This window comes from Moraxella pluranimalium, from assembly GCF_002014825.1.
Lineage (GTDB): Bacteria > Pseudomonadota > Gammaproteobacteria > Pseudomonadales > Moraxellaceae > Moraxella > Moraxella pluranimalium.
Genome location: NZ_MUYU01000006.1, coordinates 288,358 through 346,028 on the forward strand (window position 1 = coordinate 288,358; position 57,671 = coordinate 346,028).

The 57,671-nt window shown below is 46.2% G+C and carries 51 protein-coding genes, 2 tRNA genes and 1 pseudogene (1 of these 54 running past the window's edge); 41 read left to right on the forward strand and 13 right to left on the reverse strand.

What is annotated here, in order from left to right:
- The 3 genes from B0680_RS02545 to B0680_RS02555 form a co-directional block, all read left to right on the forward strand.
- Positions 1 to 1,455 carry the 3' portion of an efflux transporter outer membrane subunit gene (locus B0680_RS02545; protein ID WP_078253471.1) on the forward strand. It extends 144 nt beyond the left edge of the window, so only the last 1,455 of its 1,599 coding nucleotides appear in the window; the start codon falls outside the window, past its left edge; its stop codon occupies positions 1,453 to 1,455.
- Positions 1,456 to 1,609: 154 nt separating this feature from the next.
- Positions 1,610 to 1,978: a gamma-glutamylcyclotransferase family protein gene (locus tag B0680_RS02550; RefSeq protein WP_078253472.1), complete on the forward strand. Its 369-nt coding sequence runs from the start codon at positions 1,610 to 1,612 to the stop codon at positions 1,976 to 1,978.
- Between the two features lie 228 nt (positions 1,979 to 2,206).
- Positions 2,207 to 4,360, forward strand: a complete 2,154-nt coding sequence (locus B0680_RS02555; RefSeq protein WP_078253473.1) for a M3 family metallopeptidase — start codon at positions 2,207 to 2,209, stop codon at positions 4,358 to 4,360.
- 76 nt (positions 4,361 to 4,436) lie between these two features.
- Here the strand turns inward: B0680_RS02555 and B0680_RS02560 are convergent, their stop codons facing one another.
- From B0680_RS02560 to B0680_RS02570, 3 genes are all read right to left on the reverse strand, one after another.
- Complete coding sequence (locus B0680_RS02560; RefSeq protein ID WP_078253474.1) at positions 4,437 to 5,684, reverse strand: WG repeat-containing protein; 1,248 nt, start codon at positions 5,682 to 5,684, stop codon at positions 4,437 to 4,439.
- Positions 5,685 to 5,825: 141 nt separating this feature from the next.
- Positions 5,826 to 7,130 carry a WG repeat-containing protein gene (locus tag B0680_RS02565; RefSeq protein WP_078253475.1) on the reverse strand — a complete coding sequence of 435 codons (1,305 nt, stop codon included), beginning with the start codon at positions 7,128 to 7,130 and terminating at the stop codon, positions 5,826 to 5,828.
- A gap of 90 nt (positions 7,131 to 7,220) precedes the next feature.
- A complete protein-coding gene (locus B0680_RS02570; RefSeq protein WP_078253476.1) occupies positions 7,221 to 7,814 on the reverse strand; it encodes a DUF2939 domain-containing protein in 594 nt (197 codons plus the stop codon).
- Between the two features lie 152 nt (positions 7,815 to 7,966).
- On the opposite strand from B0680_RS02570, the gene B0680_RS02575 reads away from it, so the two are divergent.
- The 15 genes from B0680_RS02575 (at position 7,967) to B0680_RS02645 (ending at position 24,808) form a co-directional block, all read left to right on the forward strand.
- A complete protein-coding gene (locus tag B0680_RS02575; RefSeq protein ID WP_078253477.1) occupies positions 7,967 to 9,508 on the forward strand; it encodes a helicase HerA-like domain-containing protein in 1,542 nt (513 codons plus the stop codon).
- A gap of 193 nt (positions 9,509 to 9,701) precedes the next feature.
- Complete coding sequence (pyrH, locus tag B0680_RS02580) at positions 9,702 to 10,427, forward strand: UMP kinase (RefSeq protein ID WP_078253478.1); 726 nt, start codon at positions 9,702 to 9,704, stop codon at positions 10,425 to 10,427.
- Positions 10,428 to 10,515: 88 nt separating this feature from the next.
- Positions 10,516 to 11,070 carry a ribosome recycling factor gene (gene frr / locus B0680_RS02585; RefSeq protein ID WP_078253479.1) on the forward strand — a complete coding sequence of 185 codons (555 nt, stop codon included), beginning with the start codon at positions 10,516 to 10,518 and terminating at the stop codon, positions 11,068 to 11,070.
- Between the two features lie 81 nt (positions 11,071 to 11,151).
- Complete coding sequence (gene uppS, locus B0680_RS02590; protein WP_078253480.1) at positions 11,152 to 11,904, forward strand: polyprenyl diphosphate synthase; 753 nt, start codon at positions 11,152 to 11,154, stop codon at positions 11,902 to 11,904.
- A 38-nt stretch (positions 11,905 to 11,942) separates the two neighbouring features.
- Positions 11,943 to 12,791, forward strand: a complete 849-nt coding sequence (locus B0680_RS02595) for a phosphatidate cytidylyltransferase (RefSeq protein ID WP_078253481.1) — start codon at positions 11,943 to 11,945, stop codon at positions 12,789 to 12,791.
- A 40-nt stretch (positions 12,792 to 12,831) separates the two neighbouring features.
- Complete coding sequence (gene dxr / locus B0680_RS02600; protein ID WP_078253482.1) at positions 12,832 to 14,091, forward strand: 1-deoxy-D-xylulose-5-phosphate reductoisomerase; 1,260 nt, start codon at positions 12,832 to 12,834, stop codon at positions 14,089 to 14,091.
- Positions 14,088 to 15,479 (forward strand): RIP metalloprotease RseP, encoded by a 1,392-nt coding sequence (rseP, locus tag B0680_RS02605; RefSeq protein ID WP_078253483.1) that lies wholly within the window; start codon positions 14,088 to 14,090, stop codon positions 15,477 to 15,479. Before dxr ends, rseP begins: the two co-directional genes overlap by 4 nt.
- A gap of 174 nt (positions 15,480 to 15,653) precedes the next feature.
- Positions 15,654 to 18,086 (forward strand): outer membrane protein assembly factor BamA, encoded by a 2,433-nt coding sequence (bamA, locus tag B0680_RS02610; protein ID WP_078253484.1) that lies wholly within the window; start codon positions 15,654 to 15,656, stop codon positions 18,084 to 18,086.
- Positions 18,086 to 19,114 (forward strand): UDP-3-O-(3-hydroxymyristoyl)glucosamine N-acyltransferase, encoded by a 1,029-nt coding sequence (gene lpxD / locus B0680_RS02615; protein ID WP_078253485.1) that lies wholly within the window; start codon positions 18,086 to 18,088, stop codon positions 19,112 to 19,114. The genes bamA and lpxD overlap by 1 nt, the downstream gene beginning before the upstream one ends.
- Before the next feature lie 30 nt (positions 19,115 to 19,144).
- Positions 19,145 to 19,672 (forward strand): 3-hydroxyacyl-ACP dehydratase FabZ, encoded by a 528-nt coding sequence (gene fabZ / locus B0680_RS02620; RefSeq protein WP_078253486.1) that lies wholly within the window; start codon positions 19,145 to 19,147, stop codon positions 19,670 to 19,672.
- 48 nt (positions 19,673 to 19,720) lie between these two features.
- Positions 19,721 to 20,494, forward strand: coding sequence for an acyl-ACP--UDP-N-acetylglucosamine O-acyltransferase (gene lpxA, locus B0680_RS02625; RefSeq protein ID WP_078253487.1), 774 nt, complete (start codon positions 19,721 to 19,723; stop codon positions 20,492 to 20,494).
- Positions 20,495 to 20,776: 282 nt separating this feature from the next.
- Positions 20,777 to 22,264 (forward strand): sodium-dependent transporter, encoded by a 1,488-nt coding sequence (locus B0680_RS02630; RefSeq protein ID WP_078253488.1) that lies wholly within the window; start codon positions 20,777 to 20,779, stop codon positions 22,262 to 22,264.
- A gap of 9 nt (positions 22,265 to 22,273) precedes the next feature.
- Entirely contained in the window at positions 22,274 to 22,402 is a 129-nt protein-coding gene (locus tag B0680_RS02635; RefSeq protein ID WP_078253489.1) for a methionine/alanine import family NSS transporter small subunit, read from the forward strand.
- A 226-nt stretch (positions 22,403 to 22,628) separates the two neighbouring features.
- Positions 22,629 to 24,155: an acetyl-CoA hydrolase/transferase family protein gene (locus B0680_RS02640; RefSeq protein ID WP_078253490.1), complete on the forward strand. Its 1,527-nt coding sequence runs from the start codon at positions 22,629 to 22,631 to the stop codon at positions 24,153 to 24,155.
- A gap of 194 nt (positions 24,156 to 24,349) precedes the next feature.
- Positions 24,350 to 24,808, forward strand: a complete 459-nt coding sequence (locus tag B0680_RS02645; RefSeq protein ID WP_078253491.1) for a hypothetical protein — start codon at positions 24,350 to 24,352, stop codon at positions 24,806 to 24,808.
- Positions 24,809 to 24,994: 186 nt separating this feature from the next.
- On the opposite strand, the gene B0680_RS02650 is transcribed toward B0680_RS02645, so the two are convergent.
- Positions 24,995 to 26,272 (reverse strand): O-acetylhomoserine aminocarboxypropyltransferase/cysteine synthase family protein, encoded by a 1,278-nt coding sequence (locus B0680_RS02650; protein ID WP_078253492.1) that lies wholly within the window; start codon positions 26,270 to 26,272, stop codon positions 24,995 to 24,997.
- Positions 26,273 to 26,542: 270 nt separating this feature from the next.
- Between B0680_RS02650 and argC the strand changes: the two genes are divergently transcribed.
- Positions 26,543 to 27,616 (forward strand): N-acetyl-gamma-glutamyl-phosphate reductase, encoded by a 1,074-nt coding sequence (gene argC / locus B0680_RS02655; RefSeq protein ID WP_078253554.1) that lies wholly within the window; start codon positions 26,543 to 26,545, stop codon positions 27,614 to 27,616.
- A gap of 97 nt (positions 27,617 to 27,713) precedes the next feature.
- On the opposite strand, the gene B0680_RS02660 is transcribed toward argC, so the two are convergent.
- Complete coding sequence (locus B0680_RS02660; RefSeq protein ID WP_078253493.1) at positions 27,714 to 28,337, reverse strand: SH3 domain-containing protein; 624 nt, start codon at positions 28,335 to 28,337, stop codon at positions 27,714 to 27,716.
- Positions 28,338 to 28,621: 284 nt separating this feature from the next.
- On the opposite strand from B0680_RS02660, the gene B0680_RS02665 reads away from it, so the two are divergent.
- From B0680_RS02665 to B0680_RS02770, 22 genes are all read left to right on the forward strand, one after another.
- Positions 28,622 to 30,772, forward strand: a complete 2,151-nt coding sequence (locus tag B0680_RS02665) for a heavy metal translocating P-type ATPase (protein ID WP_078253494.1) — start codon at positions 28,622 to 28,624, stop codon at positions 30,770 to 30,772.
- 244 nt (positions 30,773 to 31,016) lie between these two features.
- On the forward strand, positions 31,017 to 31,691 hold the full coding sequence (lolA, locus tag B0680_RS02670) for an outer membrane lipoprotein chaperone LolA (protein ID WP_078253495.1): 675 nt from the start codon (positions 31,017 to 31,019) through the stop codon (positions 31,689 to 31,691).
- An 84-nt stretch (positions 31,692 to 31,775) separates the two neighbouring features.
- Positions 31,776 to 32,579 carry a DUF305 domain-containing protein gene (locus B0680_RS02675; protein ID WP_078253496.1) on the forward strand — a complete coding sequence of 268 codons (804 nt, stop codon included), beginning with the start codon at positions 31,776 to 31,778 and terminating at the stop codon, positions 32,577 to 32,579.
- Positions 32,580 to 32,695: 116 nt separating this feature from the next.
- Positions 32,696 to 32,914, forward strand: coding sequence for a heavy-metal-associated domain-containing protein (locus B0680_RS02680; protein WP_078253497.1), 219 nt, complete (start codon positions 32,696 to 32,698; stop codon positions 32,912 to 32,914).
- A gap of 185 nt (positions 32,915 to 33,099) precedes the next feature.
- Positions 33,100 to 33,699, forward strand: a complete 600-nt coding sequence (gene ndhC / locus B0680_RS02685) for an NADH-quinone oxidoreductase subunit A (protein WP_078253498.1) — start codon at positions 33,100 to 33,102, stop codon at positions 33,697 to 33,699.
- Between the two features lie 146 nt (positions 33,700 to 33,845).
- Positions 33,846 to 34,517 (forward strand): NuoB/complex I 20 kDa subunit family protein, encoded by a 672-nt coding sequence (locus tag B0680_RS02690; protein WP_078253499.1) that lies wholly within the window; start codon positions 33,846 to 33,848, stop codon positions 34,515 to 34,517.
- 70 nt (positions 34,518 to 34,587) lie between these two features.
- Positions 34,588 to 36,345: an NADH-quinone oxidoreductase subunit C/D gene (nuoC, locus tag B0680_RS02695; RefSeq protein ID WP_078253500.1), complete on the forward strand. Its 1,758-nt coding sequence runs from the start codon at positions 34,588 to 34,590 to the stop codon at positions 36,343 to 36,345.
- A gap of 10 nt (positions 36,346 to 36,355) precedes the next feature.
- Complete coding sequence (locus tag B0680_RS02700) at positions 36,356 to 36,751, forward strand: GFA family protein (protein WP_078253501.1); 396 nt, start codon at positions 36,356 to 36,358, stop codon at positions 36,749 to 36,751.
- Between the two features lie 144 nt (positions 36,752 to 36,895).
- Complete coding sequence (gene nuoE / locus B0680_RS02705) at positions 36,896 to 37,405, forward strand: NADH-quinone oxidoreductase subunit NuoE (protein ID WP_078253502.1); 510 nt, start codon at positions 36,896 to 36,898, stop codon at positions 37,403 to 37,405.
- Entirely contained in the window at positions 37,402 to 38,829 is a 1,428-nt protein-coding gene (locus B0680_RS02710; RefSeq protein WP_078253503.1) for a complex I 51 kDa subunit family protein, read from the forward strand. The genes nuoE and B0680_RS02710 overlap by 4 nt, the downstream gene beginning before the upstream one ends.
- A complete protein-coding gene (nuoG, locus tag B0680_RS02715) occupies positions 38,829 to 41,882 on the forward strand; it encodes an NADH-quinone oxidoreductase subunit NuoG (protein WP_078253504.1) in 3,054 nt (1,017 codons plus the stop codon). Before B0680_RS02710 ends, nuoG begins: the two co-directional genes overlap by 1 nt.
- A 23-nt stretch (positions 41,883 to 41,905) precedes the next feature.
- The gene (gene nuoH / locus B0680_RS02720) at positions 41,906 to 42,913 is read left to right on the forward strand and encodes an NADH-quinone oxidoreductase subunit NuoH (RefSeq protein ID WP_407661994.1); all 1,008 of its coding nucleotides are present in this window, start codon (positions 41,906 to 41,908) and stop codon (positions 42,911 to 42,913) included.
- 13 nt (positions 42,914 to 42,926) lie between these two features.
- The gene (nuoI, locus tag B0680_RS02725; RefSeq protein WP_078253506.1) at positions 42,927 to 43,475 is read left to right on the forward strand and encodes an NADH-quinone oxidoreductase subunit NuoI; all 549 of its coding nucleotides are present in this window, start codon (positions 42,927 to 42,929) and stop codon (positions 43,473 to 43,475) included.
- Positions 43,472 to 44,113 (forward strand): NADH-quinone oxidoreductase subunit J, encoded by a 642-nt coding sequence (gene nuoJ / locus B0680_RS02730; RefSeq protein ID WP_078253507.1) that lies wholly within the window; start codon positions 43,472 to 43,474, stop codon positions 44,111 to 44,113. Before nuoI ends, nuoJ begins: the two co-directional genes overlap by 4 nt.
- Positions 44,113 to 44,484: an NADH-quinone oxidoreductase subunit NuoK gene (nuoK, locus tag B0680_RS02735; protein WP_143821329.1), complete on the forward strand. Its 372-nt coding sequence runs from the start codon at positions 44,113 to 44,115 to the stop codon at positions 44,482 to 44,484. The genes nuoJ and nuoK overlap by 1 nt, the downstream gene beginning before the upstream one ends.
- Before the next feature lie 3 nt (positions 44,485 to 44,487).
- On the forward strand, positions 44,488 to 46,359 hold the full coding sequence (gene nuoL, locus B0680_RS02740; RefSeq protein WP_078253508.1) for an NADH-quinone oxidoreductase subunit L: 1,872 nt from the start codon (positions 44,488 to 44,490) through the stop codon (positions 46,357 to 46,359).
- Position 46,360: 1 nt separating this feature from the next.
- Complete coding sequence (gene nuoM / locus B0680_RS02745; RefSeq protein WP_078253509.1) at positions 46,361 to 48,076, forward strand: NADH-quinone oxidoreductase subunit M; 1,716 nt, start codon at positions 46,361 to 46,363, stop codon at positions 48,074 to 48,076.
- A gap of 2 nt (positions 48,077 to 48,078) precedes the next feature.
- A complete protein-coding gene (locus B0680_RS02750) occupies positions 48,079 to 49,557 on the forward strand; it encodes an NADH-quinone oxidoreductase subunit N (RefSeq protein ID WP_078253510.1) in 1,479 nt (492 codons plus the stop codon).
- Positions 49,558 to 49,654: 97 nt separating this feature from the next.
- Entirely contained in the window at positions 49,655 to 50,458 is an 804-nt protein-coding gene (locus B0680_RS02755; protein WP_078253511.1) for a ferredoxin--NADP reductase, read from the forward strand.
- Between the two features lie 24 nt (positions 50,459 to 50,482).
- Positions 50,483 to 51,109, forward strand: a complete 627-nt coding sequence (locus B0680_RS02760; RefSeq protein WP_078253512.1) for a nicotinamidase — start codon at positions 50,483 to 50,485, stop codon at positions 51,107 to 51,109.
- A gap of 123 nt (positions 51,110 to 51,232) precedes the next feature.
- Entirely contained in the window at positions 51,233 to 51,526 is a 294-nt protein-coding gene (locus B0680_RS02765) for an SH3 domain-containing protein (RefSeq protein WP_078253513.1), read from the forward strand.
- Positions 51,527 to 51,542: 16 nt separating this feature from the next.
- Positions 51,543 to 51,842 (forward strand): SH3 domain-containing protein, encoded by a 300-nt coding sequence (locus tag B0680_RS02770; protein WP_211271248.1) that lies wholly within the window; start codon positions 51,543 to 51,545, stop codon positions 51,840 to 51,842.
- A gap of 30 nt (positions 51,843 to 51,872) precedes the next feature.
- Here the strand turns inward: B0680_RS02770 and B0680_RS02775 are convergent, their stop codons facing one another.
- The 8 genes and pseudogenes from B0680_RS02775 to msrB form a co-directional block, all read right to left on the reverse strand.
- Positions 51,873 to 53,024 carry a sugar transporter gene (locus tag B0680_RS02775; protein WP_078253515.1) on the reverse strand — a complete coding sequence of 384 codons (1,152 nt, stop codon included), beginning with the start codon at positions 53,022 to 53,024 and terminating at the stop codon, positions 51,873 to 51,875.
- 78 nt (positions 53,025 to 53,102) lie between these two features.
- Positions 53,103 to 54,599: a 30S ribosomal protein S12 methylthiotransferase RimO gene (gene rimO / locus B0680_RS02780; protein ID WP_078253516.1), complete on the reverse strand. Its 1,497-nt coding sequence runs from the start codon at positions 54,597 to 54,599 to the stop codon at positions 53,103 to 53,105.
- A 147-nt stretch (positions 54,600 to 54,746) separates the two neighbouring features.
- Positions 54,747 to 55,319 carry a hypothetical protein gene (locus tag B0680_RS02785; protein ID WP_078253517.1) on the reverse strand — a complete coding sequence of 191 codons (573 nt, stop codon included), beginning with the start codon at positions 55,317 to 55,319 and terminating at the stop codon, positions 54,747 to 54,749.
- A 70-nt stretch (positions 55,320 to 55,389) separates the two neighbouring features.
- Positions 55,390 to 56,043: pseudogene (locus B0680_RS02790) on the reverse strand (IS1595 family transposase).
- Positions 56,044 to 56,269: 226 nt separating this feature from the next.
- Positions 56,270 to 56,346: transfer RNA gene (locus B0680_RS02795), tRNA-Asp, on the reverse strand.
- Between the two features lie 4 nt (positions 56,347 to 56,350).
- Positions 56,351 to 56,426: transfer RNA gene (locus tag B0680_RS02800), tRNA-Val, on the reverse strand.
- Positions 56,427 to 56,645: 219 nt separating this feature from the next.
- Complete coding sequence (locus tag B0680_RS02805; protein ID WP_078253518.1) at positions 56,646 to 57,134, reverse strand: glutathione peroxidase; 489 nt, start codon at positions 57,132 to 57,134, stop codon at positions 56,646 to 56,648.
- Positions 57,135 to 57,174: 40 nt separating this feature from the next.
- Entirely contained in the window at positions 57,175 to 57,591 is a 417-nt protein-coding gene (gene msrB / locus B0680_RS02810; RefSeq protein ID WP_078253519.1) for a peptide-methionine (R)-S-oxide reductase MsrB, read from the reverse strand.
- Between the last annotated feature and the right edge of the window lie 80 nt (positions 57,592 to 57,671).

A 57,671-nucleotide genomic window follows, 5' to 3' on the forward strand; every position in this document is an offset into this window, starting at 1 on the left:
GTCTATGATAAAGAGACCATCAGTGTCGCCGAAGCGCCAAGCGTGGCATCACTGCGTTGGCAAGAATATTATAGTGATGATAAGCTAAAATCACTGATTCAAATGGCGCTGGATAACAACAAAGACCTACAAAAAGCCGTGCTTGCTATCCAGTCAGCTCGTGCGCAGTACCAAATCACCGAAGCGTCAGGCCTACCAACCGTTGGCGCATCAAGTGGTGCGACACGCTCAGGTGGGCGGGGTGATGCCAATCCATCAAGTAGCTACAGTGTCAATTTGGCAATGAGTAGCTATGAGCTGGATTTGTGGGGCAAAGTCGCAAGCCAAAAAGAGCAAGCGCTGCACAATTATCTAGCAACCAACTCAGCCAAAGACGCTGCGCAAATCTCGCTTATCTCAAGTGTAGCTCAAGGCTATGTTAATCTAAGCTATGCACTTGCTCAGCGTCAGCTTGCCATCGAGACGCTAAAGACTCGTGAGCATTCGCTGATGATTAACCAAAAACGCTTTGGTGCAGGCATTGACTCAAAATCACCAACGCTACAAGCAGAAGCATCGCTCGAAGCTGCCAAATTGGCAGTTTATCAAGCAGATACCAGTATTTTGCAAGCAAAAAATGCCTTGCAACTACTGGTTGGTGCGCCAATCCCTGCCAATCTATTGCCAGAGCTTGCGGTGAATAACATTGTCAGTCAGTCGCTATTTAGCACAGGCTTGCCAAGTGAGCTACTGCACTATCGCCCTGATATCGTCCAAGCAGAGCACAGCCTAAAAGCGGCGGGGGCGAATATCAATGTCGCACGTGCTGCCTATTTCCCATCCATCAGCCTATCAACGAGTGTGGGTCTGGGTAGCTCAAGCTTGAGCGATTTGATTAGTAGTAGTGCTTTTGGTTGGTCATTTGGCCCATCTGTCAGCTTGCCAATCTTTGATGCAGGTGCTCGCAAGGCAAATTATGAAGTGGCGCAAATCGCACAACAGTCTGCTTTGGTCAGCTACGAAAAAGCCATCCAAACTGCCTTTAGAGAAGTGTCGGACGTGCTTGCCACTCGTGCAACTTTGACCCAACAGCTTGATGCACAGTATCGCCTACAAAAGAACTATCAGCAGACTTATGATATCGCTCATGCACGTTTCCGCTCAGGCTTGGATAATTATCTGACTGTGCTTGATGCTGAGCGTTCGTTATTTGGCAATCAGCAAAGCATCCTACAGCTTGAGCTTGCCAAGCTTATCAGCCAAATTGAGCTGTATCAAGTGCTAGGCGGTGGGGCGAATTTGACCGCTGAACAAATCACCGAGCCAAGCACTCAGCAAGCTGCGATGAAAACAGCAACTTTGGCAACCAACGAACAGTTGGCAGATGCCAAAGTCATCGCCGAGCCTGTGGATGATAAGGTGATTTTACTCAATCAAGTCGCACCAGCCACATCAACCACACCAGCCCAAAAATAAGCCAACGATAGCCGAATGACTATCAGTAGTGGGTTTGTCGCCTACTTATGGCAAGCCAAAGCATCCATCCGTGCGATGGGTGCTTTTGTTTTTTGGCTGTGTTACAATGCAAAGTCTAATACAAAGCCATAATACAAAAAAATCAGGAGTTGTGATGCTAAATCGTCTATTCGTCTATGGTACACTTGCACCAAACCGTAGCAATCATCATTGGCTTGCCAATATCGGCGGGCAGTTTGAGACGGCGAGCATGACAGGCGTACTTATCCCAGAGGGGTGGGGTGCAGCCGAAGGCTATCCTGCCATCATTCCGTGCGAGCAGGGTCGGGTGGTAGAGGGCTATTTATTCAGTTCTGATAATTTGCCCGAGCATTGGCAGGCGCTCGATGACTTTGAAGGTGAGGGCTATGTACGTACTGAGGTTTTGGTTACGATGGCGGATGGTACACAGCAGACAGCTTGGGTCTATGCACTAGCGGTCAATGAATCTGATAAAGCCAAGCTGATTGCGCAATACGCCTAAGCCATACACGACATGATAAACCAATCAGCCTGCTATCAGCTTATCATAAGTATTCAAAACCAAAACTTGGTCAATTAGGCGTAATGTCCCGATAATATACCAACAACATTCTAACGCCAAGTATGCAATCATGTCATTTTGGTCATGCAGTACTGGTAATTTTGGATGAAATATTGTAATGTATTAGGGCTGTTTTATTGTACGAATTTTAACCAACAAGGAGTTGAGATGAAAAGACGTAATTTTTTGCAAGGAAGTTTGGGTGCGGTAGCACTGGGTGCGCTAGGCTTACCAAAGTTTGCCTTTGGTGTCGTGCCAAATGTAGCGCTGGTCATTCCTGAGAATCTATCTGCTAACCCATTGCTAGACTTTAGCGGTTTACCAAAATATTCACAAATCAAGCCTGAGCACGTGATGCCTGCGATGGAGTTTTTGTTCGGCGAAGCACGCAAGGTCGTTGAGCAAGTGTCTGCACTGCCTGAGCCGACTTGGGAGAGTTTTTATTATCCGCTGGCTGATATTGATGACAAGCTTGAGCGAGTCTTTGGTGCGGTGGCGAACCTGCACTCGGTGCGTAATGATGATGAGCTACGCAAAGTGTTTAGCGAAGCGCGCACCTTATCAACCGAGTTTTATACTTGGCGTGGTATGAATAAAGCACTGTTTGACGTGGTTAATAAGCTGAAAAATTCGCCAGAGTTTGCAAGCTATAGCATTCCGCAACAAAAAACCATCGATGATGCGCTGCTCAATTTCCGCCTATCGGGTATCAACTTGTCAGACAGCGACCAAAAAACCCTTGCAAAAATCAACGCACGCTTATCAGAGTTATCCACACAGTTTAGCAATAATGTACTTGATGCGACCAATGGCTGGCATAAGACGGTAAGTGGTGATGCACTAAAAGGGCTCAATGAATCAGCACTGGCAAGCGCCAAACAAAAAGCGACAGAAAAAGGCGAAACTGGTTATCGCATCGGTCTTGATACACCAAGCTATTTGGCGGTGATGAATTATGCTGATGATGGCAAACTTCGCCAAGAGATGTATGAGGCGTTTCTCACGCGTGCATCCGATGTCGGGCCAAATGCAGGCAAATGGAATAATAATCCTGTCATCGCCGAAATCCTAAAGCTACGCCTGCAAATGGCAAAACTGCTTGGCTTTGATAACTATGCCGAATATTCACTGGCGACCAAGATGGCCGATAGTCCTGCGCAAGTGATGGAGTTTCTCGGTGGACTTACCAAGCGTAGCCGTGCCAAGGCACAAGCGCAGTATGATGAGCTGGTCGCCTTTGCCAAGAGCGAATACGGTATCGATACGCTAAACCCATGGGATATTGCCTATTATACTGAGAAGCACAAGGCGAAATTATACGATTTTGATAAAGAGACTTTGCGTGAATACTTCCCAGAAGAGAAGGTCTTGGCAGGGCTATTTGAGATTGCCAAGCGTCTGTTTGGTATCACTATCCGTCCTGCATCGGCGGATGTGTGGGATCCGTCGGTGAAGTTCTTTGAAGTGTATGATGCATCCAGTCAGCACAAAGCATCGTTTTATCTTGACCTGTATGCCCGTGAGAATAAGCGTGGTGGGGCGTGGATGAGTACAGCGATTGACCGTATTCGCCATGCTGATGGCAGTGTGCAGCTGCCTGTGGCGGTGCTTGTGGGGAATTTTCGCAAGCCTGCCGATGGCGAGCCGTCATTGCTACTGCATGATGAAGTGACGACCTTATTCCATGAGTTCGGGCATGGCGTGCATCTGATGCTGACACAGATGGATATTCAGGGCGTGACAGGGCTCAATGGCGTGCCGTGGGATGCGGTCGAAGTGCCTAGTCAGCTGATGGAGGGCTTTACCTTTAATCGCACGACGCTGCCCTACATCTCATCGCACTATCAAACAGGCGAGCCACTACCTGCCGAGCTACTTGATAAACTGCTCGAAGCCAAGCACTATCAAGGGGCGTTCAATCTGATTCGTCAGCTGGAGTTTGGTATTTTTGATATGAAAGCCAATATCGAATACACTGCCGATAAGCCAGAAAACTGGGCGCAAGAGCTGTTCTTGGCGGTCAGCCGAGAGGTGGGTGTGCTGACACTGCCTGACTATGTGCGTCGCCCAAATTCATTCACGCATATTTTCTCCGGTGGCTATGCAGCAGGCTATTATAGCTATCTGTGGTCGGAGCTACTGGCCAATGACGGCTTTGCCAAGTTTGAAGAAGAGGGCGTGCTAAACCCAGTCACTGGCAAACGCCTAGAAGATACCATCCTAGCCCAAGGCGGCTCTCGTCCACCGATGGATCTGTATGTCGAGTATCGTGGTCGAGTGCCAAAACTCGATGCCTTACTTGCTAATTATGGGATTCAATAAGCAACAAAACCACCTTGTATGGATTATACAAGGTGGTTTTATATGGCTTGATATCGCTGTTTTAATCACTATTGAATCAATCAAACCGTCGCCCACCTAACCAATATAGGCGTTCTCCTTGTCGATTAATATAAAATACTTCGCCAGTGGAGCGATCCAAAACAGCCGCTATGCCATTATAAAAATACTCAGCCATATCATACTTCAGCGGAACCACTACCTTACCAGTGTTATCAACAAATCCGTATTTGTCATTTTGCATAACTTTTGCCAATCCTTCGCTAAAATCGTAAGCCTCATCATACTTCAGCGGAACCACCACCTTGCCAGTTTTATCAATAAACCCCCTTTTGCCATTTCGCTCAACGCTTGCCAATCCTTCGTTAAAAGACCCAGCCCAATCATAGCTTAGCGGAATCACCACCTGACCAGTTTTATCAATAAATCCAGCTTTGCCATTTCGCTCAACGCTTGCCAATCCTTCGCTAAAAGACCCGGCATAATCATACTTCAGCGGAATCACCACCTTGCCGGTGTTATCAATAAATCCCCATTTGTCATTTTGCATAACTGTTGCCAATCCTTCGTTAAAAAAATCAGCCGAATCATACTTCAGCGGAATCACCACCTTGCCGGTGTTATCAATAAATCCCCATTTGCCATTTTGCCGAACCCTTGCCAACCCCTCGTTAAAAAAATCAGCCGAATCATACTTCAGTGGAACCACCACCTTACCAGTGTTATCCACAAATCCCCATTTGTCATTTTGCTGAACCCTTGCCAATCCTTCGCTAAAAGAATCAGCCATATCATACTTCAGCGGAATCACTACTTTGCCGGTGTTATCAATAAATCCAGCTTTGCCATTTCGCTCAACGCTTGCCAATCCTTCGCTAAAAGGCCCAGTCTCATCATAGTTTAGCGGAATCACCACCTTACCAGTGTTATCAATAAATCCCCATTTGCCATTTCGCTCAACGCTTGCCAATCCTTCGCTAAAATTGTAAGCCATATCATACTTCAGCGGAATCACCACCTTGCCGGTGTTATCAATAAATCCCCATTTACCATTTCGCGAAACCCCTGTCAATCCTTCGCTAAAAGGATAAGTCCAATCATACAACGGCTGAATCACCACCTTGCCAGTTTTATCAATAAACCCCTTTTTGTCATCACGCTCAACGTTTGCCAAGCCGTCCGACAAGCAATCAATATAATCATATCCATATACCACTGGTCGCTCACATGCCCAGAGATTTTGGCTACATAAGATACCGCCTGTCAATAGCAGGGCGGACGAGAAATGGCGGATGGTATAGTTCATCAGATATCCTTAGTAAGTCTAGGTAAATAATTAGATAATGTAGCAGAATTTGATGAGTTGGGCAAATATAATTGATTTTATAAAGCCACCTTGTATGGATTATACAAGGTGGTTCTGCGGTATCTATAATGGGCAGGTTATTCAATCGACTGCAGAATTGTCAGCGTAATCGGTCGCTGCTTTTGCTTTATCTGCCGATCTTGTCAAGGTTGCTGCACCAAGCCAGTATAAGCGCTCACCTTGTTTATTTATATAAAATGTTTCGCCTGTGGATGCGTCTAGAACGCCAGCAATGCCATCATGAAAATTATCAGCATCTTCATATTTCAGAGGAATCACCACTTTGCCCGTTTTATCAATAAATCCCCATTTATTATTTTGCACCACCAACGCCAGTCCTTCGCTAAAAGACTCGACTTCATCATATTTTGGCGAAACAACAATATTACCAACTTTATCAACAAACCCCCATTTGTTATTTTTTGACACTACTGCTAATCCTTCGTTAAAATTGGCAACTGAATCATATTTTAGCGGAATAATCACTTTATCTATCCGATCAATAAATCCCCATTTGTTATTTTTCGAAACCGCTACCAATCCATCATTAAAAATTCCAATATCATCATATTTCAGAGGGATTGTTACATTTCCATTTGTATTAATAAAACCATACTTACCATTTTTTGAAACTTTTGCTAATCCTTCAAAAAAAGAATCAGCTGTATCATATTCTAGCGGAATTGCTATTTTGCCTTTTTTATCGATAAATCCTGCGTAATCGCCTTGCGCAACACTTGCCAAACCTTCTCTAAAATCCCAAGCAAAATCATATTTTAATGGAATCACCATCTTTCCGGTTGAGTCAATAAAACCGTATTTATCGTTTTTCTTGACTAATGTCAGTCCTTCGCTAAAACCTCCAATGTATTCATACTTCAGCGGAATTACAACTTTACCAGCTTTATTTATAAAACCATATTTGCCATTTTGTGAAACTCCAACTAGTCCTTCTCTAAAATCCCAAGCGTTATCATAACGCAGTGGAATCGCCATCTTACCTGATTTATCAACAAAGCCCCACTTGTTATTTTTTAAAACACCTGCCAATCCCTCGCTAAAACCTCCAATGTATTCATACCTCAGCGGAATCACCACATCACCAGCTTTATTTATAAAACCATATTTGCGATCCAGGGAAACCGCTGCTAACCCATCTCTAAATTCTCCAATAGAATCATACTGTGGAGAGATTACCACCTTACCGGTCTTATCAATAAATCCATATTTGCCATCACGCTTAACCACTGCCAAGCCGTCCGACAGGCATTCAACAAAATCATATCCATGCACTTCTGGTCGCTCACACGCCCAGAGATTTTGGCTATATAAGATACCGCCTGTCAGTAGCAGGGCGGATGAGAGATGGCGAATGGTGTAGTTCATCAGATATCCTTAGTAAGTCTAAGTAAATAATTAGATAATGTAGCAGAATTTGATGAGTTAGACAAGTGAGACTAGCGTTATCAGGCTTAGTTACTCCAACGGCAGTCGTACATCAACAATTTTCCAAGTAAATAGCCCATATCGCTGCATGATGACGGTCAAAGGCTGATTGGCTGATGGTTTTTTGATATCGATACTAAAGGTGTTGAGCGTCTGATAGCTGGGATGATACTCAAGCTCATCGGTGATAGACGACGAAGCAGTGGTGGTCGCTTGATCAGTCTTGGCGGGAGTTTGGGTATTGGTGGCTTGATTGGTCATACTATCTTGTAGTTTGGCTAATGATAGATCTTGAGTGATGTCCTTGCCTTGGATGAGTAGTTCCATCGACTTTGGCGAGACGACTGCATCGATCAGACCATCAATCATGACAGTGGCAAATGCTGCACCGAGTAGGGCAAATTCATCATTGGTATCAGGCAGTTCGGTGGCAAGCTTGGTTTTGAGCTGATCTTTGATACTGGCTTTGACACTGACAAAATCCACCGCATCGACCAGCGTGGCTGTATCGTGTTTTTCTACTGCATTTTTTAGTTGGTATAAAGTATAATACGGAGATGCCAAATAAGCACCGATGAATCCTAGTAGCACAACGATCAGCGAAATACGCACCAATTTATTCATAAAAATCACTCCAATTTGGCTGAGTTTCCAAGGCAGATGATGCCGATTTTTTTTGTAAAATTACAAAAATTCACTGCAATTTGCCCCAGTGAAATGAGTATAATAAGCCTAATTCTAGCACAGATTTTTATCTGATTTTTAAGGAAATACCTATGCAATTAACATTAGCAAAAACTGTACAAGGCAGCACTGATCTGGGCATCCATACCAAGATGGCGAACCGCCACGGCTTGATCGCAGGGGCGACAGGTACAGGTAAGACCATCAGCCTGCGCAAGATGGCTGAGAGCTTTAGCCGACTGGGTGTGCCGGTATTTTTGGCGGATGTCAAAGGTGACTTATCAGGTATCGCCAAGGCAGGTACAGCCACCGGTAAAGTTGGCGAGCGTATGGCAGAATATGGGCTGGGTGATGAGTATTTGACAGGCTTTCCGGTGCGTTTTTGGGATGTGTATGGTGAGACGGGGATTTCTGTGCGTGTGACCATCTCACAGCTTGGCAGTACGCTATTGGCACGCCTATTGGGGCTTAATGACACCCAAGAAGGCCTATTAAACCTAGTGTTCAAAGTCGCTGATGATCGTGGCTGGCATTTGCTGGATCTCAAAGACTTACGCAGTATGCTCGTGTATGTGGCGGATAATGCCGCTGAGTTTCGTGTGCAGTATGGCAATGTCTCGGCAGCGAGTATCGGGGCGATTCAGCGTCAGCTACTTCAGCTAGAGAGCGAGGGTGGTAATGAGTTTTTTGGCGAGCCGTCATTGAACCTAGAAGACTGGGTGCAGTCTGAGGGTGATAAAGGGGTGATTAATATCCTAAATTCCGAAAAGCTGATGCGTTCGCCACGCTTGTATGGGGCGTTTTTGCTGTGGTTTTTGGCAGAGATTTTTGAGACCTTTCCAGAAGTAGGCGATCTTGACAAGCCAAAATTTGTCCTGTTCTTTGATGAAGCGCATCTATTGTTTGACGATATGCCACCTGCCTTGACCAAGCAAATCGAGCAAGTGGTACGCCTAATCCGCTCAAAAGGCGTGGGCGTGTATTTTGTCACCCAAAACCCGCTAGATTTGCCTGATACTATTCTAGGTCAGCTCGGTAACCGTATCCAACACGCCTTGCGTGCCTTTACCCCGCGAGACCAAAAAGCGGTCAAATCTGCCGCTGAGACTTTCCGCAGTAATGAGTCGCTCAATGTCGCTGAAGTCATCAGCGAGCTTGGTGTGGGTGAAGCACTTGTGTCATTTTTGGACGAAAAAGGGATGCCGACGGTGGTTGAGCGTGCTTACATCCTACCGCCATCATCACAGCTGACACCGCTATCGAGTGATGAGCGTGACCAAGATTATCAAGGTGATGTCTTGTATCGTTATTATAAAGATATGGTTGATAATTATTCTGCTTATGAAGCATTGAATGAGCAAGCAGCAGCCGAGCAAGCACAAGCTGAACAAGTGCAAACTGCCCAAACTGCCCAAGCCGAACAAGCGAAACAAACGAACAACCAATCCGCCGAAAAATCCGCAGGCAGTAGTGCGCTCGAAGGCTTTTTGGGTGGCTTGACAGGTGGTCGCAAAAAAACCGGTCAAGGCACAGCCTACAATGTCGCCGATGCGCTTGGCAGTCAGCTTAACAAACAAGCTACTCAAGCCATCAGCCGTGGTCTGATGGGCGTGATTAAGAATTTATTAAAATAATTGGTTTGGCTCACTGACCCAAATTATCCCAACAAGCCATCGCAAGTCGGTGGCTTGTTGCTTAATAAACTCACCAAAACAAGCACAACTTTTGTCAAAGCTATATCAAAAAATTGGCAACTATGCTAAAATCTAGGCAATTTGTCTAGTTGTTATGGGCTTAAATTAGCCTAACGAAAGCTTTGGGGGCGATATGTCTGATAAAAATCCACAATTTTCTCGCATTCTACTAAAACTGTCGGGCGAAGCCTTGGCGGGTGGTCGTGGCATGGGTATTGATGCGTCTATCCTTGACCAAATGAGCCTATCAATCGCTCATCTGTGTGGTCTGGGCGTACAAGTCGGTATCGTCGTCGGCGGTGGCAACTTGTATCGTGGCAGCCAGCTACAAAAAGAAGGTCTGGTTGGCCGTGTTACAGGCGACCAAATGGGGATGCTTGCCACCGTGATGAATGGTCTAGCCATGCGTGATGCATTGGTTCGTCGTAACATCAAGACTCGCCTGATGTCAGCTATCGCTATCGATACGGTGGTTGAGTCATATTCTAGCCGTGATGCGATTCGCCATCTCAATAATGGCGAAGTGTGTATCTTTGTAGCAGGTACGGGCAATCCATTTTTTACCACCGATACCGCAGCGTGCTTGCGTGGCATCGAAATCGAAGCAGGTCTAATCCTAAAAGCGACCAAAGTCGATGGCGTCTATGACAAAGACCCAACCACCAATGATGATGCGGTGAAATTCGACAGCCTAAGCTTTGATGAAGTGCTTGAAAAGAAACTGGGCGTGATGGATTTGACCGCCATTGCGCTATGCCGTGAGCATAATGTACCGCTACAAGTGTTCGATATGAATAAGCCAAATGCACTACTCAATGTCGTGATGGGCGAAGCTGAAGGCACTCGTGTTTATCATTGATAAATAAGCCATTAAGCCATGGTGCTGATGATTTGGTATCATGGCGATGATTGATTGGTAGATTTTAAGAATTTGAAAGGAAATTGATATGATTAATGACATCAAAAAAGACGGCGAAGCTCGTATGAATAAGACGCTAGAAGCGCTTGAAGGGGCGTTTGCTAAGCTGCGTACTGGTCGTGCTCATCCGGGCGTACTATCAGGCGTGATGGTCAGCTACTATGGCTCTGAGACCCCGCTTAACCAAGTAGCGAGCATCAATGTCGAAGACAGCCGTACGCTACTGGTTCAGCCATTTGACCGCTCAATGGTGCAAGCAGTGGATAAGGCGATTCGTGAAGCGGATTTGGGTCTAAACCCAATGACTGCTGATGTCATCCGTGTGCCGATGCCTGCTTTGACCGAAGAGACTCGCCGTGATATGCAAAAAATCGCTCGTGGCGATGCTGAGCAAGCGCGTGTCTCTGTGCGTAATATCCGTCGTGATATGCTAGGCGATATCAAAGATTTGCTAAAAGAAAAAGAAATCTCTGAAGATGATGAACGCCGTGCAGCTGACGACATCCAAAAGCTGACCGATAAATTTATCGCTGCCATCGATACTCGCCTAGAGAAAAAAGAAAGCGAATTGATGGAAGTATAATTTACTTAAGTCATTCTACACTGACATGGGCGGAGCGATGCTCTTCCTGTGTCATAGTCATTTAACAAAAGTACAAACACCATGACCACACCCTTAGCACCGCTTGCCACCGTCCCACAGCACATCGCCATCATCATGGATGGCAATAACCGCTATGGTAAAGCCAATCAGCTTGCGACAGGTGCAGGTCATGTGGCGGGTAAAGATGCGCTTGATCCGATTGTCGAGCACTGCTTGGCTCGTGGCGTGCAGGTCTTGACGGTGTTTGCTTTTTCGAGCGAAAATTGGGCTAGACCTAAGGCGGAAGTTGAGCTGTTGATGCGTCTGCTTGAGCAGACTATTCATGAGCAGATGCCCCGTATGCACAAATATCGCATTCGCCTGCGTTTCATCGGTGATCGCAGTCTGCTATCTGATGAGTTGGCACAGCTGATGGCAGATGCTGAAGCGACGACGGCGCAGTTTGATGCGATGACTTTGGTGATTGCCATCAGCTACGGTGGACAATGGGATATCGCCAATGCTGCCAAGATGCTTGCCCAAGAAGTCGCAGATGCTAAGCTTAGTGCCGATGACATCACGGCAGATACTTTGGCGGCAAAGCTACAATTGGCGGATTTACCCGCCGTAGATATGCTGATTCGCACCGGTGGGGATTATCGTATCTCAAACTTCTTGCTATGGCAGATTGCTTATGCTGAGCTGTTTTTTACACCGACGCTGTGGCCAGAGTTTGGCGTCGATGAGCTTGATGCGATGATGGCAAGCTTTGCCAATCGTGAAAGGCGATTTGGCAAAACCAGTGAGCAAGTGCAAGCTGACACAGCGCGCTAAGCACTCATTTATAACCTAAGGACACCATAGGACACCTTATGTGGCAACGAATTAAAACCGCAATTGTATTGGTGATTATTGTTGGCTTTGCACTGTTTGCAAGTTCGATGCCGATTTTTGTTGTGCCACTACTTGCCATCGGTGTGCTGATCGCAGCCCATGAATGGACTAAGCTCATGCCAAAGGTTAAGTACCCAGCGCGCTTTGTCTTGGCGGTGCTACTTTTGACGATGATTGCCATCTTTGTGCCGTGGACTTGGGCGTTTTGGTGGGCGGCGTCGATTGCGATTTGGGCGATGGCGACTGCGTGGGTGCTACAATATCCTGCTAAGGAAAAATGGTACGGCAAGCGACTGGCATATATGGGCGTGGTGATTTTGACTGCTGCCATCACGGCTATGTATGGACTGTGGCAGATGTCACCGTGGTGGCTGATGTATGTGTTTTTGCTTGTGTGGTGTGCTGATAGTGGGGCGTATTTTGTCGGTCGTAAATTGGGCAAACGCAAGCTTGCGCCGAATGTCTCACCAAACAAAAGTATCGAAGGTCTGATTGGTGGACTTGCGACTGCAGGTGTGGTTGCTATCATTGTCGGTAATTATCTACAGCTATCAGGCACGGCATTATTCTTATTTCTAATCCTATCTGCCATCACGGTGGCGGCAAGTGTCTTGGGCGATCTGTTTGAATCCATGCTCAAACGCCGTGCCGGTATCAAGGACTCTGGCAGTATCCTACCGGGTCATGGTGGCGTGCTTGATCGCATTGATTCGCTATTGTCGGCGACACCGATTTTTGCGTTTGGCTTTTGGATCTTGCTTAAGCTTGGTGTATTTACCGAAGTGTGGGTTAAGATGCACTTTGCCGCCATGCGGATTCCTTTTTAATCCTTGATTTTATTGATATTTATAAAGATTTGACACACTGATGAACACTCACAGCAAATTTACCGTACAACGCTTAGCCATCCTAGGTGCGACAGGCTCAATCGGTGATAGTACGTTGGCGCTGGTTCGCCAGCATCCTGATCGCTATCGCATCCATGCCTTATCAGGCTATGGGCGAGTGGATAAGCTGTTTGAGTTGGCGTGTGAATTTCGTCCTGTGAGAGTCTGTACATCACTGGATAATCAGCAGATTTTACAAGATAAATTACACAGTGCAAATCTTGACATCGAAGTGCTGGCAGGCGATGATGGGCTGATTGCTTTGGCGAGTGATCCTGCGGTGGATACGGTGGTGGCGGCCATTGTGGGTGCGGCGGGGTTGTCATCGACTTTGGCGGCTGCCAAAGCGGGCAAACGAATTTTACTTGCCAATAAAGAATCGCTCGTGATGGCAGGCGAGCTTGTGATGAATACCGCTCGTCAGCACGGGGCGGTGATTTTGCCGATTGATTCTGAGCATAATGCGATTTTTCAGTGCCTACCACAATCAGTACAAGCGGATAATACCGCCATTCATGACGGTCGGCATGGTATCAGACAGCTGTGGCTGACGGCATCAGGTGGGGGATTTTTGTACAAATCGATTGAACAAATGCAAAATGCCAGTGTCGCCGATGCCATCACTCATCCTAACTGGTCAATGGGTCAAAAAATCTCTATCGATTCGGCGACGATGATGAATAAGGGGCTTGAGCTGATTGAAGCGTGTCATTTGTTCAATCTGCCCGAGTCTCGTATCAGCGTCGTGATTCATCCAAATAGCGTGGTGCATTCGCTTGTTGAATATGTCGATGGCAGTTTTTTGGCGCAGCTTGGCAGTCCAGATATGAAAACGCCGATTGCTCATGCGCTTGCTTATCCTGAGCGGATAGATGCAGGGGTGAGCCGACTGGATTTGTACCAATTGGCGGATTTGAAATTTTTAGCGCCTGATTTGGATAAATTTGCCTGTCTTAAGCTTGCTCGCATGGCGGCACAGCGTGGCACGGGGGCGTGTATTACGCTCAATGCTGCCAATGAAGTGGCGGTGGCGGCATTTTTGGCAGGGCAGATTCGCTTGACCGACATTGCCAAGATTGTCGAAGCGTGTCTGATGGATGATGCGCTGATTGCTGATTTTGATCAACAATTTGCTGACGAAGCACAGGGCTTGGCACGGATTTTGGCAATGGATGATAAGGTACGCCAAGTCGCCAAAGCCAAGCTTGAGACGCTCATGCAGACGGTGGCGGACGCATGAATGCGCTGTATATGATATTGGCAGCCATCTGTGTGCTTGGGCCACTGGTGGCATTGCATGAGTTTGGACATTATATCGTCGCTCGTCTGTGCGGGGTCAAGGTGCTGACTTATTCGATTGGTTTTGGACCACGATTATTCGGCTGGACAAGTCGCCGTTCGGGGATTGAGTATCAAATCGCTGCCATTCCCTTAGGTGGCTATGTCAAGATGCTCGATGAGCGTGCCGAGCCTGTACCTGATGCGCTCAAATCAGTGGCGTTCAATACCCAGCATCCCCTAAAGAAAATCGCCATCGTCGCAGCCGGGCCTGTGATGAATTTTATCATTGCCATTGTACTGTTTTGGGTGCTGTTCTTATTCCCAAGTGAACAGCTTTTGACCAAAATCGGCCGTATCATCCCCGAGTCGCCTGCTGCGCACAGTGCGCTGATTGTTGGCGATCGGATTGTCAGTATTGATGGCAAGGCGGTGGATACATGGCAACAGACCGCCTATGCACTGGCTGATAAGATGGGCGAGAGCACGAATATCACTGTGGGCATCGATCGTGATGGACAGCACTTGAGTGCTGATGTGACGGTCAAGAACTTTATGCAAAGTGGCATGATACAAGGTGATACGGCGGATAATAGCCAAAAAGATCCGCTGACGAGTCTTGGGGTGATGCCGTATCAGCCTGTCATTGAACCTGTGGTGGGTGAGATGGTGGCAGATGGTGCAGGTGCGCTGATGGGGCTCAAGGTCAATGATCGATTTGTCGCCATCAATGGCACAGCGGTCAATGACTGGCAGTCAGTTGCCGAGCAGATTCGTAAGCATCCTGAAATCATGCTAAACGCCACCATCGTGCGTGATGGTCAGGAGCAGTCCATTAGGCTGGTGCCTCGTGGTGTCAAGACTCGTGATGGTGTCATCGGTCAGCTTGGTATCAAGCCAAAAATCGACAGCGAGACACTGATACCGCCCGAATATCGCACGACCATCCATTATACACCGATGCAAGCACTACAAAAGTCCTTGACCAAGACTTATGATTTGTCAGTGATGACCGTCAATTCAATCGCCAAGATGATTACAGGGATGATTGGGCTTGAGAATCTATCAGGGCCGATTACCATCGCTGAAGTGTCCAAGACCAGCTTTGAAATCGGTTGGCAACAGGTGCTATCAACAGCGGCGCTGATTAGCCTAAGTCTTGCTGTGCTCAATTTATTGCCGATTCCGATGCTTGATGGCGGTCATTTGTTGTTTTATTTTTATGAGCTGATTCGTGGCAAAGCGGTTGCCGAATCGGTGCAGGCGATGGCATTTCGTGTGGGTGCGATATTGCTTTTATGTTTCATGGTGCTAGCGATTAGTAACGACATCATGCGTATTTTTGGCTAAATCCTGCTTTTGTGCTAAAGTATGTGAAATTTTCACCCAAATTGCGTTTTTATACTTGCCAAAATCTCATTTTTGGCTTACCTTTAGCAGGATGAATATGTGGCATGAGTGGATTTTTGTATCAAATTGTGCCAAATTAAACAGATAAATTTAAAATTAAGTTTGGATAGACTTATGCGTATTTCAACTTTTCAAGGTTTTAAGGCGACAGCCATTGCATTGGCGGTAACGATGGCGATGAGCACAGCTCATGCAGAGTTTGTTGCCAATGATATTGCCATTTCAGGGTTACAACGTGTGACCATTGAGAGCCTACAGACGGCATTGCCGATTCGTCTGGGTCAGACGGTCAGCGATGAACAGCTTGCCGAGAGTATCCGTGCACTGTATGCCACAGGTAATTTTTCGGATGTGCAAGCCGATGTCAATGGCGACCGTGTGGTGTTCAAGGTGGTTGAGCGTCCAACCATTGCCGAGCTGAATTTTGAAGGTAATCGTCTGATTCCAAAAGATGCACTTGAGCAAGGGCTCAAATCTAGTGGTCTGGTTAAAGGTGGCGTGCTTAAGCAATCAACCGTCCATGCCATCGAAAGTGAGCTGACCAGCCAATACGCCACACAAGGCTATTATAATGCGGACATCACGGTCAAACAAACCGAGCTTGATGGCAACCGTGTCAAGCTTGACATTGAGTTTGCCGAAGGTAAGCGTGCTCGTGTGGTGGATATCAATGTGATTGGTAATAATCACTTTAGCGATGAAGATTTGCGACATGAATTTGTGGTCAAAGATGGCTCAATCAACCCGCTATCTCGTGCCGACCGCTATACCCAAGAAAAATTGGCAGCCAGTATCGAAAAATTGCGTGCCAAATATCTAAATGCAGGCTTTGTGAAATTCAGCGTTGATGATGCGACATTAAATATCGATGAAGAAAAACAAAAAGTCTTTATCGAAGTGGCTGTCACCGAAGGCGAGCAGTATCAATTTGGCAAAGCCAGCTTTGCAGGTGATGTGACCTATCCAATGGATGAGCTAAATAAGCTAGTCGCCTTTAAAGAAGGTGAAACCTATTCACAAGCCAAAATGGACGAAACCAGTAGCGCTGTTGCTAACAAATTCGGTGATGACGGCTATTATTATGCCCAAATCCGCCCAATCAGCCGTATCAACGAAACCACTCGTACGGTAGATATCGAGTACTATGTTGACCCTGTGCGTCCTGTTTATGTACGCCGTATCAATTTTAGTGGCAACCACAAGACCAAAGATGAAGTGCTACGCCGTGAGATGCGTCAGCTTGAAGGGGCGTTGGCATCGAACCAAAAAATTCAGCTGTCTCGTGCACGCCTAATGCGTACCGGATTTTTTAAGAATGTCGTGGTTGATACACAGCCAGTACCAAATTCACCAGACCAAATTGATGTGAATTTTGTTGTCGAAGAACAGCCATCAGGCTCATCAACCATCGCCGCAGGTTATTCTCAAAGTGGTGGTATGACCTTCCAATTTGATGTGTCGCAAAACAACTTTATGGGTACGGGTAATCGTGTCGCCGCAGGTTTTTCACGTTCTGAGACGCGTGACTCATACAGCCTGAGCATGACCGACCCCTATTTCACCATCAATGGCGTATCACAAACCATCGGCGCATATTATCGCAAAACCAAATACGATGCCAAAAACCTAAGCAACTATGTACTTGACTCATACGGTGGTAACCTAACCTATGGTTATCCAATTGATGAAAATCAGCGCATCAGTGGTGGTCTTAATCTTGACAGCGTGACTGTTCGTGGTGGTGCGGGCATGGGTTTGAGCAACGTGGCAAGCCTGATTGCAGATGGCGGCACTGCAACCATTGACTCACACGCTTCGTTCGAAAATAAATATAACACTTATAATGCTTTGTTGGGCTGGAGCTATTCAAGTCTTGATCGCCCTGTATTTCCAACAGAGGGTCAAAGCCATAACGTTGATTTGACCTTAGGCTTTGGTGATAAAACCTATCAAAAACTGGTTTATACCGGCAACTATTATCAGCCACTTTACAAAGGCTCAATCTTGCGTGGTTATGCGAAGCTCGGCTATGGTAATAATTTGCCATTTTATGAAAACTTCTATGCCGGTGGCTATGGCTCGGTACGTGGTTATGATCAATCAAGCTTAGGCCCACGTTCTCAGGCATTTGCTCATGTTGCACAAGGTAAGCGAACCGTAGTAGGTGAAGTGGTTGGCGGTAATGCAATAGCAACTTTTGGCGCTGAACTGATTTTACCATTGCCATTTAAAGGGGATTGGACAAGCCAAGTGCGTCCGGTGCTATTTGCCGAAGGTGGTCAAGTATTTGACACAACATCCCTTAAAGATCAATATATTGATGTTAGAAGTTTAAGTTCAACTTTAGCAAATTCAGGAACTTTAACGGATGCAAACTCAGTTGTAAAAGCCATTGAAGCTGATAATGACTTGCGCTACAGTGTTGGTGCTGGGATTACTTGGTATACAGCAATTGGCCCATTGTCGCTAAGCTATGCCAAACCGCTGGGTAGCAAAGAAGGTGACCAAACAGATAACGTACAATTCCAAATTGGCAGCGTCTTTTAATGATTGCATTATCTAAACTGATTGCTGCGATTGGTTGCCGTCAGCCTATCTTGAATCAAGATGGGCTTGACGGTTTTTTGATGGCCGATCCAACATTTGATGGTGTGGCAAGTCTGAAACTGGCCACACAGCATCAGGTGGCGTTTATTGCACAGGCGAAGTATCTGGATGAGCTTTCGCATACCAACGCAGGCGTAGTGCTGATTTCCCAAAAATTTGCCGATGATGCCCAGGCTTGCCTAAGCCCAAACACCATACCTATCATCGTCAAAGATGCGTATTTGGCATATGCCTGTATCAGTACATTATTTGCACCACAAACCACGCCTACTATTCACCCAACAGCAGTGATTGCACCATCAGCACAGCTAGGCGAGCAGGTGAGTATTGGTGCTTATGCGGTGATTGGTGAGCGTGCACAAGTGGCAGATGGTGTGGTTATCGGTGCGCATTGTGTGATTGGTGATGATGTCAGTATTGGCAAAGATAGCGTGCTTGAGCCACACGTGAGCGTTGCTCATGATTGCCATCTGGGTGAGTGTGTGCGTGTGCATAGTCATGCCAGTATCGGTTCAGAAGGCTTTGGCTTTGCACCAATGATGGGTGCAAGTGGTGTTGAATGGCAACGTATCGCACAGCTTGGGCGTGTGATGATTGGTAATCATGTACGCATTGGCAGTAATACCTGTATTGATCGTGGTGCGGTTGATGATACTATCATTGGCGATCATGTCATCATCGATAACTTGGTGCAAATTGCGCACAATGTACGTATCGGTAGCGGAACAGCGATGGCCGCAAAAGTCGCCATCGCAGGCAGCACCACCATCGGCAAAAACTGCATCATCGGTGGTGCAACAGGTATCGCAGGTCATCTGAGTATTGCCGATGGCGTCACCATCACAGCGATGACGATGGTCATCAGCGATATCAGCGAATCAGGTACATATTCATCAGGTACGGTTGCTATGCCACAAGCCAAATGGCGTCGTGCTGCCGTGCGTTTTCGCCAATTGGGTGAAAAATAATCTTATTAAAACATCAACTAGGAAGAATCTATGTCAGTTGCACTTATTGATCACGAATTACTTAGCCAAGCAGACATCGACGCATTGAGCGAGCGTGGTGTGACTTTGCCACTCAAATACGACCAAATCAAGCACTATTTGCCACATCGTTATCCGTTTATGCTGATTGACCGTGTGACTGCTTGCCGTCCTGATGAGTGGATTACAGGCTATAAGAACATCAGCATCAACGAAGAGTTGTTCAATGGTCATTTCCCTGACAATCCAATCATGCCGGGCGTATTGATGGTTGAGGCGATGGCACAGCTATCGGGTATTTTGGGCTTTATCAGTGCAGGTCAGACGTCTGAAAGTGGCTATTTGTACCTGTTCGCTGGTGTGGATAAGGTGCGTTTCAAAAAGCTGGTTACACCTGGTGATCAATTGGTGATTCGCTCAAAAGCGATTATGAACAAGCGTGATATTTATAAATTTGAATGTACAGCGCACGTTGATGGTCAGCTTGCGTGTAGTGCTGAGATTATGATTGCTCGTCAAAAGGTAGATGGTATTTCTTAACTTATTGATTATCAAAGAAATTACATCGAATACTATTTGAGGGAATTTATGTCTATTCATCCAACAGCAATCATTGACCCAACAGCAATCATTCACGAGACAGCGCAAATTGGGCCATATTGCATCATCGGCAAAAATGCCAAAATCGGTGCACATACCGTATTACGCCGTCATGTCATCATTGGCGAAAATACCACCATTGGCGAGCATAATGATATTTATCAATTTGCAAGCGTTGGCGAGAATCCGCAGGATCTCAAATACGCAGGCGAAGAAACATTTCTAGAAGTCGGTGATTATAACCGTATCCGTGAATCTTGTACCATTCATCGTGGCACGGCGCAGGCAGGCGGCTTGACCAAGATTGGTAGTCACAATCTATTCATGGTCAATGTGCATATTGCGCATGACTGCATGATTGGTGATTATAATGTGCTGGCTAATAATGTCGGCGTGGCAGGACATAGCCATATCGGTAACTATGTCATCATCGGTGGTCAGTCGGGCATCCATCAGTTCTGCCGTATTGATGACTACAGCATGATCGGCGGTGCTAGCCTAATCCTAAAAGATGTCGCAGCGTTTGTTACCGTCTCGGGTAATCCTGCCAAGACACATGGTCTGAACAAAGAAGGTATGCGCCGCAAAGGGTGGTCAGCTGAGACCATCAAGGCGATCGATCAGGCGTATCGTGTGGTGTTCCGCTCGGGACTACTGCGTGATGAGGCGGTGGCACAGCTTGAGGCGATGGTTGCAGACGAGCCAAAAATTCAGCTACTAATCAATTCAATCAAAAACAGCGAGCGTGGTTTGATACGCTAATTGCATACTGTGCCTGTATTAATTTTATCAAAGTCCATAATTGTAAATATTATGGGCTTTTTTTACATTAAAAAATTGACTTTTTATGTTTCTTAATTCAAACTATTATTCTAGGTTTTGTAAACCCAGTGATTTATAAACATTTTTTATATTTATAAAAACTTAATGGAATAAATCAAGGGTCTAAAACACTAAGACAATAGGGCGTCGCATTTCTTGGAGGAATACAAGAAACGAACGCAGGATGTGTATTTGCACGATTTGAATTAACTTGGAGGGCTTATGTCGGCACAACGTGAAAGTTGGTCAGCACGCTCTGGCTTTATTATGGCGGCCATTGGTTCGGCTGTCGGTTTGGGCAACATTTGGCGTTTCCCGTATGTATCATACGAGAACGGCGGTGGTGCTTTCTTTATTCCTTATTTGATTGCATTGGCAACGGCGGGTTTCCCGTTGCTATTCTTGGATTATGTGGTTGGTCAACGTTACAAAGGTGCGCCACCGACAGCCTATCGCCGTATGGTCAAATCAGCTGAAGGTATCGGCTGGTGGCAAGTGGCGGTTTGTACCATTATCGGTATCTACTATGCGTCAGTACTGAGCTGGGCAGGTAGCTATACTTTGTTTGCCTTTGATCAAAGCTGGGGTGAGGATACCGAAGGTTTCTTCTTTAACACCTATCTACAAAACGCCAGCGAGATGACGCTGAGCTACTCATCTGAGCTATTGATTGGCTTGGTGGTGGTATGGGCGATTGTCCTGTTCATCATGTACGGCGGTATCAAAAAAGGCGTTGAGCTATCGAACAAAATCTTCATTCCGCTACTTGTGGTGATGTTTGCGATTTTGGTTGGCCGTGCGGTGACATTGCCAGGTGCGACTTTGGGTCTGGACACTTTCTTTGCCCCAAACTGGGAGAAAATGGCTGATCCAAAAGTGTGGCTCGCCGCTTATGGCCATGTATTTTTCTCAATGTCGATCGGCTTTGGTATTATGGTGACCTATGCCTCATACCTAAAGCGCAATGCTAACTTGACAGGTTCTGGTTTGGTGGTTGGTTTTGCCAACTCAAGCTTTGAGCTATTGGCAGGTATTGGCATTTTCTCAGTGCTTGGCTTTATGGCGCAGGCATCGGGTGTACCAGTTGCCGATGTGGTCAAAGGCGGTATCGGTCTTGCGTTTATCGCATTCCCAAAAATCATCTCAACCATGGGTGATGCAGGCTACATCGTTGGCATCTTATTCTTTGCGTCATTGACCGTAGCAGGTATCACATCGATGGTATCGATCCTACAAGTGCCAATCTCAGCGGTTCAAGACAAATTCGGCTGGTCAAAAAACAAGTCAGTGACTATCGTTGGTCTAGGCTCTGCGATCATCTCAATTGCTATGTTCGGCACCAAAAACGCCATCACCTTTGTTGACATCATCGATAACTTTGCCAACAACATCGGCATCGTGCTAGGTGCGATCTTGTCAATCATCTGGGTAACCTGGCTAAACCGTGGTCTACTGCCTAAGCTTATCAACCACATCAATGCCATCTCAAGCGTAAAAGTCGGCTTTGTGTGGACATTTATGCTGACTGTGGTGACACCACTGGTGCTGATCGTTACACTAGCATTGTCATTGCAATCACTGTTCAAAGAAGGCTATGGCAGCTATCCAACTGATGTGCTGTTTACTTATGGTTGGAGCGTGGTGATTATCTGTGCGATTGTCGCTTTGCTATTGCCAAACATCAAAGGACATAAGTCTCACGAAGAATAAGGAGTGATTATGGGTACGACAGCATTAATCGTCATGTTAGTTGCGATGATTGCGATTTGGGGTGGATTGATTTTATCATCCGTCCATCTGATCAAGCATCCTGACATTGATATGGATAAAGTCCCTGCAGATCATTAATCTGATGATTTGCCAAAAACACGCCAAGCACTCGTTTGGCGTGTTTTGTTATGTGTAATAACATAAATTGTATAGATGAAATTTGATAAAAATACCAAAAAATAGAACACTGACTATTTATTTCACTGTCATCTAGTGGTAAAATCAAGCTAATTTACAAGTGTAAATTCATTTGCGATGTAAAAAACCGCATTGCTGGAATAACATAACTTAAGAGGATAAAACTATGTCTATCGATCGTATTCGCCACGCAGGTCTGCGTGACAAAGTGATGAGCGCTGAGCAAGCTGCTGAGTTCGTCCAAAATGGCATGAACCTTGCCATCACAGGCTTTACAGGTGCAGGCTACCCAAAAGCACTACCAACTGCAATTGCGAACAAAGCCAAAGCAGCACATGAGCGTGGCGAGCAGTTCAGCATCGGTATGGTGACAGGTGCATCAACTGCTCCTGAGTGTGATGGCGTACTAGCCGAAGCCAATGCGGTACATTTCCGCTCACCATTCCAATCAGATCCAACACTTCGTAACAGCATCAACGCAGGCCGTACTGCTTATCAAGATATGCACCTATCGCACGTTGAGCAACAAATGCGTCAAGGTTTCTACGGTCAGTTTGACATCGCGATCATCGAAGCATCAGGCATCACCGAAGAAGGTCATATCATCCCTGCAATGGGTATCGGTCATGCGGTTGAAGCCATCAAATGTGCTAAGCATGTCATCATCGAAGTCAACGCTGCCCAAAATGCTGGCCTAGAAGGTATGCATGATGTCTATGGCGAAGTCGGTCTGCCACCACATCGTAAGCCAATCCCATTGGTTGGTGCATTTGACCGTATTGGTACGCCATATATCGAGTGCGCTGCTGACAAAGTAATCGCTATCGTATTGACCAATGGCGGTGACCGTAACTCAAAATTCGCCGACCCTGATGATGTCTCAATGCGTATCGCAGCACAAATCATCGATTTCCTTGATCATGAAGTCAAGGCAGGTCGCCTACCAAAGAGCCTATTGCCACTACAATCAGGTGTGGGTAACGTCGCCAACGCTGTGATGGCGGGTCTATTGGATGCGCCATTTGAAGATCTAACCGGCTACACCGAAGTACTACAAGATGGTATGTTGGATCTAATCTTGGCAGGCAAGATGAAGCACGCTTCGGCGACTGCATTGTCATTTAGCCCAGATGCGCTACAACGCTTCAATGACAACATTGAGTTCTTGCGTGATAAGCTAATCCTACGCCCAATGGAAATCAGCAACAACCCAGAAATCATCCGCCGTCTAGGTATCATCGGTATGAATGCAATGATCGAAGCGGACATCTATGGTAATGTGAACTCAACGCATGTCATGGGTACTAAGATGATGAACGGTATCGGTGGCTCAGGCGACTTTACCCGTAACGGCTTCTTCTCGTTCTATGTCAGCCCATCAACTGCCAAAGGCGGTGCAATCTCATCAATCGTACCAATGGTCAGCCACCACGACCACACTGAGCATGATGTGATGTTCATCGTGACCGAACAAGGTATGGCAGACTTGCGTGGTAAGTCACCAAAACAGCGTGCTAAGCTAATCATCGAGAACTGCTCACACCCTGACTATCGTGATATGCTGCGTGACTACTATGATCGCGCTTTGGCAGTGAGTGAGAAAGCAGGCGGCATCCACACGCCACACATCTTGCTTGAAGCACTATCATGGCACCAACGCTTCGTTGAAACTGGTGATATGCGTATCAAATAATCAATTTGATGGCTCAAGCCAAAACCGCTCGATTGTTCGGGCGGTTTTTTTGTTGACTGATGAACTGTCTAGTACTGATTGTAACCTTGAGTAATTAATAAAAAAACTAGTTGTATGAATATCACTTGTATTTCTTTTAATAACTTATTAAAATAAAATTATCTTTTATAATTGGTTCTGGTTTTGGAGATATTATGAAAATTCTCAAATATGCGATGATTTTTGGTGCTTTGGTTTTAACGACAAATTCAGCATTTGCAGCTACTAAGCCTATTCCGAAAGCAATGCAAGGTAAGTGGGTGGGATATTGGAGTGAAACCTTAACTCAAAAGCAAATCAGGCAGTTATGCATCCATGGCGAAGGAATAGGTGAGTCGGGTTCGCCCGAGGATAATGGTATTTGGATCATAACCCTAAAGAATCGTTCAATTGATGTGGGTGCACCAGCTAGTGGCGGTGTGTATAAGCCAATTCGTTACTCCAAATATTCAGCTACCAGTTTTCGGGCTATTTTTAAAACTGAAATGTGGTCTGAAGGTAATCTATATCATGAAACTGAGGATGCTAGCTTTACAGTTGTTAAAAATAAATTGTATTTTAAGCGTTATGAGAATGGTTCAACTTATACAAATATGTTGTATAGATGCCCTTAATGGGACATACTTACCAACAAAATTACAAACCTAGTTTATAAAGGCGATTGTTTGTCTTATCGGATAAGTTTGTAGCTATCTAAGCACTAATCACAACCGCTCGAATTGTTCGGGCGGTTTTTTTGTGCTACAAAAAACAGAGCAAGTGGATTGCTTGCCCTGTCTGTGCTGCTTAAGTTTTAAGATTTACACTTTTTCAAGTGCTTGTGTCAAATCAGCAATCAAATCATCAATATGCTCAATGCCCACTGACAGACGCACCATGTCTTCGCTGACACCAGCGGATTTGAGCTCATCGGCATTGAGCTGACGATGCGTGGTGGTCGCAGGATGGCAAGCAAGGCTTTTGGCATCGCCGATATTAACGAGACGGGTGAATAATTGCAAGGCATCAATAAAGCGTGTGCCACCATCACGACCATCTTTGACCCCAAAGGATAAGATACCTGATGGTTTACCGCCAAGATACTTGGCCGCTAGCTCATGCTGTGGATGGCTTGGCAGTCCTGCATAATTGACCCAGTTTACCTTGGGATGATTTTGTAAAAATTCAGCCACCTTTTGGGCGTTATAGGTGTGTCGCTCCATGCGTAGGTTTAAGGTTTCTAAGCCTTGCAAAATCAAAAACGCATTCATCGGGCTAATCGCCGCCCCTGTATTACGAAGTGGCACGACACGAGCACGAGCGATATAGGCAGCTTCGCCTAAGGCTTCAACATAATTGACACCGTGATAGCTTGGGTCAGGGGTGTTCAAGGATTTGAAGCGTTCTGGATAATCGCCCCAAGGAAATTTGCCACTATCCACAATAATACCGCCAATGCTGGTACCATGACCGCCGATATACTTGGTCAAAGAATGCACCACAATATCCGCCCCATGCTCAAAGGGCTTGAGTAGGGCAGGCGTGGCAACCGTATTATCCACGATGACAGGCACGCCAAATTCATGAGCGATGGCACTCACCGCCTGTAAATCAATGATATTGCCCAATGGATTGCCGATGGATTCTACAAAGACTAGCTTAGTTTTGTCATCAATCTTGTGGCGTAGCTCATCAGGATTGTTGCCATCAAAGAATTTAACTTCAATGCCTTGTTTTGGCAAGGTGTGGGCAAATAGATTGTAAGTGCCGCCATACAGCTGAGAGACTGAGACGATATTGTCACCTGCTTCGGCGATGGTCTGAATGGCATAAGTAATCGCCGCCATGCCTGATGCCAATGCCAAGCCACCAATACCGCCTTCAAGTGCCGCCACTCGTGCTTCTAGCACGGCGGTGGTGGGGTTCATGATGCGGGTATAGATATTGCCCTGTACCTTTAAATCAAACAAATCCGCCCCGTGCTGAGTATCATCAAAGGAATACGAAGTCGTCTGATAAATCGGCACGGCAACGGCTTTGGTGGTCGGTTCTGGGCTGTAGCCTGCGTGAATGGCTAGGGTTTCATCTTTGTAGCTCATGAGTGTTACTCCATAACATTGAATAAATTTTAAGCAATTATAATAAAAATTGCATACATTCTCAATTCAGATTGCGCCACATACTTATGATGAATTTTCATAAACCGCTGGGCTGTTATCAGCAATCTTACCTTTATCAGTCAAATTAAGCTCTAAGTACAGTGATGGAATTTGCTGATGTAGCATGATGAATATCATTGCATTTTGGGTGTCTTTGGGCTAATATGGATGGGTTTATAGGCTTTGATAATAAGGGTAGTAGAGATGACTATGAATGAGAAAATCCGTGTCGGTATCGTCGGCGGTACGGGCTATACAGGGGTTGAGCTGTTGCGTATTTTGAGCCGTCATCCGTCTGTGGTGGTGAAGTTTTTGACTTCTCGCAGTGAAGCAGGCAAGGCGGTGAGTGAGATTTTCCCGAGTCTGCGTGGCGTGTGCAATGTGGCATTTAGCGATATGACCGATGAGACGATGGCGCAGATGGCAGATGGCTGTGATGTGGTGTTTTTTGCGACACCGCATGGCGTGGCGATGGCGCATACGCCCGCACTGGTGGCAAAGGGCGTAAAGGTGATTGATTTGGGCGCAGATTTTCGCTTGCAGTCGCTTGATGACTTTGAGCAGTGGTACGGCATGGCGCATACTTGCACAGATGTGCTCAAAGACAGCGTTTATGGCTTGCCTGAAGTGAGCCGTGATAAGATTGCAGCTGCATCTGTGATTGCCAATCCGGGCTGTTATCCGACGACGGCGATTTTGGGTCTAAAACCTGTGATTGATGCGGAGAATCAAGCAGGGGTAAATCTAGTCGATGGGCGTATCATCATCGATGCCAAATCGGGCATTTCGGGTGCGGGTCGTCAAGGCAAGTTGGGTATCAGCTATGCTGAAACGGCGGATAACTTTAGTGCGTATGGCGTGGCAGGGCATCGCCATAGCCCTGAGATTGCCCAAGGGGTGAATGAGATTTTGTCCGCCAAATTCCCACACAAGCTACGCTTTGTACCGCATCTAGTGCCGATGATTCGTGGGATGTTTAGCACCATTCATGTACCATTGTCTGAGGCAGGCGAGGCGCAGGATTGGCAAAGTGTGTTTGAGGCGTGTTATGCCGATGAGTATTTTGTGGATGTGTTGCCAAAAGGCGCGCTACCTGATACTCGCTCGGTGCGTGCGTCGAACAAACTCCGCATCGCCATCTATCAAGACGGCGATATGCTGACGATTCTGGTGGTGCAGGATAATTTGGTCAAAGGCGCAGCAGGTCAAGCGGTACAAAATATGAATATCCTATGCGGACTACCCGAAACAACGGGGCTTGAGCTAGTGCCTGTCGTACCGTGATAGAAAATATAGCTGATTTATCATGATAAAAAACCACTCATTTGTAGCAGATGAGTGGTTTTTTTGGAGTGGTTATAGAACTGTTGAGGGGTGTTTTTTAGTATAAGTAGGCACTAAATACATAGCCGGTTGAGCCATTTTGAGTGCGCACTTTACACCAAAAACCTTCATCGCCGGCTGAGGCTTCATCTGTACGGGTGGTATAATCACTGGTGCAGCTAAGTTGCTGTACATAAGTACCATCAAACAATTTTGTGGTTTTTTTGGCTGATGCGTCAGGTTGACTACGCATAAATACATAACCATCAGAATTGGTCATGATATAGTGAGTGGGTACAAAATTTACCGGTCTTTCTTGCTTGACTACTTTTACAGTCTGTTGTGGTTGCGGTTGGTCGGCTTGAACAATAATAGTTGTTGGTTGTTGTACGGGCGCGGTTTGAACTTGAGCTGGCTGTTGCACAGGTTGTTGTACAGGCTGTTGCACTGGTTGTTGTGCTTGAGTGGTTGGCTGTGTAGGTGCAGTGGTTACAGGCTGAACAGGTTGTAGCTGTGCATTTGGGTCGGTTGCTACAGGTTGTTGGGCTTGTTGTTGTGGTGCTTGTTGCTGATTTTGATTGATTTCGTCAGCCAATACAGCGCGAGCCATACTCTTGATAATATCACCATCACAGCCAGTTAGTGCCAAACCAAGTGACGCAGCGATTAAAACACGTTTCATAACTACTCCTAAATTATGAGATAAACTATAACCATCATAGAATTTTACCAAATTATTACTGATGTATCAATCAAATTAACACTTTATGAAACTGTTGTGTCATTGATGTGTCGTGCGGTAGCTAGCATCTTGATATTTGGCTTGACATTAACCATAGGTCAAGGTTTATCATAAGGCTTATCATAAAGTTAGACATGATGGCGATGAGCGATTATGCTGATAATTATGAGTTGATTTAACCATAAGTTAATTATGATAAAACTATTAAGAAAAAGAGAATTATCATGCCAATCATTCACCAAAATTTCGCCATCACTGGCATGACCTGCCAAGCGTGTGCCAATCGCATCGAAAAAGTGCTGAATAAAAAACCTGCCATCGAGACGGCGACGGTGAACTTTGCTACAGAGACACTACAAGTCAGCTATGACGATACCAAGACCAGCCAAGATGAGATAGTGGCTTGGGTTGCCAAGACGGGCTTTGGTGCGACGCTTGATAAGCCTATGACGAAGACGCAGATGCCGTGGCAGTTGTGGGTATTGTGGGGCTTAAGCCTGCCGTTTTGGGTGGGGATGATTGGTATGATGGTCGGTAGTCATGCACTGATGATACCTGTGTGGGTGCAGTTTATGCTAGCGACCGTTGTGCAGGTGGCATATGGGGCGAAGTTTTATCAAGGGGCGTGGGCGAGTATTAAGGGCGGGCTTGCCAATATGGATGTACTCGTGGCGATTGGTACGACGGCGATTTGGGCGTATTCGACTTATGTTTGGCTGACTCATCCTGATGCGATGCATGGGGTGTATTTTGAAGCGTCGGTGATGGTGATTGCTTTTGTGCGACTTGGCAAATACCTTGAGCATCGTACCAAGACACAGAGTCTTGATAGTCTTGAGCTATTGACCAAGCTTGTGCCATCGATGGTGTATAAGCAGGCGGGTGATGGCTTTGTGCAGGTGGCGATTGATGAGATTGGGGTGGGTGATGTACTTCTTGCCAATACGGGGGATAAAGTCGCAGTCGATGGCATCGTCATTAGTGGTCAAGCATGGGCAAATGAAGCGCATCTGACGGGCGAGAGCGCACCCGTGCACAAGGCAGTGGGGCAGATGGTCTATGCAGGCAGTGTATTAAGTGATGGCAGTGTGACTTATCAGGCTTGTGCAACTGGCGCACAGACCAAGCTTGGCGATATGATGACGGCGCTGGCAGATGCACAAGGGTCTAAGGCGAATATTGCGCGCTTTGCCGATACGGTGTCGGCGGTCTTTGTGCCTGTGGTGGTGGCGATTGCGCTTTTGACCTTTGGGGTGAATCTGTGGCTTGGCACGGGCTTTGATACGGCATTGATGCGAGCGGTGGCGGTGCTGGTGATTGCTTGCCCGTGTGCTCTAGGACTAGCGACGCCTGCTGCTATCATGGCAGGGATGGGTGTGGCAGCGCGACATGGCGTGTGGTTTCGTGATACACCAAGTCTTGAGATGGCAGGGCGGATTGATACGATTGTCTTTGATAAGACAGGTACGCTCACTACAGGCAAACCAAGCCTGACGATGCTACATCCACTGACAGACCGCTATGACGCACAGATGCTACTGCGACTGATGGCGAGTATTGAACAATATGCTGTGCATCCATTGGCAAGTGCCATTATCCAAGCGGCACAAGCGCAGGGGCTGACGCTTTATAGTGCTGATGCGATCCAAAGTACCACAGGGGCGGGGCTTGTGGGTGAGATTGATGGCATCGGACAAGTGGCTGTCGGTACGCCGAAATTTGTAGGGATGACAGAGCTACCATCTGATCAAATTTGGCTTGATAAATCGTCAGCATCAAGCCTGGTGGCGATGGCGATTGATGGTCTGCCATGTGCCATTGTAGCACTTGATGACACCATCAAGCCTGAAGCATCAGCAATCCTAGCCAAGCTAAATCAAGCAGGTGTCACGACGGTACTGATGAGTGGTGATCGTACTGCCGCTGTCAATAAAGTCGCTACCCTGCTACACATTAGTGATGCACATGGCGAGATGTCACCACGAGATAAGCTATCCGCCGTCGAAACACTGGTCAAGGCAGGTCATCAGGTGGCGATGGTTGGCGATGGGGTTAATGATGCACCAGCGATGGCAGCAGCGCAGGCGAGCTTTGCGGTCGGTGGCGCAACCGATGTAGCACGGCATACGGCATCAGCGACATTGCTTGGTGAGTCATTAAGCCATGTCTATTATGCTTACCATATAGCCAAGCGTACGCTTGATACCATCAAACAAAACTTATTCTTTGCGCTGATTTATAACTGTATCGGCATTGTGCTGGCTGCGATGGGGCTACTTAGCCCTGTGATGGCAGCGGCAGCAATGGCACTAAGTTCAATATCGGTGCTGATGAATGCACTTCGGCTCAAGCGACTGAATTTAATGACAGAATAAATTGTCATATTTTGTTACAAATATCGCTGAAATGGTCAATTATTGCTAAAAATTACAGTAAATGCTCAAAAATTAACCAACTGTGTAACAATTCGGTGTCATCATTAGCATTTTTGCAGTAGATTGCAACATATAAACTTGGCAAAATAAGCCCATGTTCAGCATTGAGACAAAACACGAAGATTTTATGTGCTTTTATCGTGTTTTCAATTTATAATACATTCCATCAATTTGGAGAATAACTATGTCAACCAAAACTTCAACCCTATTTCGTACTGTGGCTCTAAAAGCTGTTTTGGCAAGCACTGTACTTGGCGCAACCGTCGCCCCAATGATGGCAACGACCGCACACGCAGCAGCAGCGAGCCAAGAAGACGCTGCCAAAAACCTAAACCGTCTATTGAGCAACACCAAATCAATGTCGGCAAACTTTAGCCAAATCACCAAATCTAACAAAAAAAGCACCACTTTTAGCGGTACAATGAGCGTCCAACGCCAAAATCAATTCCGCTGGGAAACCAAGTCACCGGCAGAGCAGTTGATTGTCGCCAATGGCAACACGCTTTGGGTGTATGACAAGGACTTGCAACAAGCGACCAAGCAATCAACCGCCAACCAAGTCGGTGATACGCCCGCATTGCTATTGTCAGGCGACCCTGCGCAAATCAGCCGTAGCTTTACAGTTAGCCAACCAAATGCCGAAAAGAACTATTATGTCTTGACGCCAAAATCAGCCAATGCGAATTTCAAAAACTTATCAATCAGCTTTAACGGTGGCCGTCCTGTCATGATGACGCTCAATGACGCCATTGGTCAGACGACAACCATTCGTTTTAGCAATATCACGATGAACAAAAAAATTGCCGCATCGCAATTTAGCTTCACGCCACCAGCTGGTGTTGATGTGATTAATCAATAATTCATCGACACGTTGCGCCCATAAGCCATAAGCAATCAGACTTATGGGTCGCCACCTTTTTTATCAAAAAAATAGGGGGTGTGTATGTTATTTTTTATGAATAAATCGTACCCAGCCAATATCAGCACCAATCAGCGCTCAAGTAATCTGCGACTTACAACACTGGCAATGATGGTGCTTATCATGACTGCCATGACAGCGTGTAGCCAAAATGCACCTGTGCCATCCACAGCAGAGACGCAAGCAAACGCACAAACAAGCACGCAAGCGATGTCAGCTGTGGACACTCAAGCTGATACCAGTGCCGATACGGGCAAGACAGATGCCAAAGTAGCATCAAGTACTGCCAAACCTGCACATATCGAAAAATACCAAGCCATCATCACGCAGACTTATCAGCAGATGACAGATGCTGTCAAGTCCGATGATGTCAACACCGCCTTTGTCAAAAGTATGATTGTGCATCATCAGGGGGCTGTGGCGATGTCGTATGCGCAGTTGAAATTTGGTCAAGATAGCCAGATTCGGGATTTTGCACAAATGGCGATTGATTTGCAACAAGAAGAAATCGCATGGATGAAAGATTGGCTGATTAATCATGCCAACCAACCTGCTACCACCGCCCAATCGGATGAAATGCAAGCAGAGTTGATGAAAAAAACTCAAAGCAATTATCAAGAAATGATTGATGAAGTTGCTGATGACAATCCTGATGCTGCTTATATCAAGGCGATGATTTTGCACCACAAAACCGCCATAAAAATGGCAAATACCGCCATCAAGCACGGTGCCGATGCGGACATCACTGCTTTGGCAGAGCAAATCAAGACAGTGCATAGCCAAGAGATTGAGCAGATGAAAGAATGGCTAAAATCACACAAGCGATGATTGAAATTTTTAAAGCAAATACGCCCAATGGTTAGAAAAAATCATTGGGTTTTTTGTTTAGTTTCTTTGATGAAATATGCTATGATAGACAAGTTTTACTTAAAGGAATTGATGGTATGACAACACTAAATTTGACAATCGATGGTATGACCTGTGGTGGCTGCAGTGCCAGCGTCCAACGAGCTTTGCAGGCATTGGATGGCGTGGCGTTGATGTCGATTAGCCATGAAGATGGTCATGCAGTGGTGAGCTTTGATGACACACGTTTATCAGAGCAACACATCCTTGATGCGATTGAAGAAGCAGGTTTTGATGTGGCGATTGTCGCACAATGATGGCATGATAAGCACGATTTAGTTGTATAAATTGGGCAAATGTCACGAATTATCAGTTTGAGCTATATATACCATAAATGAGCGAAATATATTTTTTGTACAAATTCATTGCCAAAATGATACATGATTGTAAATTGTGGTATAATGGTTAGGTTTTAAGACTTATAAATCACACAGAGGTGATTATGTTAGCCAATTGGTCAGCGATTGCATTTTTGCTAGCCGCCGCAGGGCTTGTGGTATTTATGTTGGTAGTACCACGATTATTGGGTGGTCGTTCATCAGGTTCTCAAAAACAAGAAACCTTCGAAGCGGGTGTTGTGTCAGCAGGTTCGGCACGCATTCGACTGTCTGCCAAGTTCTATTTGGTTGCGATTTTCTTTGTTATTTTCGATTTAGAAGCATTATTTTTGTACGCTTACGCAGTCAGTGTGCGTGAAGTCAATTGGCTTGGCTTTACGGCGGCTGCGATTTTTATTGCCATCTTATTCGTCGGTCTGGTCTATGAGATGCGACTGGGTGCGATGAACTGGGCACCGGCTGATAAGCGTCGCAAAAAACCACGCATCCTATCCAAGCCTGAAAACTTTGATTTGGCTGCCATTACAGCATTCAACGGCATCGATGAGCTACACACTGACCCAACGGGCAAAGTGCCTGCGCAGTCATCAGGTCGCATCAATGTCTCTAACGATATCGAAAAAAACCGTTCACATATGGCAAATATTGACCATATCAACACGACAGGACGCGTCACCACGCACGATTTTCGTCAGGATGACTAAACCACAAAAACGTTACGGCTTTGGCTGTGGCGTTTTTTGCCTTATGCAAATTGCACACATCGCACTGCAAAGGAATGCAAAACGCTTAAGCCAGATTTTATCCAGCAATTCGTCTATTCTATACAGACCAAATAAAGTGTACCGCTATGAAATACACACTAACCCGTGCCAATCAATCGGCAGAACAATACCCAAAACAATCACGAGAGTTGATTGACGACATCACCCAAGCAGAAATTGATAAGAATGTCTTTATGGCAAAATTATCAGACCTAACCCATGCTGCTGCCAACTGGGGTCGCAAAAACTCACTTTGGCCGTTTAACTTCGGTACTAGCTGCTGCTATGTTGAGTATGCTACGACCTTGACAGGTGTGCATGACTTATCACGCTTTGGTGCTGAAGTTATTCGTGCATCTCCCCGTCAGGCGGATGTGATGATTGTAGCAGGGACTTGTTTTGTCAAGATGGCGCCGGTTATCCTGCGTCTATACGAGCAGATGCTTGAGCCAAAATGGGTCATCTCAATGGGTGCGTGTGCCAACTCAGGCGGTATGTATGACATCTATTCTGTCGTACAAGGTGTGGACAAAATCCTACCTGTCGATGTCTATATCCCGGGTTGTCCGCCACGCCCAGAAGCGGTCATCCAAGCGCTGATACTCCTACAAAATTCCATCACGCACGAACGCCGTCCGCTTGGCATTCACCTAGATGAGCAGGGCATTATCCAGCCTGTGATGACACCAGAGCGTGACCGCAAAAATGCCGACCGTATTGCGACGGTCAATTTGCGTAGCCAAGATGATGCTTGGTAATTCGATTATTTAATTTCAAGTTTTAGCTTTTGTCCATATCGATGAATATGGCGATATAAGGAAAATAACAATGAGCATCATTGACAACGCATTATCAAAGCATGCGGTTTTTGATGAACTAAATGCCAAGCATCAAGGTCGGTACACCATCCAAGAAACTGCCGATGGTATCCCGACGATTTGGGTAAGTACTGAGCATGTGCTTGATGTGCTGATGACCCTGCGCACCTTGCCAAAGCCGTATGTGATGCTGGTGGACTTATCTGCCATTGATGAGCGTCTGCGTACGCATCGTCATGGTCTGCCGCCAAGTGATTTTACGGTGTTTTATCATCTGATGAGCCTTGAGCGTAACAGCGACATCCGTGTCAAGGTCGCCCTAAAAGAAGGTCAAAGCACGCCAAGCGCTACCAAGATTTATCCAAATGCCAACTGGTATGAGCGTGAAGCCTATGATATGTTTGGCATCATCTTTGATGGCCATCCGCATCTGACTCGTATCCTACTACCAAAATATTGGGAAGGTCATCCACTGCGTAAAGAATACCACGCGCGTGCGACCGAATTTACCCCATATTTCCTAAACACTGCCAAACAGCAGTTTGAACAAGAAAATCTACGCTTTGTCCCTGAAGAGTGGGGTATGAAGCGCAGTGGCCGTGACGAAGATTTTATGTTCCTAAACATCGGCCCAAACCATCCATCAGCGCACGGTGCGTTCCGTCTGGTGCTACAGCTGGATGGTGAAGAGATTGTGGATTGTATCCCTGACATCGGCTATCATCATCGTGGTGCAGAGAAGATGGCAGAGCGTCAGACTTGGCATTCGTTTATTCCTTATACCGACCGTATCGACTATCTAGGCGGTGTGATGAATGAGCTACCGTACATCATGGCGGTCGAAAAATTGGCAGGCATCACCGTGCCTGAGCGTGCGCAGACCATCCGTGTGATGATGAGCGAATTTTTCCGTATCACCAATAACCTACTATATTGGGGTACATTCATCCAAGACGCAGGCGGTATGACACCGGTATTTTATATGTTTGCCGACCGTCAAAAAGCCTATGATGTCATCGAAGCGGTGACAGGCTACCGTATGCACCCTGCATGGTTCCGTATCGGTGGTACGGCGCACGATTTGCCAAATGGCTGGCAAAAACTGGTGCGAGATTTTCTTGATTGGATGCCAAAGCGTATCGATGAATATGTCAAAGCCACCATGACCAACACCGTGCTAAAAGGCCGTACCCAAGCGGTCGCCCAATATGATGCCAAGCAAGCTTTGGCATGGGGTGTGACCGGTGCCGGTCTGCGTGCGACGGGTATTGATTTTGATTTGCGTAAGGCGCGTCCGTATATGGGCTATGAGAACTTCGACTTTGAAGTGCCTGTATTCTACAATGGTGATGCCTATGACAGATGCTTGGTAAAAATCGAAGAAATTCGCCAATCGCTACGCATCATTGAGCAATGTCTAAACAATATGCCAAGCGGCGCTTATAAAGCTGAGCATCCATTGGCTGTACCACCACCAAAAGACCGCACGCTCCAAGATATCGAAACCTTGATTAACCACTTCGTCTCTGTGTCATGGGGTCCTGTGATGCCAGCGGGCGAAAGCTGTGCGATGGTCGAAGGTGTCAAGGGTCTAAACAGCTACTATGTGACATCGGATAACTCAACCATGAGCTATCGTACGCGTATCCGTACACCGACTTTTGCACACTTGCAGCAGATGCCAAGCGTAATTAATGGCTCATTGGTATCAGATGCGATTATTTATTTGGCAAGTATTGACATCGTCATGGCTGACTGTGATCGCTAAGGAGCTGAGAATGAAAGGTCAATGTTTGTGTCAGGCGGTAGCTATAGAAGTGGCAAGCAATGATGAACTTCATGCTTGTCATTGCAATCACTGCCGTAAATGGGGCGGTTCGGCAGGATTTACCGTGCAAGCACAAGGTATAACCACCGATAACGCCCAAGAAATTGGTACTTATCAGTCATCAGATTGGGGTACTCGCAATTTTTGTAAAATCTGTGGTACACATTTGTATTTTCATCAGCTGGGCACGGACAATTATTATTTGTCAGCAGGGTTGTTTGATGATGTGAATTTTAAACTGACTTCACAAATTTTTATTGATAAAAAAGCGTGTTATTACGAACTTGCTAATGACACACCCAAATTGACTGAAGCCGAATTCTTGGAGATGGTGGCAAATAGTTAATTTGGTAAATTGCCTAACTCTTTAAAAGAATTGGCATGAATGAAGTATCATTATTGTTCATAATGTCTAATATCAGTAGTTTCAAGCAATTGACATGAATGACTGTGGACGATAGATTGATTGATAATAACAATAAGGGTTTCTATGAAAATTGTAACTGATAAAACCCCCAAAGTGGATGTGGCATCCATTTTGACCAGTGAAGAGATTGCAGGCATTGATGAATACATTCATCACTACCCACAAGCTCGTGCTGCGGTGCTTGATGCCCTAAAATTGGTTCAAAAGCGAAACGGCTGGGTGGATGATGCCCAAGTCGCTGCCATTGCCAATATGCTAGACATTGCCACCACGGATGTGGAAGGTGTGGCGACATTTTTTAACCGCATTTATCGCAGTCCTGTGGGTCGCCATGTGATTTTGATTTGTGATTCGATTGCGTGTTATTTGACAGGTTATGAAGCTTTGGCAGACGCATTCAAGCGTGAGCTTGGCATTGAATTTGGTCAGACGACAGCGGATGGTCGCTTTACACTATTGCCAATTTGCTGTTTGGGTAACTGTGACAAAGGCCCAAGCGTGCTAATCGATGAAGATACTTATGGTCCTGTGCTGCCAAGTGAAGTATCGATGTTGCTGGAGCAATACGCATGAAAACCGTAGCAGAACAAATACAAGCTCGCCAAAATGGACTAGCACCAAGCCAGCTCAATAATCAGCGTGTACCGATTTATGGTGTTGGCTTGGCAGAAGGCGAAGCGCCAACAAGCCTTACCCATCCTTTGACTTGGCGACTGTTTCACCAAGATGCTGTACTAAAGCTTGCTGATTATTTGGCACTCAAAGGCTTTGAAGGGCTAAAAATCGCTTTATCAAAAACCCCAAAAGAAGTCGGTGAGATGATTAAGACCGCCAATGTGCGTGGTCGTGGGGGTGCAGGCTTTAACGCAGGTCTAAAATGGACCTTTATGACACCACCGGATGGGGGCGTACGTTACCTAATTTGTAATGCCGATGAGATGGAGCCAGGTACTTTCAAAGACCGCCTATTGATGGAGCGTCTGCCATTCCAGTTGATTGAAGGGATGCTGATTACTGCTTATGCCATCGGTGCAAGTGTCGGTTATATCTTTATTCGTGGTGAATACATTCTGGCTGCCGAGCGTCTAGAAGCTGCCATCAAAGAGCTGCACGAAGCAGGGCTGATGGGTGATGGCATCTTGGGTACGACGTTCAACTTTGATCTGCACGTACATACTGGTGCAGGTCGCTATATCTGCGGTGAAGAGACGGCACTGATTAACTGCCTAGAAGGTCGCCGTGCCAATCCACGCACCAAGCCACCATTCCCACAAGTCTCAGGCGCATGGGGTCGCCCGACTGTGGTGAACAATGTTGAGACATTGAACAATATGTCAGCCATTATGCTAAATGGCGTTGAGTGGTATCTAGATTTGCCAAAGAAAAAAGGCAAGTCAGAAACGCCTGGTACCAAAATCATGGGCTGCTCAGGTCGTGTCAAGGATGCAGGTCTGTGGGAAGTGCCATTTGGCTATACCGCTCGTGAGCTGATTGAGCTGGCTGGTGGTATGCAGGACGGACTTAAACTAAAAGCTTGGCTACCAGGTGGTGCAAGTACCGACTTTTTGACCGCAAGCGATGAGCATCTGGATTTGGTGATGGACTTTGATCCGATCATGAAAGCAGGTAGTCGTTTGGGTACTTGCCTAATGATGGTCGTCGATGAAACTCAAGATATGGTGAGCCTGTCCAAGAACCTACAGCAATTTTTCCAAAGAGAAAGCTGTGGTTGGTGTACGCCATGCCGTGATGGCCTGCCTTGGGGGGTCAAGATGCTTGATGCGATTGACAATGGACAAGGTAAGCCTGAAGACATCGAAAAACTGTCTGAATTAACCCGTGATTTATGGATTGGTAAGACATTTTGTGCACACGCACCTGGGGCGATGGAGCCTTTGATGAGTGCTTTGAAATATTTCCGCCATGAATTTGACAATAAAATCAATTCATCTGCCGACGATACAGCCGAGCAATCAGCACAACAAGGGGGTGTGTGATGGCAGTCATTCATATTGATGGTAAAACTGTCGAAGTTGATAGTGCCGATAACTTATTACAAGCCTGTTTGTCGCTTGGTATCGATATCCCGTATTTTTGTTATCATCCGGCATTGGGTTCGGTGGGTTCATGCCGTCAGTGTGCGGTCAAACAGTACAACAACGCCGAAGATTATGAAGCGGGTCGTGGCAGACTTGTGATGAGCTGCATGGTGGCTCCGACCAATGATATGTATATCTCGGTTGATGACGAAGAAGCCAAAGGGTTTCGTAAGCGTATCGTTGAGTATATCATGACCAACCATCCGCATGATTGCCCGACTTGTGAAGAGGGTGGTCATTGCCATCTACAGGACATGACTTATATGTCAGGTCATCGCCAAAGACGCTATCGCTTCACCAAGCGTACGCACCACAACCAAGATTTGGGCCCGTTCATCAATCATGAGATGAACCGCTGTATCGCTTGCTACCGCTGTGTGCGTTTTTATAAAGACTATGCCGGTGGCGAAGATATGGGCGTTTATGCGTCAAATAACCGTGTGTATTTCGGTCGAGAAGCAGATGGTCAGTTTGAGAGCGAATTTAGTGGCAACCTAACCGAAGTCTGCCCAACAGGTGTATTCACCGACGCAACCCACTCAGACCGCTACAACCGCAAATGGGATATGCAATACGCACCGAGCGTCTGTCATGGCTGTTCAAGTGGCTGTAATATCTCAGCAGGCGAGCGTTATGGCGAAATCCGCCGTATCGAAAACCGCTACAATCATGATGTCAATGGCTATTTCCTATGCGACCGTGGTCGTTTTGGTTATGGTTATGTCAATCGTGCCGACCGTCCTGTACGCCCATATGCCAATGGCGCATCAGGTAAACAACTGATGGATGCCAACCAAGCCCTTGATAGTGCCATCGAATTATTAAAAGGCAAAAAAACCATCGGTATCGGCACTGATGCGACTAGCCTAGAAAATAACTATGCGCTCAAAAAACTGGTCGGTGCGGACAATTACAGTACGGGTCAATCCATGGCAACCAAAGCTTTGGTAGAAAAGTCTGTTGAAATCCTGCGTAATGACAGCGTGTATAATGTCTCGCTTGCCCAAATCGAACAAGCCGATGCGGTGTTCGTGCTAGGCGAAGACATCACGCAGACCGCTGCTCGTGTGGCACTGTCAGTCCGCCAAGCCGCCAAAAACGAAGCCAAAAAAATGGCAACCGCACTACGCACCGATCATTGGCTGGCTGAACCTGTCAAGCGTATCGGTCAGTCGGCTTATAGCCCGATTTATGTGGTGGATGTGGTCGATACCAAGCTTGATGACATTGCCAAAGTGTCAGCAGTGGCAAGTATCGAAGAGATTGCCCGTCTTGGCTATTTGGTCGGTGAAGTGATTGAAAGCTTTGATACGCACCTTGAGAACCTAAGCAAACCTGCGCTAAATGCCGATGCAGATATGCTGGATTTGGCATATCAAATCGCTGTCGATTTGGTTACTGCTAACCAACCGCTTGTGGTATCAGGCACATCATTGGCATCAGCCCAAGTCATCGAAGCGGCAGGCTATATCGCTCAAGCGCTTAGCAATAAACGCCGTGCGATTAAGTCTGTCAATGATGCAGAACTTGCTGCTTATCAAGCGCTCGAGGATGCTGCACAAACTGTGCCTGAACATGATCCACAGCTTGTCGCCAAGCCTGAACATGACGGCACAGGGACGGATAAAGATGTACAAGCTCAGCTTGTGCGTACACCCAAGCCAAAAGCACTTGATGCTAAGTTTGTGGCGATGGCAGGTATCTATCTGTGCCTACCATCAGCAAACAGTGCAGGCTTAAGCTTACTTGGTGGTCAGTCGATCGAAGAAGTCTTGGCAAAAGATTTTGATGCGGTAGTGGTGCTAGAAAATGACCTAAGCCAGCTAAGTAGTATCAATGTGCTGGATAAGATTGATGGCAAAACTGTGATTGTCATCGATCATCAGTACTATGCATGGCATGACAAGGCGAATTTGGTGCTATCGGCATCAAGCTTTGCAGAAAGTGATGGTACGCTCGTGTCCGCAGAAGGTCGTGCACAGCGTTTCTTCCAAGCTTATGACAAAAAATACTACGACCCAACAAGCGACATCAAAGATGCATGGCGTTGGCTCTATGCATTGGCACATGATGCAGGACAAGTGGCATCAGCAGCACACCTAGATGAAGTGATTGCAGATATTGCAGCTGATTATCCACAGCTTGCAGGTATCAAAGATGCCGCCCCTGAAGCGGATTATCGTATCACGGGCCTAAAAATCGCTCGTGAACCACGTCGTTATTCAGGTCGTACTGCGATGCGTGCACCGCTGTCTATCCATGAACCAATGCAGCCAAAAGATGTGGATACGGCACTGACTTTCTCAATGGAAGGCTATGTCGGCAACCAAACCAATCCTGCCAGCATTCCATTTGCTTGGGCGGCAGGCTGGAACTCCCCACAAGCTTGGAACAAATACCAAGACAAAGTCGGTGGCAAGCTCAAAGGTGGTGATGTTGGTGTGCGTCTGTTTGACAGCCTACCACGATTGGATGTGGTATATGCGTCAAATCGCAGTATGGTACAAGACCCTGCCAGCACCAGCGTATTCAATGGTGTGGTACGCTTAGTGCCTGTGCATAACTTGTTTGGCTCAAGCCCAATGGCATCAAGAAGTCCAGTGGTGGCAAGCCAAAACCAAGACATCGGCTGGTACATGACCCAAGAAGATGCCGATCATTGGCAGGTGCGTGAAGGGGATTTACTATCCATTCAAAGCGTCCAAGGTGAGATTGTCCTACCGGTAAAATTTGCCGAATTTATCCCTGATGGCTGCATCGGCTATGCAGCAGGTCAAGTACCACTGTCGCCAAAAGTCCCAACCACCATCAAGCGTGCTGATACGGTCGATCCAGTTTATCGTCCTGCGTATGCGGTGAGTTTGGATCATTTGCCAAGCCATCATCGTAATCCGCTGTTTAAGGTGAGTGATACACCAATCAAAGTCGCACCATCTGTGGAGGCTGTGTAATGAGTACGCGTATTATTCCAGAAATGCCGACATTTTTGGCAAATATGATGAGCTTTGATGCTTGGTCGGTGCTGTTTTTGGTGGCGCAAGCCTTGGTAATTTTCTTGGGGCTTGTGATTGTTGCTGCCTTGATGATTGTCTATGAACGCCGTATGCTTGCGCTGTGGCAAGACCGCTATGGCCCAAACCGTGTGGGTTGGCAAGGCTCGCTACAACTTGTGGCAGATATGCTAAAAATCTTCTTCAAAGAAGACTGGACACCAGAATTTGCCGACAAAAAAATCTTCACACTAGCGCCAGCGATTGCGATGTTCACCGCTTTGGCAAGCTTTGCTATCATTCCGCTAAGTCCAACTTTAGGTGCAGCTGATTGGAACATCGGTCTGTTGTTCTTCTTTGCGATGGCAGGTCTTGCGGTGTATGCCGTGATGTTCGGTGGCTGGGCATCAGCGAACAAATTCTCGCTACTAGGCGGTCTGCGTTCATCAGCTCAAACCATCAGCTATGAAGTGTTCTTGGGTCTATCCCTAATGGGTGTGGTGGCGATGGCAGGCTCGTTCAACCTGCGTGACATCGTCGAAGCTCAAACGACCGTATGGAATGTCGTGCCACAGTTCTTTGGCTTTTTGACCTTTGTGGTGGCAGGCGTGGCTGTGACGCACCGTCATCCATTTGACCAACCAGAAGCCGAACAAGAGCTTGCCGAAGGTTATCATGTGGAATATTCGGGCATGAAATTTGGTATGTTCTTTATCGGTGAATATGTCAATGTGGTGCTGATTTCGGCGCTGATGACTTGCTTGTTCTTTGGCGGTTGGTTGCCACCGTTTGGCATTGATATTCCATTTATCCCACCTGTGGTATGGTTTATGCTAAAGACTTTGTTCTTTATGACCTTGTTTGTCCTAGCTCGTGGCTCGCTCATGCGTCCCCGCTATGATCAGGTGATGAACTTTGGTTGGAAAGTCTGCCTGCCGGTGACCTTGATTAACTTATTGGTGACTGCCGCAGTCATTCTACTGGCACAATAAGGATGATGAAATTATGCTAACAACTCTAAAAAATACAGCAGTTGGTATCGCAAGTATCGTCCGCTCAATGTGGATGGTCAATAGCCATGCCTTGCGTCCCCGTGACACCATTTTGTACCCAGAGCAACCTGTGCCAGTGCCGCCACGCTTTCGTGGTCGCATTGTCCTGACCCGTGACCCTGATGGTGATGAACGCTGTGTGGCGTGTAACCTATGTGCGGTGGCGTGTCCTGTTGGCTGTATCAGCCTACAAAAAGCCGAACGAGAAGATGGCCGTTGGTATCCAGAATTTTTCCGTATCAACTTCTCTCGCTGTGTGTTCTGTGGGATGTGCGAAGAAGCGTGTCCAACCACCGCCATTCAGCTGACACCAGATTTTGAAATTGGTGAATACAACCGCCAAAACCTAGTCTATGAAAAAGAGCATCTGCTCATCTCAGGGCCGGGTAAATATCCTGATTATAACTACTATCGTGTGACTGGCATGGCGACCGAAAATCAACCAAAAGGCTCGCACCAAAACGAAGCTGCACCGATTGATGTGCGGAGTTTATTACCATGATGACGATTTTATCCGACATTTTAAGCAATGCCAATTTGGTCGGCTTTTATGCCTTGGCAGCTGTGGCAGTTTTTGCCAGTTTTCGCGTGGTGACGCACGCCAATCCCGTGCACGCCATCTTATCGATGATTGTGTCATTATTGGCAGTGGCAGGTATTTTCTTTATTTTGGGTGCGCCATTTGCCGGCGTGCTTGAAGTGATTGTCTATGCTGGTGCGATTTTGGTGCTGTTTGTCTTTGTGATTATGATGCTAAATCTTGGCACGGATGTCAGCGAAGAAAAATCATGGCTGACATCGAGCGCTTGGGCGACGCCTGTTTGCTTGATGCTGATTATCGCTACCGTGCTTGTGGGTCTGATTTTATCATCACCAGATTCTCATCAAATGCTAAATGCCCAAACCATCGATGCCAAAGCCGTCGGCACAAGCTTATTTACCCAATATGTGCTACTTGTTGAAGTGGCGGCATTTTTGCTATTGGGCGCACTGGTTGCAGCTTATCATCTTGGCAAAAAAGCACTTGATGATGAGAACTTTAGTCATTACCAAGATACCGAAGATGGGGCAAATGCACCAAACCATCAGCCTGATGGTCCTGTCTTTACCGATCATAACAAACGCCAAGGGGGTCTGTGATGGCGACAAATTTGCAGACAGCTGTCAGCGATGTGGCAGTACAAGCAGGGCAACAAGTGGCGAATTTGGGTATTCCATCATCGCACGCACTGATTTTGGCAGCGATTTTATTTGCCATTGGCTTGGTGGGTGTGATGGCACGCCGTAATGTGCTGTTTATGCTGATGAGCCTTGAGATTATGATGAACTCGACCGCTTTGGCTTTTGTGGTTGCAGGCAATATGTGGGGCAGCCCAGATGGTCAAATCATGTTTATTTTTGTGCTGACATTGGCAGCAGCAGAAGCGGCGATTGGTTTGGCGATTTTGCTTCAGTTCTACCATCGATTCCGCAATCTTGATGTGAATCAAGCCAGTCGATTAAAGGGGTAAGACATGAGTATGCTAGCGTGGACTTTTATTTGCCCACTGATTGGTTTTTTGATCTTAGCAAGCTTGCGTGATCGCCTATCTGAAACAATGGCTACCATTGTTGGTGTGGGTAGTATGGCATTATCGGCAATCTTTGCCTTGATGACATCACTGGATTATTTCCAAAATTATAATGGACAAGCGGTGAATGTACCGCTATGGACTTGGCTAAAAGTTGGCGAGTTTGCCCCAGCTTTTGGCTTGCAGTTTGATGGTCTGACTTTGACCATGACCGCCATCATTACGGGCGTTGGCTTTTTGATTCACCTATTTGCTTCATGGTATATGAAGGGTGAAGATGGTTTTGCACGCTTTTTTAGCTACCTAAACCTATTCGTCGCCAGTATGCTACTGCTGGTGCAGGGCGATAACCTGCTGTTACTATACCTGGGTTGGGAAGGCGTTGGTATCTGCTCATACCTATTGATTGGTTTTTATTATTCTGAGCGTGCCAATGGCCGTGCAGCGATTAAGGCATTCACCGTGACCCGTGTGGGCGATGTGTTTTTGGCGATTGGTTTATTCCTACTGTTCCGTGAGTTTGGCACCTTGACCATCTCTGAGATCATCACCAAAGCACCTGAAGTATTTAGTGTCAATAATCCTACGATGATTTTGACGACCATGATGCTGGTGGGTGGTGCTTGGGGTAAGTCAGCACAGATTCCACTACACACATGGCTTGCTGATGCGATGGCGGGCCCGACGCCAGTCTCAGCATTGATTCACGCTGCGACAATGGTGACGGCTGGCGTGTATTTGATCGCTCGTATGCATCCACTATTTGTCCTAACGCCTGAAGTGCTACTATACTGGGTAGGTGGCGTTGGTGCGATCTCGATGCTTGTTGCAGGTTTTTGTGCTTTGGCACAAACGGACATCAAGCGTATCTTGGCTTACTCAACCATGAGTCAGCTTGGCTATATGTTTATCGCACTGGGTGTGGGTGCTTGGCAAGCGGCGATTTTCCACTTGATGACGCACGCATTCTTTAAGGCGTTATTATTCTTGGCGTCAGGTGCGGTGATTTTGTCAGTGCATCACGAACAAAACATCTTTAAGATGGGTGGTCTTTATAAGAAAATTCCACTAGTCTTTGCTTGCTTTGTCGTCGGTGGCGGTGCGCTCGTTGCGCTACCTTGGGTGACTGTCGGTTTCTACTCAAAAGAAGCGATTCTTTGGGAAGCGTATGCAGGCGGTTATCAAACCCTGTTCTGGGCAGGTGTCGTCGGTGCATTCTTGACATCGGTTTATACTTTCCGCTTGATTTGGATTACCTTCTTTGGCGAAGAAAAAACCCATGCACATAAGCTATCAGGCATCTCATACTGGCTGCCTTTGACTGTACTGCTTGTGCTATCAACGGGTGTGGGCGCACTGCTTGTACCACCTTTGACAGGCGTACTGCCACTAGGCCCGGGTGCGCTACTTGAGCAAGCAGGTAATGCAGATGCTAAGCATACAGCTGAATACATCGCTGTTGGCTTTATGGCGGCAGGCTTGCTGCTGGCGGTGATTTTGTATGTGTTTAACAAAGGTCGTCTGCTTGAGTGCTTTAAAAAGACTGCCATCGGTGGTGCGCTATATCACTGGTGCTATCATGGGCTGGGCTTTGATGCGTTGTATGACATTGTCTTTGTTAAGCCATTTTTGGCAATCACCAAAGCACTACGCAATGACCCAGTTGATAAGCTGATTAATATTTTCCCTGCGCTTGCGTCGGTGGGTAATAAATTGACCGCAAAAACCCAAACTGGACTACTACGCACCCATGCGATTAGCTTTGGCTTTGGTTTGGTCATTCTTCTAATCTTGGCAATGATGATGGTGGTGTAAGATGGCATTAGAACAAAATTGGATACTGCCAGCATTGATTGCAATTCCGTTTATTGCAGGCTTGCTTTGCTGGCTGATTGAGAAAGTGGATGATCGCTTGCCACGGTGGATTGCACTGATTGGTATGGTGATTACCTTTGGTTTGACTTTGGTGCTATGGCAACAAGGTGGTATGAATACCTTGCTTGCCACCGAAGGGGCGGTGGATAAACACAATCTGCCTTGGGCGGCGCAGTTTATCCTACCGTGGATTCCAACCTTTGGCATCAAATTCCACTTGGCGATGGATGGTCTATCGCTACTGATGATTGCTTTGACGGCATTTTTGGGCATCATGGCAGTCGGCTGTTCGTGGGGTGAGATTCAGCGCCGTGTTGGTTTTTTCCATCTAAATCTACTGTGGAGCTTGGGTGGTGTTATCGGTGTCTTTTTGGCAATTGACTTATTCTTATTCTTCTTCTTTTGGGAATTGATGCTGTTGCCAATTTATTTCTTGATTGCACTGTGGGGTCATAACGCCACAGGCGGTCGCACCAAAGAATACGCTGCCACCAAATTCTTCATCTACACCCAAGCATCAGGCTTGATTATGCTGATTGGTATTTTGCTACTGGTCATCATTCACTTTAGCCAAACAGGGGTGCTCAGCTTTGATTATCATGACCTATTGGGTCTAAATCTTGGCGGCTGGGAATACATCATCATGCTGTGCTTCTTTATCGGTTTTGCAGTGAAGTTGCCAATTTTCCCACTGCATGGCTGGCTACCTGAAGCACACGCCCAAGCGCCGACCGCAGGTTCTGTGGACTTGGCAGGTATCTTGATTAAGACAGCGGCATTTGGTTTGCTTCGTTTTGTATTGCCATTGTTCCCGACTGCATCAGCTGAATTTGCACCGATTGCGATTGTGCTTGGTATGATTGGCGTGTTTTATGGGGCGTTCTTGGCATTTGCCCAAAGCGATGTCAAGCGACTACTTGCTTATACCAGTATCTCGCACATGGGCTTTGTGGTGCTTGCAATTTATGCCGGTACTTTGGTGTCGCTACAAGGCTTGATGGTGCAGATGATTGCACATGGTCTATCAAGTGCGGCACTGTTCATTATGGCAGGTCAGCTGTACGAGCGTCTGCACACCCGTGATTTGACCTTGATGGGTGGTATGTGGGGTCAGTTCCGCTACTTTGCACCGCTGTTGATGTTCTTTAGTGCAGCACTACTCGGTATTCCGGGTACGGGTAACTTTATCGGTGAGATTTTGATTTTGCTTGGCGCATTTGAGCTGCATCCGATTGCAACGGTGCTTGCCACAGTGAGCCTTGTACTGGCAGGTCTGTACTCGCTGATTATGATTTATCAAGCACTCTTTGGCAAAAATACCACTGTAGAATTGGTTAAACAAAACGGCGGTAAGCTCAAAGATCTTGGCAAGCGTGAATTGTTACTACTGGTGACTTTGGCAACTGGTTTGGTATGGCTAGGTCTATATCCACAGCCTGTACTGGATAAATCACAAAGCTCGATGCAGTGGATTTCACAAGCTTATACCTATGATGTCAAAGCAGGTAGCCCTGAACATGGCGTACGCTTGATTGATGGTCATATGGGTGATTTTATGCATGAGCACGCCGATCATCTGCATGGCGTGGGTCATGATGCCAAGCCTGAACACGGGCATCATGGTCATCACGGTCACAACCACACACACGGAGAGTAATTATGGATCATATGATTTTCGCATCTGTTTCGTCATTACTGCCGATGGTTGTGGTGGCGGTGACTGCTTTGGTGGTGATGTTCGCCATCGCCATGAAGCGCTCACACTTTTGGACGGCGACCATCAGTGTCGTCGGTCTGAACATTGCCTTGCTTGCTTTATTGGCGCAGGCGATGGGCTTGATACCATCAGGCGGTACACTTGGTGGTCTGTTTATGTTTGACGGCTTTGCCAAGTTTAATATGGGCGTGATTTTGATTGCGTCATTGGCGTGCTGTACACTGTCTTATGGTTATTTTGAGACGCTCAAAGATAATAAAGATGAACTGTATCTGTTGATGTTGATTTCAACATTAGGTGCGATGCTGATGACAGGTGCTGAGCACTTGGCAGCATTCTTTATGAGTCTTGAGCTGTTGTCTGTGCCGATGTATGGGATGCTTGCTTATACTTTCTTACGGTCGCGGTCGCTTGAAGCGGGTCTAAAATACCTAGTGCTATCAGCAGCAGCATCAGCGACACTATTGATGGGTATGGCGCTGATCTTTGCGGATACTGGCACATTGGTATTCAAAGAATTGGCAAAACTGCTACTTGCCCAAGAAGTCTCTAGCTTGTTCGTCGTCGGTGCGGTGATGATGCTTGCATCGATTGCCTTTAAGCTGTCAGCAGCGCCGTTTCATGCGTGGGTGTCAGATGTCTATGAAGGTGCACCTGCACCGGTTGCGGCATTTTTGGCAAGCGTCAGCAAGGTTGCAATGATGGCATTGGCACTGCGTTTCTTTGCTGGTAGCCTTGTGCAGACCGTGCCTGCATTTGATACAGCATTGGTTGTGGTTGTGGCATTGTCGATTTTGATTGGTAACTTGCTTGCCATCCGTCAAGATAATCTCAAGCGTATGCTGGCGTATTCATCAATTGCCCATATCGGCTATGCACTGATTGCACTGTTGGCAGTACAAGGCGGTGGCGCAGGCTTGGTGAGTATGTACATGGGCATCTATGCGTTGACATCGATTGGTGCTTTTGGTGTGATTGCACTGATGTCTAGCCCATATCGTGAGCGTGGACATACATCAATCAGCGGTGAAGCTGACGAGATGCGATTCTATCAAGGTCTGTTTTGGCGTCGTCCTGTGCTGACTGCGGTGCTGACGGTGATGCTATTGTCATTGGCAGGTATTCCATTGACAGCAGGATTTATCACCAAATTCACCATCTTCTTTGCGGCAGTACAAGGGATGCGTTTTTGGGCGGCAGGCATGATTATCCTTGGTAGTGCCATCGGTCTGTACTACTATCTGCGAGTGCTCGTTAATCTGTACCAAAAACCGAAAACCAACCTTGAATTTGATGCGCACCAACATTGGGGCGTCAAAGCAGGTGGCGTGATGGTGATGATTGTCACCGCAATTGTGCTTATCTTTGGTGTCCTACCAGAAGGCATGATGCAATTGGCAGGACTTGCGATGATTCGCTAATCGTTTGCCATTGACTTAAAACAAGCACCATCATTGGTGCTTGTTTTGTTTTGATGGCTTTGGTATATTGTATTTTTTAAATGATGAATGACAACTTATGAGCGACGACAAAGCCACCGCACTCACCGTGCTTTCAAAGACCGTCTGGTCGGATACTTTATTTAGCTTTACCACCACTCGTCCTGATGGCTTTCGCTTTGAAGCGGGGCAGTTTGTACGACTGGGTGTCAATCCCAGTGAGCTTCATGCCAATCAAGGCAAAGACGCAGCCGATGAGCGGATTTTTCGGGCGTATTCAGTGGCATCATCGCCATATGATGAAGTGCTTGAATTTTTCTCGGTGGTTGTGCCTGATGGGGCGTTTACATCACAGCTACAGCATCTACAAGTTGGCGATACGCTGTGGCTCAATCCCACGCCGTTTGGCTTTTTGACCTTATCACGCTATCAAGAACCTGCACCAAAGACGCTGTGGCTACTGTCCACAGGCACGGGGCTTGCGCCGTTTTTATCGATGCTACAGGATTTATATACTTGGGAAAATTACCAAAATGTCATCTTGGTGTATAGCGCTCGCACGAGTGCAGAACTGGCTTATCAAGACAAAATCCATGAACTTGCCAAAGCATTCTCTGAGATGAGCGAGCAGACGGTGAATTTTCGCTATATCCCGATTGTGACTCGTGAAGCGGTCGATGGCTGTCTGCAAGCTCGTATCCCGACATTGATTGAGCGTGGTGAGCTTGAACAGGTGGCGGGGTTGGCTTTTGATGCTGATAGCCATGTGATGCTCTGTGGCAATCCGCAGATGGTCGATGACACCAAAGAAGCATTGAAAGCAAAGGGGCTGACCATGAACCGTCGTGGTGTGGGCAATATTGCTGTTGAGAATTATTGGTAACTGTTTATAAATTATTGGAAAATTATGAAAAATATCAATCAAGCAACCACAGCGCTCATCGTGGTCGATGTCCAAAATGGCTTTATCACAGGCAATCTGGCGGTACAGGGGGCACAGCGTGTCGTGCCTATCATCAATGAGCTTGCCAAGCAGTTTGAGCATGTGGTGCTGACCCAAGATTATCATCCTGCCAATCATATCTCATTTGCATCCAATCATGCGGATAAACAGCCATTTGACACCATCGTGCTAAGCTATGGCGAACAAGTGCTGTGGCCTGACCACTGCGTACAAGGTACGGACGATGCCAATTTTCATCCCGACTTAGACATTCCGCACGCACAGCTGATTATTCGCAAGGGTCATCATTGGCAGGTGGATAGTTATTCTGGCTTTATGGAAGCGGATGGCACGATGACGGGGCTGGATGGCTATCTAAAACAGCGGGGCATTGATACCGTCTATGTAGTGGGGATTGCCACAGATTTTTGTGTGGCGTGGACGGCGATGGATGCTGCCAATCTGGGCTATCATTGCACCGTGCTGATGGATGCGACCGCTGCCATTGATCAAGATGGTTCGCTACAAGCCGCCATCGATGATATGCAGGCGATGGATGTGGTGCTGGATTTTGGGAAGTTGAGTGGTTGATTTTTGGCTATTTTAAAATATTTTTAAATTGCATTTGACCCCCCCCCCAATTTGAGTGTAGAATATCTGCACTGTAAATTTTCAATATTGAAAATCACAGAACTACATAGATTGGAGATTGATATGAAACTTAACAAATCTGTATTATTGGCATCTGCGGTAACTGCTGCGGTCATGATGGTGCCAAATGCTGCGTTTGCACAAACTTGTAAAGTAACTGACCCAACTGGAACGCCACTGAATTTGCGTACCTCACCAAATGGTAAAATCATTCGCAAGGTGAAAAACTTTACACCTGTTCATATCATGGAATATGCCTATGATAATAAAGGTCGTCCTTGGGCTTATATCTCTTTTAGACAAAATGGCAATACGTATTATGGCTACGTTTTCCGTGAATTTGTCAGCTGTTATTAATTGGTTGGTGTTTATTATGAAAAAGTTTTTCACTGTAATGTCAATTGCCTTGGCTTCAGCTACTATGCTAATGCCATCTATATCGCATGCAAGACCTCAGTGCTATGTTGATGACCCAACTGGAACTCCGCTAAATGTTCGCAGCACGCCGAATGGTCAAGTTATTGGTAGATTAAAAAACGGTGAACCCTTATTTATCATTGGTGATGCAATTGATAGTAGAGGTCGTGCATGGCTGAAAATTATTTACGATACGCCCAACGGAGGTGTTGAGGCTTATATTTATGGTGAATATTATTCTTGTCTTGATACGTGAATTAGCCAAATTGAAAAAGCATGGCGGTTGTCATGCTTTTTTGCTGTATAAAAACACCCCAAACGCACCCATCAAAATTAGCGCACCCACATAACCAATCATACCAATGCCAAGCCCTGCAATCACAAGACTGCCCACCATCGCACCACCACCGATACCAACATTAAAAATCCCCGAGAATATCGACATGGCGACATCGGTGGCTTTTGGGGCGAGTTTTAGCACACGGATTTGTAATGAGAGTGCCAACGCAGTCAGCGACACACCCCAAACAAATACAAAAACCGTCCAGACGGTTTGAAATCCACTCATCGGTGCAAGTGCCATCAAGCCAATGAGCATACCACCAAAAGCCAATCCAATAAAGCGATTGCCAAGTTTTTCATAATATCGCCCAAATAAGATGCTCGCCACGATGCCTGCCACCCCAAAAATCAGTAGCACCATCGTCGCAAAATCTGCCCCAAAATCCGTCGCCGTCAGCACAAATGGCTCAATATAGCTATACGCCCCAAAATGCGCCGTAATCGCAAGTACAATCATCAGATACACGCCAAGCAGCGGTTTGTTGTGCAAAAAAATATCAGGCAGGCTGGATAAATTCCCCGAGTTCTGTGCAGGTAGGCGTGGCAACAGATAGGCAAGTAGTAGCATGATAACAAGCCCAATCACGCCAATCACCCCAAAGCTTGTCCGCCAATCAAGCAGCTGTCCAAGCACTCGCCCTAAGGGCAAGCCAAGCACCGTCGCTAATGCACCGCCTGTGGAGAGTAGCCCAAGCGCTTGCGTTTGCTTGCCATCGGGTGCTAGGCGTACCACTAGGCTTGCCGTGATTGACCAAAATACCGCATGAGTCAGTGCCACCATCGTACGGCTGATGAGTAGCATCGTGAAGCTTGTTGCCAGATAAGATACGCCGTGACTGATGACAAAAAGTGCAAAGAGTGCCAGCAGTAATTTTTTACGCTCAATGGTGGCAGTCAGTAGCATCATCGGCAGTGACAGCAGGGCGACAATCCATGCATACACCGTCATCATGACACCCGTTTGGCTTGCTGTCATGTCAAAGCTTGCACCGATGTCGGTCAGTAGCGCAATGGGGATAAACTCTGTGGTATTAAACACAAACGCCGATAGTGCAAGGATAATGACAGGGACAAAGCTTTGTTGGGCGTGGGTCATGGTGATTTATCGCTATTTAATAAAAAAAGCCATTCAGCGGAATGGCTTGGGTGAATGCTTATCATGATGGCAAATCAATCACGAACCAAAACTTGCAAACAAATCATAGTCGCTCGCTTCATCAATCGTCACCGTCAGCATATCACCTGCTTTGACAGTGGCATCGATATTGTCCACATAGACATGACCGTCAATCTCAGGCGCATCGGCATAGCTGCGGCAGATGGCGATATTTTCTTCGCTATCAATCTCATCGACGAGCACGACTAGGCGTTTGCCGACTTTTTCGGCAAGCTTATCACTGCTGATTTGTTGTTGAAGTGCCATCAGTCGCTCATAGCGTTCTTGCTTGATGTGCTCAGGTACAGGATTTGGCAAATCGTTCGCCACCGCGCCTTCGACTTCTGAATAAGTAAAACAGCCGACACGGTCAAGGCGAGCCTGTTTTAGCCAGTCAAGCAGGTATTCAAAGTCGGCTTCGGTTTCGCCTGGAAAGCCCACCACAAAAGTCGAGCGGATGACGATATCAGGACAAATCGCACGCCACGCACGGATACGCTCAAGGGTGTCTTCGCTCATCGCAGGGCGTTTCATGGCTTTTAGCACGGTTGGGCTTGCGTGCTGAAATGGGATGTCAAGATAGGGGAGTAGTCCGCCTGTGCCGCCTGATTTTGCCATGCTGTCCGCCATGATTTGCACCACTTGATCCACGTGTGGATAAGGATAGACATAGTGTAGGCGCACCCAGATGCCAAGCTTCGCCATCTGCTCACACAGATCAAAAAACTTCGTCTTAATCGGCTGACCATCCCAAAAGACCGTCTTATATTTGGTGTCCACGCCATACGCAGAAGTGTCTTGGGAGATGATGAGTAGCTCTTTGACACCGCTATTTTTGAGTGCGACCGCTTCTTTCATCACGCCATCGATGGTACGACTGACCAAATCCCCACGCAGTGATGGGATGATGCAGAATGTACAGCGATGATTACAGCCTTCAGAGATTTTTAGATAGGCATAATGCTTGGGTGTCAGCTTGATGCCTGCATCATTGATGAGATCGATTTTTGGGTCATAAGTCTTTGATTTGACAGGCTTTGGCACATGATGGGTGACGGCTGATACCACTTCATCATAAGCGTGCGCCCCAGTCACGGCAAGCACAGACGGGTGCATGGTGCGGATTTTTTCGGCATCTTTGCCTAAGCAGCCTGTGACGATGACTTTGCCGTTTTGGTTGATGGCTTCGCCAATGGCATCAAGCGATTCTTGGACGGCAGATTCGATAAAACCGCAAGTATTGACGACCACCAAATCCGCACCGTCATAATCTTTGGCGACTTGATAACCTTCACGGCTAAGCTCGGTGATGATGCGTTCGCTATCGACGAGCGCCTTTGGGCAGCCTAGCGATACAAAGCCGATTTTTGGCGCGCCATTTGCTGTGGATGTCGCAACCATACCGCTTTGGTCGATACTGCGGTTTTGGTTGTGATTGGCTTTGTGGTGATAAGGTTCAGAACTTTGCGTGGTGGTTGGACTTTTTGGGTCAAATACGGTTGGCGTGCTTGTCATGGTTGGCTCTTGGCTGACTGATTTTGAATAAAATTTTCAATTAAAAATTGGGGGTATTTTAGCATAAATTTGAAGCAATTTTGCTTACTGAAACTCAATTAATAAGCAAGATAGCAAAATTGAAAAAAATTGTTTAAGTTAAAGATATCAACAGCCTTGAGAGAAAAATAAAGTAACTTGATTGTATTTATCTTTTCTAAATTCTGCTTGATGACCACCATCGCACCAGTCATCATTTCTGTACTTAAGCTTAATCTTTTTTAAATTTCGATATTGAGTGTTTGACATCTTATCAAAATAGACTGTCGTATGCATTTCTTCACCTTCAGCACCATAATCAACGATTTTGGTGATGGGTAGTCCATAAAGGGTGGCGTTCTGAAGGTATATAGTGTCTTTCATATTGCCTATATGTGTATCATAAACGGATTCATATTCTATTAAAACGATGTCACTGCGATAAGGTTCAGGAATATGCAAAAGTTGGCTTGTATCAAATTTCTTAATTAAAACTAAGTCATTTGAATCGGGGTTTGGTCGTCCCGCAGTAGTCCAGCCATGCAAATCATCCCAACTAATATTAGGGTTGTAAGTAACAGATCTTAAAATATCCGAATCTTCCGCATGGGTTTCCCATGCTTTAAAAACAGGCGTCCAATCTGCTGCAAAACTAACATTTGCAAATAAACATAGTGTGATGCCAAATAAAGCTAATTTCATGACCTTGTCACCAAATGAACAATAAATTGATAAATCTATTATATGATAAGGGGCTGTACTAGATAAACCCCTAAACCCCACACCATTTTCTTAACAATCTTAATTGATTGGATGGTGTGCCATAGTTAAATCTAAACTCGCATTCTTTGATAAATAAATGAAAATGCTTTTTGTCAATACCATTATATTTTCTTAGAATGCGTTTGGATTGCGACCAAAAGTTTTCAATGCCGTTAATGTGATTATGATTGTTTGCAAATTCTTTGGAATGATTAATTCTAAAGTGTTTAAAATCACTCACATCTAAAGCATTATAACTTCGATAGCTATCTGTATAAACCACGCTATCAGGTTTGATTTTACTGGCAATAATAGGCATTAATGTCTTAGCTTTGGTATCTTTAACACAGGCAGTATAAACCTTACCATTGCGTTTTAAAAGACCAAATACGGCAACTTTGCCAGCAGCAGCACGCCCACGCTTGCCTTTACGAATGCCACCGAAATAGCTTTCATCCAATTCTACTTCACCGTCAAATAATTCACAAGCTTCAAGGTTTAAGCGATATTCAATCACCAAGCGAATTTTATGATAAAAAAAGCAGCTGAATTGTGATGTATTTCTAACAAATCAGCAGCTGATCTTGCGGTGACTTCAAGCACAAAAAAGTTCAAGCAGTTTAACTTGAACTTTTTTACTTAATTTACAACGGGTTATCTTCATAAAACTAGTATAGCATTGTTGCTAATCTAGTACAGCCCCTATGATAATTGATGCAAAAAATCCTATCGACTTTATGTGCATCCCAACTGAATGATTATTGCGACAAATTAAGAAGGTAGTTTGAGCATTTAAAGTCTTAAAACAAAAAACTGTCAAAAAGAAAAAATCCCCAAGCCAGGGGAGACTTGGGGAGAAAGTGAAAAGCTTATAAAAGCTACACTAAAAGTGGCGCAGCGGACGGGGCTCGAACCCGCGACCCCCGGCGTGACAGGCCGGTATTCTAACCAACTGAACTACCGCTGCATAGTGGTGGGTGGTAACGGGATCGAACCGCTGACCCTCTGCTTGTAAGGCAGATGCTCTACCAACTGAGCTAACCACCCTAAAATGTCTTTTCCATCATTTGGAAAACTGATACTGTGTCAAGGTATCACATTTTAAGTTTTGAACCGAACACGCTAGATTATGTTGCTGTGTTCGTTCGTTGTGGTGCGTATTATATAGAAATTTACACAGGTGTCAAATATTTTTTATCAAAAATTTGATAAATTTGTGATAAAGTTTATAACTTATTGAAAATTAACAACTTATTCTTATCAAATTCAGAGCGATTTTGCTAAGGCTGTCTCGATATCTGCTGTCAAATTTTCAGGCTTGGTCATTGGGGCATAGCGGTTGATGACTTTGCCATCACGACCAATGAGAAATTTGGTGAAATTCCACTTGATGCCATCGGTCAAGAGTCCGCCTTGCTGTGATTTGAGCCAGGTATAAATCGGGTGAGTGTGCTCGCCATTGACATCGATTTTTTGCATCATCAAAAATTCGACGCCATAATTTCTTTGACAAAACTCACCGATGGCAGCACCGTCATTGGGTTCTTGTTTGCCAAATTGATTGCATGGAAAGCCAATCACCACAAGCCCTTGATTGTGATATTGTTCATGTAGGGCTTGTAAGCCTGCAAACTGTGGGGTAAATCCACATTCGCTTGCAGTATTGACGATGAGTAGTACTTTACCAGTAAAATCAGTAAAATTAATCGTGTTACCAAGCAAATCTTGGGCGCTAAAATCATAAATCGTTGTCATATGCTTATCCAGTATGGTGTGTGTGCTTGTTGATGGTTTCTTATTTATCAGCATCAAGTACGATAGCTGCAGAATTAATACAGTATCTCAGACCAGTATCGGTGACATAATTATCATCAAATACATGACCCAGATGCCCACCGCAGTGATGACAGGTGACTTCGATGCGACGCATCCCATGCGACAGATCCAGCGTCTCATCGACAGCTTGTTTATCAATCACCTGATCAAAGCTTGGCCAACCACAGCCTGAATGAAATTTAGCCGTGCTACTAAATAATGGCGCATGACAGCCCTTACAGTGATAAGTACCTGCCGTCTCGGTATCGGTGTAGATACCTGTAAAGGCTCGCTCCGTACCTTTTTGGCGTAATACATAGTAAGACAGTTCATCAAGTCGCTCTCGCCAATCGGCATCTGTCATGGTGCGTAAGGTGTCTTGGTCGATGGTTTTCATAGATGTCCTTAAATATGTGCTGTAAAATGGCGTGAAATTATGGGTCGCTAAGGGATGATTGTAACACAAGATGGGTGAAT

Bases quoted from the DNA above. Each gene is read 5' to 3' on its own strand.
- B0680_RS02650 (WP_078253492.1), bottom strand. From the start codon at position 26,272: ATGAGCTACAAAGATGAAACCCTAGCCATTCACGCAGGCTACAGCCCA.
- B0680_RS02680 (WP_078253497.1), top strand. From the start codon at position 32,696: ATGACAACACTAAATTTGACAATCGATGGTATGACCTGTGGTGGCTGC.
- uppS (WP_078253480.1), top strand. From the start codon at position 11,152: ATGACCACACCCTTAGCACCGCTTGCCACCGTCCCACAGCACATCGCC.
- B0680_RS02660 (WP_078253493.1), bottom strand. From the start codon at position 28,337: ATGAAACGTGTTTTAATCGCTGCGTCACTTGGTTTGGCACTAACTGGC.
- nuoM (WP_078253509.1), top strand. From the start codon at position 46,361: ATGGCATTAGAACAAAATTGGATACTGCCAGCATTGATTGCAATTCCG.
- B0680_RS02630 (WP_078253488.1), top strand. From the start codon at position 20,777: ATGTCGGCACAACGTGAAAGTTGGTCAGCACGCTCTGGCTTTATTATG.
- B0680_RS02565 (WP_078253475.1), bottom strand. From the start codon at position 7,130: ATGAACTACACCATTCGCCATCTCTCATCCGCCCTGCTACTGACAGGC.
- B0680_RS02635 (WP_078253489.1), top strand. From the start codon at position 22,274: ATGGGTACGACAGCATTAATCGTCATGTTAGTTGCGATGATTGCGATT.
- B0680_RS02690 (WP_078253499.1), top strand. From the start codon at position 33,846: ATGAAATACACACTAACCCGTGCCAATCAATCGGCAGAACAATACCCA.
- B0680_RS02575 (WP_078253477.1), top strand. From the start codon at position 7,967: ATGCAATTAACATTAGCAAAAACTGTACAAGGCAGCACTGATCTGGGC.
- B0680_RS02765 (WP_078253513.1), top strand. From the start codon at position 51,233: ATGAAACTTAACAAATCTGTATTATTGGCATCTGCGGTAACTGCTGCG.
- nuoC (WP_078253500.1), top strand. From the start codon at position 34,588: ATGAGCATCATTGACAACGCATTATCAAAGCATGCGGTTTTTGATGAA.
- ndhC (WP_078253498.1), top strand. From the start codon at position 33,100: ATGTTAGCCAATTGGTCAGCGATTGCATTTTTGCTAGCCGCCGCAGGG.
- B0680_RS02555 (WP_078253473.1), top strand. From the start codon at position 2,207: ATGAAAAGACGTAATTTTTTGCAAGGAAGTTTGGGTGCGGTAGCACTG.
- nuoL (WP_078253508.1), top strand. From the start codon at position 44,488: ATGAGTATGCTAGCGTGGACTTTTATTTGCCCACTGATTGGTTTTTTG.
- lpxA (WP_078253487.1), top strand. From the start codon at position 19,721: ATGTCTATTCATCCAACAGCAATCATTGACCCAACAGCAATCATTCAC.
- nuoE (WP_078253502.1), top strand. From the start codon at position 36,896: ATGAAAATTGTAACTGATAAAACCCCCAAAGTGGATGTGGCATCCATT.
- B0680_RS02710 (WP_078253503.1), top strand. From the start codon at position 37,402: ATGAAAACCGTAGCAGAACAAATACAAGCTCGCCAAAATGGACTAGCA.
- rimO (WP_078253516.1), bottom strand. From the start codon at position 54,599: ATGACAAGCACGCCAACCGTATTTGACCCAAAAAGTCCAACCACCACG.
- B0680_RS02675 (WP_078253496.1), top strand. From the start codon at position 31,776: ATGTTATTTTTTATGAATAAATCGTACCCAGCCAATATCAGCACCAAT.
- B0680_RS02750 (WP_078253510.1), top strand. From the start codon at position 48,079: ATGGATCATATGATTTTCGCATCTGTTTCGTCATTACTGCCGATGGTT.
- lolA (WP_078253495.1), top strand. From the start codon at position 31,017: ATGTCAACCAAAACTTCAACCCTATTTCGTACTGTGGCTCTAAAAGCT.
- pyrH (WP_078253478.1), top strand. From the start codon at position 9,702: ATGTCTGATAAAAATCCACAATTTTCTCGCATTCTACTAAAACTGTCG.
- B0680_RS02560 (WP_078253474.1), bottom strand. From the start codon at position 5,684: ATGAACTATACCATCCGCCATTTCTCGTCCGCCCTGCTATTGACAGGC.
- nuoJ (WP_078253507.1), top strand. From the start codon at position 43,472: ATGATGACGATTTTATCCGACATTTTAAGCAATGCCAATTTGGTCGGC.
- B0680_RS02760 (WP_078253512.1), top strand. From the start codon at position 50,483: ATGAAAAATATCAATCAAGCAACCACAGCGCTCATCGTGGTCGATGTC.
- B0680_RS02550 (WP_078253472.1), top strand. From the start codon at position 1,610: ATGCTAAATCGTCTATTCGTCTATGGTACACTTGCACCAAACCGTAGC.
- B0680_RS02595 (WP_078253481.1), top strand. From the start codon at position 11,943: ATGTGGCAACGAATTAAAACCGCAATTGTATTGGTGATTATTGTTGGC.
- B0680_RS02755 (WP_078253511.1), top strand. From the start codon at position 49,655: ATGAGCGACGACAAAGCCACCGCACTCACCGTGCTTTCAAAGACCGTC.
- nuoG (WP_078253504.1), top strand. From the start codon at position 38,829: ATGGCAGTCATTCATATTGATGGTAAAACTGTCGAAGTTGATAGTGCC.
- nuoI (WP_078253506.1), top strand. From the start codon at position 42,927: ATGCTAACAACTCTAAAAAATACAGCAGTTGGTATCGCAAGTATCGTC.
- fabZ (WP_078253486.1), top strand. From the start codon at position 19,145: ATGTCAGTTGCACTTATTGATCACGAATTACTTAGCCAAGCAGACATC.
- frr (WP_078253479.1), top strand. From the start codon at position 10,516: ATGATTAATGACATCAAAAAAGACGGCGAAGCTCGTATGAATAAGACG.
- argC (WP_078253554.1), top strand. From the start codon at position 26,543: ATGAATGAGAAAATCCGTGTCGGTATCGTCGGCGGTACGGGCTATACA.
- dxr (WP_078253482.1), top strand. From the start codon at position 12,832: ATGAACACTCACAGCAAATTTACCGTACAACGCTTAGCCATCCTAGGT.
- lpxD (WP_078253485.1), top strand. From the start codon at position 18,086: ATGATTGCATTATCTAAACTGATTGCTGCGATTGGTTGCCGTCAGCCT.
- B0680_RS02640 (WP_078253490.1), top strand. From the start codon at position 22,629: ATGTCTATCGATCGTATTCGCCACGCAGGTCTGCGTGACAAAGTGATG.
- B0680_RS02570 (WP_078253476.1), bottom strand. From the start codon at position 7,814: ATGAATAAATTGGTGCGTATTTCGCTGATCGTTGTGCTACTAGGATTC.
- nuoH (WP_407661994.1), top strand. From the start codon at position 41,906: ATGCCGACATTTTTGGCAAATATGATGAGCTTTGATGCTTGGTCGGTG.
- bamA (WP_078253484.1), top strand. From the start codon at position 15,654: ATGCGTATTTCAACTTTTCAAGGTTTTAAGGCGACAGCCATTGCATTG.
- nuoK (WP_143821329.1), top strand. From the start codon at position 44,113: ATGGCGACAAATTTGCAGACAGCTGTCAGCGATGTGGCAGTACAAGCA.
- B0680_RS02785 (WP_078253517.1), bottom strand. From the start codon at position 55,319: ATGAAATTAGCTTTATTTGGCATCACACTATGTTTATTTGCAAATGTT.
- B0680_RS02775 (WP_078253515.1), bottom strand. From the start codon at position 53,024: ATGACCCACGCCCAACAAAGCTTTGTCCCTGTCATTATCCTTGCACTA.
- B0680_RS02805 (WP_078253518.1), bottom strand. From the start codon at position 57,134: ATGACAACGATTTATGATTTTAGCGCCCAAGATTTGCTTGGTAACACG.
- msrB (WP_078253519.1), bottom strand. From the start codon at position 57,591: ATGAAAACCATCGACCAAGACACCTTACGCACCATGACAGATGCCGAT.
- B0680_RS02770 (WP_211271248.1), top strand. From the start codon at position 51,543: ATGAAAAAGTTTTTCACTGTAATGTCAATTGCCTTGGCTTCAGCTACT.
- B0680_RS02700 (WP_078253501.1), top strand. From the start codon at position 36,356: ATGAAAGGTCAATGTTTGTGTCAGGCGGTAGCTATAGAAGTGGCAAGC.
- B0680_RS02645 (WP_078253491.1), top strand. From the start codon at position 24,350: ATGAAAATTCTCAAATATGCGATGATTTTTGGTGCTTTGGTTTTAACG.
- B0680_RS02665 (WP_078253494.1), top strand. From the start codon at position 28,622: ATGCCAATCATTCACCAAAATTTCGCCATCACTGGCATGACCTGCCAA.
- rseP (WP_078253483.1), top strand. From the start codon at position 14,088: ATGAATGCGCTGTATATGATATTGGCAGCCATCTGTGTGCTTGGGCCA.